This window comes from Streptomonospora wellingtoniae (genome assembly GCF_031845375.1).
GTDB lineage: Bacteria > Actinomycetota > Actinomycetes > Streptosporangiales > Streptosporangiaceae > Streptomonospora > Streptomonospora wellingtoniae.
Genome location: NZ_JAVREK010000028.1, coordinates 1 through 57,671, shown reverse-complemented (window position 1 = coordinate 57,671; position 57,671 = coordinate 1). Strand labels below are relative to the sequence as shown.

The window sequence follows — 57,671 nt, the reverse complement described above, 5'->3', positions numbered from 1 at the left end:
GTTCCCGGCAAGCGCGCAGGAGTCGCCCTTCGCGGCGGCGCGAAAGCTGCCGAGCCGACCTGGTCGGGCAAGCTCCGCGGCGGCGGGAGCGCCCGCCGACGGGCATCCCTCGGCCGTCGAGCATGTCCCGGCTGCGCACCGGCCCTGCTCGCCCGCACGGGGGCGCGGGTCCGGGTACGTCGCTGTGCGTCAACCCACGGCACCCGGGCGCGCTAACCTGTGGTGCACAGAGATTCGCCCTGACGACGACACGGCCCGACCCGCGGCGTGCTCGGACAGGATGAGCCGGAGGACTCTCCGCAGAGAGACGCCCCCACTGACCGGTAGAGGACGATCCAGCGATGACAGCGGTAGACGGAGACCAGGTGGCGAGCGACTCCTACGACGCCCGCGCACTCCAGGACAAGTGGCAGGCGCGATGGGCCGAGGAGAACCCCTTCACGGCCGGTGAGGACCCGGCCGACGACCGTCCGCGCTCCTATGTCCTCGACATGTTCCCCTACCCCTCCGGCGACCTCCACATGGGCCACGCCGAGGCCTTCGCCATCGGCGACGTGGTCGCGCGCTACCGCTTCCAGCTCGGCGAGAACGTCCTGCACCCCATCGGCTGGGACTCCTTCGGCCTACCCGCCGAGAACGCCGCCATCAAGAACGGCACCCACCCGGCCGAGTGGACCTACGCCAACATCGAGACCCAGGCGGAATCCTTCAAGCGCTACGGGGTCGCCCTGGACTGGACGCGCCGGCTGCACACCAGCGACCCCGAGTACTACCGGTGGAACCAGTGGCTGTTCCTGCGCTTCTTCGAGCGCGGCCTGGCCTACCGCAACGAGGGCCTGGTCAACTGGTGCCCCAAGGACCAGACCGTGCTCGCCAACGAGCAGGTCGTGCAAGGCCGCTGCGAGCGGTGCGGCACCGAGGTCGTGCGCCGCAGCCTGAACCAGTGGTACTTCCGCATCACCTCCTACGCCGACCGCCTGCTCCAGGACATGGAGCAGCTCGAAGGCAAATGGCCCGAGCGCGTGCTGCTGATGCAGCGCAACTGGATCGGACGCTCCACCGGCGCAGATGTGGAGTTCCGGATCGAGGGCCGCGACGAGCCCGTCACCGTCTTCACCACCCGGCCCGACACCCTCTACGGCGCCACCTTCTTCGTCGTGGCCGCCGACGCCGAGCTGGCCGACGAGCTGTGCACCGCTGAGCACCGGGCCGACTTCGAGGCCTACCGCGACCAGGTCTCGCGTCTGACCGACATCGAGCGCCAGTCGACCGAACGCGAGAAGACCGGCGTCTTCCTGGGCCGCTACGCCGTCAACCCGGTCAACGGCGAGCGCATCCCGGTCTGGGCCGCCGACTACGTCCTGGCCGACTACGGCCACGGCGCCATCATGGCCGTGCCCGCCCACGACCAGCGCGACCTCGACTTCGCGCTCAAGTTCGGCCTGCCGGTGCGCGAGGTCGTCGAGACCGGCGAGGGTGACCCCGCCGAGACCGGGGCCGCCACCGCGGGCGAAGGCCGGCTGATGAACTCCGGCCCTCTGGACGGGATGTCCAAGGGCGAGGCGATCGAGCGCATCATCGGGATCCTCGGCGAGCGACGCACCGGCTCCGCCGCGGTCAACTACCGGCTGCGCGACTGGCTGCTGTCGCGGCAGCGGTTCTGGGGCACGCCCATCCCGATCGTGCACTGCCCCGCCTGCGGCGAGGTCCCCGTGCCCGACGACGAGCTTCCGGTGCGGCTGCCCGACGACCTCAAGGGCGCCGACCTGGCACCCAAGGGCGTCTCGCCGCTGGCCGCCGCCCCCGACTGGGTCGAGACCGCGTGCCCCTCCTGCGGCGGTGCCGCCCAGCGCGACACCGACACGATGGACACCTTCGTCGACTCGTCGTGGTACTACCTGCGCTACTGCTCCCCGCACGCCGAGGACGCACCGTTCGACGTGGACAAGGTCGCCGAGTGGGGGCCGATCGACCAGTACGTCGGCGGTGTGGAGCACGCCATCCTGCACCTGCTCTACAGCCGCTTCTTCACCAAGGTCCTCTACGACATGGGCATGGTGTCCTTCACCGAGCCCTTCCGCCGCCTGCTCAACCAGGGCCAGGTCATCAACCAGGGCAAGGCCATGTCCAAGTCCCTGGGCAACGGCGTCGACCTGGGCGAGGAGATCGAGAAGTACGGCGTGGACGCCGTGCGGCTGACCGTGATCTTCTCCGGCCCGCCCGAGGACGACATCGACTGGGCCGACGTCTCCCCGGCCGCCTCGCTGAAGTTCCTGAACCGCGCCTTCAAGGTGATGGCCGAGGCCGGAGCCGCCTCCGTGCCCGGCACCGACCCCGCCCAGGGCGACGTCGCGCTGCGCAAGGCCACTCACCAGGCGCTGGACAGGATCACCTCGGCCGTCGAAGCGCACCGGTTCAACGTCGCCGTCGCGCGGCTGATGGAGCTGGTCACCGCGGCCCGCAAGGCGATCGACTCCGGCCCCGGCGCCAAGGACCCCGCCGTGCGGGAGGCCGCCGAGGTCGTCGCGACCACACTGTCGCTGTTCGCGCCCTACGCCGCCGAAGAGGGCTGGGAGCGGCTGGGCCACGCCGGGTCGGTCGCCATCGGCAACTGGCGCACCCCGGTGCCCGAACTGCTGACCCAGGAGTCGGTCACGTGTGTCGTGCAGGTCTCCAGCAAGGTCCGTGACAAGCTGGAAGTCGCTCCCGACATCGCCCCCGAGGACCTGGAGCGCCTCGCGCTCGCCTCGGAGAAGGTGCAGGGATTCATCGGCGGCAAGGAGGTCCGCAGGGTCGTGGTCAAGGCACCCAAGCTCGTCAACGTCGTAGTGGCCTGACCGATGGCGGGTATCGGGCGCGCCCCGGACCAGCGGGCCCGCGGCGAGCGGCACGGCCCTGCGCGGTGGCTGTGGATCGCCGCGGGGGCCGGAGCGGTCCTGGTCGTGGCCGTCGCGGTCACCGCAGGTCTGCTGGTGGGGCGCGGCGAGCCGGCCGAACAGGCCGACGAGGCCGACACCTACGCCTCCGCGCCGGCCTGCTCCGCGGTGCCCCAGGAGGCGGTGGCCGAGCTGGTGCCCGGCGGCGAGCTGGAGACCAGCCGACAGGGCCCCATGGCCGACGCGGACACCTCCACCTGCGTGTGGACGTCCGTGGGGGCCGACGACGCCCCGCCGCGCTCGCTCCATCTGGACTTCACGGCCCACTTCACCGACAAGGCCGGCGAGGTGAGCGGTGCCCGCGCCGCCGGCCGGCGGCTGGAGCAGCTGGCGCCCATCGGCGGCCTGGAGGGCGCCGATCCGGTCGCCGAGCTGGGCGAGGGCGCGCTGGTCTGGCCGGGCACGCCCGAGGCCTCCGCCGCCGAGGTCGTCTTCCGCCGCGACAACATGCTCGTCCAGGTCTTCTACGGCGGCGACTCCGGCGACGGCGGCATGGACTACGAGGCCGCCCGCGACGGCGCCGTGACCGCCGCCGAGCGGGTGGCCGCCTCGCTCTGACGTCCGCCGGGGGCCGCCGGGGGCGCGGGCGATCGTCCGTGCCGCTTGGTGTGCGCCGCCGGCTGCCGCCGGGGTGCGGGGCCGCGTGCGGGCGGGGGAGTCCGCCCGGTTCGGGTAGTAGCGTGACTGGGCGCCGCAGCGTCGCCGGGTGCGCCGCGCGCGCCGAGCTCCGTGGACGGCACTACAGGGAGGCACGCATGGCCCAGCCACCTTCGGGCGGTCCCGGGTACCGGCCGGGCCGGGAGCCCGGACCGCCGGAACGCCGCGGCCCTCCCGCGCAGCCCGGCCCCGGCGTACCGTTCAGCGCCGCCGCCCGACCCGAGCCCATCTCCTCCGCACCGGGGCAGAGCCGCGGATGCGCCACCGCGGTCGTGGCCTCGCTGGCGGTCGTCGTCCTGGGGCTTGCCGCCGCCGGCGTGTGGGCGATCGTCTCGCTCACCTCGGCGCCGGGCGGCGAGTACGAGTCCGCGCCCGACTGCTCGGCCGTTCCGGGCGGCGTCCTCGACGGCCTGGTGCCCGCGCGCGACACCGAGCTCAGCCGCAGGATCGACGACTTCGACCCGGAACGCCGCGAGGGCTACGAGTGCCGCTGGGAGACACCCCAGACCGCCTCCGAGGTGCCCGCCGCCGCGCGTGTGGTGATCGTCCGCTACGCCGACAGCACCGGCAGGCCGGGGACCGAGGCCGCGTCCACGGCGCTGGAGGCCGCCGCTCGCGGCAAGACGGCCCCGCACAAGCTGACCGGGCTCGGGGACGAGGCCAAGGGCTGGAGCGAGACGGTGCAGGGCTTCGACTGGGGCTGCACCGCCGTGCGGCTGTCGAACCTGTACACCATGGCCTGCCACACCGCCGCGGTCGACTACCAGGCCAGTGAGTCGATCCCCGCCGAGGTGGCGCTGTCCAACGCCGAGACCCTGGCCCGCTCCGTAGCCTCCGAGATCGAGAAGGGCGACTACTGATGCGGGAACCGCGCCTGCGCGGCCGCGGCCGCGCAGGCGCCCCGCCGGGGGCAGGCCGTGGCAGCCGCCGTCAGATCCCGATCTCGGACTCTAGGAAGCCGCGCAGGGCCGGAGCCACATCGGGGGAGAAGCGGCGCCGGGAATCGAGCGCCTCCGCCCCGGGCGCGTCGCTGTACCTCCGGAACACGTGGTCGGCGTCGGGGATGTCGGCCCGCTCGCCGTCGGGCAGCCCGGTCATCAGGCGGTCGACGTCGCTGCGCGCGATCTGGGAGTCGGCGGTGCCCCACAGCACCAGCGTCCCGGTTCCGGCGGGCAGGTCGCGCGCCAGACGGGCGGGGTCCAGGGCGTCGATGCGGCGCAGGAAGCGCTGGTAGCGCGGATCGAAGAGGCCGCCGTAGCCGTGTGGGACGTCCGCCTCCTCCAGTTCGTCGCCGTCGCGGATCGCGGCGACGGCGGAGCGCATGTCGGAGAGGGTCTGGTCTGCCGCCGAGTAGTCCATGGAGCCGGCGGCCTCGGCCCGGCGAACCTGCTCGGTGATCTGCCGGTCGAGGGTGTCGAGATAGCGCCGGCCCGGCGGTGCGGCCAGGACGAGCGCCCGGGGCGGGTGCTGCTCGACGATCTCGTGGGCGCGCAGTGCGAACAGCGCCCCCTCGCTGTGGCCCAGGACGATGAGCCGCGAGGGGTCGACCTCGGGCCGCGACGCCAGGTGGGAGTAGGCGTCGGCGACTTCCTGGGCGAAGACGCCGAAGCCGACGGTGGCGTCGTCGTCGCGCGAGGCCATGCCGGTCTCGCCGCTGCCGAGCTTGTCGTAGCGCAGGGATGCGACGCCCATGTCGGCCAGCAGGCGGGCGAAGTTCTTGTTGGTGCCGGCGTCGGGTCGCCCCGGGTTGTCGCCGTCGCGGTCGGTGGGGCCGCTGCCCGAGACGATCAGCGCGGCGGGCAGGTCCTCGCCGCCGCCGGGCGGCAGGGCGAATGTGCCGTGCAGTGTGTCGGGGCCGCTGCGGAAGGTGACGTCGCTCTGCCGCGGACGGGCGCCGGGCGGCTCGACGGTTCCGGAGTCGTCCGTTCCGGGGCTGCAACCGGTGGCCAGAAAGGCTGCCAGGAGCGCGGAGACGGCGGCGGCGCGCAGGGGGGAGCGGACGGGCATGGTCCTACCGTAGTGCCGCGTCCGCGAATGCGGGGTGCGGCGGGGATCGGCGGCCCGCGGTGCGGACGCTCCGCCGCCGTGGGGGCCGTCTTCGGGGCCGCGGGGGCCGAGGCGGGGAGGATTCGGCCTTTGGTCCCTGGCGCGGTGCGGTCTTCGCGGCGTACTGCGCGCTGACGGTGGCGGCTCGGACGCCGGTACCGGGGGTTTCGGCGGGGGATCGCGGATAACCGTTGGGTTCCGAAAAGGCGACGGGTCCGTGATCTACAGCGAAGATCACGGACCCGTACCAAAGCGAGGCGAACTCGTTATTCCGCCGCTGCGGCGTCTCACACGCGCCGGAGCACGGCCACCACCTTGCCCAGGATGGTGGCGTCGTCGCCGAGGATGGGCTCGTACTCGTCGTTGCGGGGCATCAGCCACACGTGGTCGGAGTCGCGCTTGAACGCCTTGACCGTGGCCTCGTCGTCGAGCATCGCCGCGACGATGTCGCCGTTGTTGGCCTCGGGCTGCTGGCGGACGACGACCAGGTCACCGTCGGTGATGGCCGCATCGACCATCGAGTCGCCGACGACGGTGAGCATGAACAGCCGACCCTCGCCCACGAGCTGCTTGGGCAGTGTGAGGACGTCCTCGATGGCCTCCTCGGCGAGGATCGGGCCGCCCGCCGCGATGCGCCCGACCACCGGCACCGCGGTCGCGCGGGACTCGTCGGCCGCGGGGGTCTCCTCCAGTTGGTCCCAAGAGCGCACCGGCGGTTGGCCCGGAATGCGGATTTCGACCGCTCGTGGGCGGTTCTGGTCGCGGTGGAGGTAGCCCTTGCGTTGCAAGACCTTCAGTTGGTGCGCCACACTGGACGGGCTCGATAGCCCCACCGCGTCGCCGATCTCCCGGATGGACGGTGGATATCCGCGCTGCCGCACATAGCGGTGGATGCAGTTCAGCACGCTCTGCTGGCGTGCGGTGAGCTGCGGCGCCCCCTCGGCGCTGTCAGCGGAGTCCTGAGGATCGGCGGGTGGAGCGGCAGTGGACCGGAGCGCGGTGACGGACCCCCCGCCCGCGTGAGGTTCCTGGGTTCCGTGGTTCTCCTCCGGCACGGCCGGCCTCCTCGGCGGTCGGTTGTTCTGGTTGCGGCTATCGGCGGGCGTCAGGCGGATCCCCCGACTTGCGGGACCAGCCGGTCGATCAGTGTTCGGCAGCGGTAGCGCGTGCTCAGCCACCGATAGTGGCGTCGCCGATACCGCAGCGAAACATGTCCAACGTTACTGCGTGCACACGGCAATATCAAACAAACGTTCGAGATGGTGCTGAAAAATTTACTCGAATGCGGTAGTAATCGAACGTTAGTTCTAATGAACTGGCGTACGAAGGTGAGGACTGTGCGGCCATGACTTTGTCAGCGTCTCAATCCGCCACTGCGTTCGAATCCCCCTTGACCTGGCCAGATACTCCACAACCCGATGACGGCGGGCCCGCCGCCCGGCTGCCGCGGCGCGCGCAGCTGTCCGTGGTCCCTCCGCAGGCGCCGCCGGCGGAGGAGGAGGACGGACGCGACGGCCCCCCGGTTGCCGACCCGTGCCCGGGCGCGCACGACGGTGCGCTGTTCGACTGGGCGCGGCAGCTGCCCGAGTGGAGCGCCGACGCCGCTCCGCCGCGGGCGGCCCGGCCCCCGCGGCAGGCGGCACCGCTGTCGGCCCCGTCTTCGCGCCCGGCCGCGGTCCCGCCTTCGCTCCCGGCCGCCGTCCCGGCTCCGCGACCGGCTCCGGTACTCAGTGCCGCCGCCGAACTGTGGAAGGAGCGCCTGACGCACCGAGGGCGCGTCGTGGTGGGCGCGGCCGTCTCGGTACTGGCGACCGCCCTGCTGGCCGGCCTGCTGCTGGACGTTGGGACCGCCGGCGCCTCCGCCGTCGGTTCGGCGCCTGCGGAGTCCGCCCTACGGGAGGGGGAGCCGTCCACCGTGGTCGTCCGCGACGGTGACACCCTGTGGTCGATCGCCGAGCGCGTGCGTCCCGGAGACGACCCGCGCAGCACCGTTCACGAGATCGTGCGGGTGAACGGCCTCAGCGAGTCCGAGATCGAGCCCGGCCAGGAACTCGTGATGCCCGAGTCGTAGTCCGCGGGCGGCTGCCGCGTCGGCGCATCCCGGTGGCTTTGCAGCCGTCGACCCTGGAAAAAGCTTCTCATCACGATGGCTGCAGGCTCGACCAGGTGGAGGGGCGGTGGCCCCGGCGGTGGCGGTGGCGGTGGCGCCACTACAGCTCGTCGAGGAGCCAGGACGCGGGCGGGTCGGGCACCACGCGCACCGCGTCGGGCCGCGGTTCCCCGGGGCCGGGCACCGTGGTGCCGGGAAGAGCGACGGCCGCCGCACCCCAGGCTACGGCGCGGCGCAGGCGGTGGTCGGGCGGGCCGTCGGCCGAGAGGTAGCCGGCCAGGGCGCAGTCGCCGGCGCCCACTGTGCTGCGCGGCACGACAGGCGGACCCTGACCCCACCAGATGCCGTCGGCGTCGGCGAGCAGCGCGCCGTGCGGACCCAGCGTGACCAGGACCGCGTGATTGCCGCGCGCCACCGCCTCCCGCGCCGCGCGGACGACGTCGCCCACGCTCTCCAATGCGCGGCCCGCGAGCGCGCCCAGCTCCTCGCGGTTGGGCTTGAGCAGTGTGCTGCCGCCCGCCGCGACAGCGGTCGCCAGCGGTTCGCCCGAGGTGTCCAGCGCGACCGGCACTCCGTAGGAGCCGGCCAGCTTGGCTAGGCGCGCGTAGAGGTCGACCGGCGCACCGACGGGCAGGCTGCCGCTGGCCACGAGCCACTCCGGGCCGCGCGCCAATTCGGCCTCGACCGCTGCCAAGAGGCCGTCGACCTCCCCCGGCGCCAGTTCGGGGCCGGAGCTGTTGAGTTTGGTCGTGGTGCCGTCGCCTTCGGCCAGGGTGAAGTTCTTGCGCGTGGTGCCGGCGATCGGTACCGCGACGTGCTGCAGGCCGCTCAGCAGTGAGGTGAGCTCCGCCCCCGTCGCGCCGCCGACCGGCAGCACGGCGGTGGTCGCACGCCCCATCGCGCGCAGCGCGCGGGAGACGTTGACCCCCTTGCCGCCCGCCTCGGTGGTCGGCGACCTGATGCGCAGGATGTCGCCCAGGAGCAGTTCGGGAACTTCCAGCGTGTGGTCGACGCTGGGATTGGGCGTACAGGTCAGGATCATGCGGGCCTGCTCCGTGCTTCGACGGCGGTGGTGGTCGGTGGCCTTCGCGGCGGCGAACCGCGGTCGGTGCCCGATGGCGATCAAGCTGTGCCGCGGAATCCGCAGCGACCGCGCAGGGGACGGGAGGGCCGGAGATCGGTCGGCAACGCGGTGGCTCCGGGGCGCTGCGCCCGGCGCGATGTGTGTATGGACCCGATTCAGTCGATCCGTTTGGTTGTCGCCCTCTTTGATTATGTCCGTTTGAACGCGCCAGTCAACCGATTTCGCTCAAATGAGCAGTCGTCCGCGGGCTGCGGCGCCGTCCGGAAGCGGTCACACCGCATTCGGTGGATCGGCTGCCCCGCAGTCCCCGACCAGGTGCAGCCGAAGCCGCGGCGGCCCCCCGTGGCCGCCGCGGCTTCGGCCGTGCGCGATGCCCCCCTCAGGCTGCCGGGATGTCCTCGGGAAGCAGGGTGTTGAAGTCCTCGCGGCCGGCATTCTCAGCGTGCACCAGGCGGCCCGCCTGGCGGGTGACCATGCGCTCCAGGACCTGGCGCGCGTAGCGTCCGTTGCCGAACGAGGCGTCGCGCGGCACCTGGGAGAAGTGCTCGCGCAGCGCCCCCAGCGTCGGTTCGGGGCACACATAGCCCGACCCTTGCGCGATGTGCTCGACGATGGTCACCAGCTCGTCGTCGCTGTAGGAGGCGAATTCCACCCGGTGGTTGAACCGCGACGCGAGCCCGGGGTTGGAGTCGAGGAATCGCTGCATCTCCCGGGTGTAGCCCGCCACGATGACCACCACCTCGTCGCGGTGGTCCTCCATGAGCTTGACCAGCGTGTCGATGGCCTCCTGGCCGAAGTCGTGGCCCGACCCCCTGGGCGCCAGCGTGTAGGCCTCGTCGATGAAGAGCACGCCGCCGCGGGCCCGCTCGAACACCTCCTGCGTCATTTGCGCCGTGTGCCCGATGTAGCGTCCGACCAGGTCGGAGCGGGCGGTCTCGACGACGTGCCCGCCGGGCAGCACGCCGAGCGTGTGCAGCAGCCGCCCGTACAGCCGCGCGATGGTCGTCTTGCCCGTGCCGGGCGGCCCGGCGAAGACCAGGTGGTGGCTCATCGGCGCCACCGGCAACCCCATCGCGGCCCGCCGCTGGGCCATCACCACCAGGTTGGCCAGGTCGTTGACCGTGTCCTTGACCTCCGAGAGCCCGATCATTCCGTCCAATTCGGCCCGCAGGCTCTCCAGGTCGTCGGCGGAGGCGCCCGCCGAGGCGCTTTCCAGCACCTCCGGGCCCAGGTCGTCGGGCATCAGCCGGTTCAGCTCGGCGGGGTTGTCCGGCGGCTCCCCACCCAACCGGAAGGCCTGCCGGTCGATCATCTGCTCGAAGAGCTTGCGCGCGTCGCGGCCGTTGCCGAACGCGGGGCCCTTGGGCACCTGCTCGAAGTACTCGGCCAGCGCCTTCTCCGTGCTTTCGTCCATCACGTAGTGGTTGGCGTCGCACATGTTCCGCGTGATCTGTACCAGCTCGTCCACCGCGTAGTTGGGGAACTCGACGGTCTTGCTGAACCGCGACGCGAGGCCGGGGTTGGCCGAGAGGAACCGCTGCATGTTGTCGGTGTAGCCCGCGACGATGACGACCGCATCGTCGCGGTGGTCCTCCATCAGCTTGACCAGGGTGTCCACGGCCTCGCGGCCGAAGTCCGGACCGCTGCCGCCCTCACTGCCCTCGGAGAGCGTGTAGGCCTCGTCGACGAACAGCACGCCGCCCTTGGCGCGCTCGAACACCTCGGTGGTCTTGATCGCGGTCCCGCCGACGTACTGCGACACCAGATCGGCCCGAGCGACCTCCACCACGTGGCCGTAGCGCAGCACGTCCAGCTCGGCCAGGATCTGGCCGTACAGCCGCGCCACCGTCGTCTTGCCGGTACCGGGCGGACCGCCGAACACCAGATGTCGGCTCATGGTCGGCGTCGGCAGCCCCATCTCGGCGCGGCGCCGATTCATCTGGGTGCGCTTGATCAGCGTCTTGACCTCGTGCTTGACGCCGGCCAGCCCGACCAGTTCCTCCAGCTCGGCCAGCGGTCCGCTGACCGGCTCCTCGCCGTCGCCGGTGTCCGCCCCGAGCCCGCCAGTGTCGCCGGCCGACGCGGCAGGGGGGACGGGCATCGACGTGTCCGCGTCCGCGCCGTAGGCGTCGGGAGCGCCGTTGCCGTGGCTGAGCAGGTCCTCGGCGCGCACCCGGTTGGTCTGCACGGTCTGCCGCAGCCCTGACCGCGCGTTCTCGCGCACCGAGCAGTCCTCCAGGACCACGTCCTCGGTGGAGTGCACGAGCACTCCGTCGCTGCTGTTGCCGAAAACCTCGCAGCGGCGCAGCAGGGCGCTCGCTCCCGCGGCGACCAGCACGCCGTTGCGGCGCCCGTTGTAGACCCGGGAGCGCAGCGCCGACACCTCGCCGCGGTTGTGCACGGCGATGCCCTCGCCCGCGCAACCGGAGATGTCGCAGTCGCGCAGATCCGCCTTGGCGGTCGCGCCGACGCTCACCCCGGCGTCGCCGCTTTCGCTGATCTGCACGCCGCTCAGCAGCGGCCGCGAACCCTCGCTGACGGCGACGGCGGCCTTTCCGGTCCGGTCGAGCGTGGCGTCCTCCAAGCGGCCGTGGCCGTCCTTGCGGAACAGCACCCCCTGCCCGCGAGTATCGGTGATGGCCACCCCGCGCAGGAACGGTGCGCACTCCTCGACCACCACGCCGGGCCCCGACGTGCCGGTGACGATGCCCCGGTCGAACTCGACCGTGCTGCCACCGCTCAGGCTGATGCCGGTTCCGCCGCGCACCGTCAGCCCGATGAACGACGTCGCGGCCCGGTCCTCGGCGCGCACGCCGTCGCCCTGGGCCTCGACGACGTCGCAGTCGGCGAACAGCCCGCGCGCCTTGCCCCACAGGTGAATGCCCACACCGCCCGCGCGCTTCACCTCCACCCGGGAGAGCTGGGGATCGGCGCCGCTGTGCACGCCCACCCCGCGATCGCCGGTGTCCTCGATGACGGAGTCCTCCACCACCGGCCGGGCGCGGCTGGAGATCATCAGGCCGTCACCCGTCACGTCGTGCACGCGGGTGCCACGCACGCTGGTCGAGGCGTCCTCCTCCAGCGCGATGGCGGGCTTGGCGGTACGGGAGATGTCGCAGCCCTCGACGGTCCCGGCGGCCTGGCCGCTGGCGAACAGTCCGTTGCCCCCGGCGTCGCGCAGGACGCAGGACTTCACGGAGGGGCGTCCGCGCTCGCCGATGACCAGTGCGCTGGTGCTCACCTCCTCGATCACGCAGTCCTCGACGGCGCTCGGCTCGGACGCGGTGATCACCACTCCGGCGCCGCCAGAGCAGGTCACGCGGCTCTCCCGCATCGCCAGCGCGCCCGATCCGCGTACCGAGACCGCCGCCCAGGCCCCGGCGCCCACCTCGCACTCGGCCATTTCCATCTGCCCCGCCGCGATGTCGACAGCGGGATGGTCACCCGAATGGCCGTTGAGGCGCAGCCCGGACAGCTTCACCGCCTCGGCCGCTGAGGCGACGACGCTGCGGGATTCGCTGAACAGCTCCACTGTGCCCCGGCCCTCGCGCGCCATGAGCGAGACGACCTTGCGCAGCACGAGACTCTCTTCGTAGCGCCCGGGGGCGATGCTGATCAGGGCGCCGCTGTCGGCGTCGCCCACCGCGGCGCCGATCGTCGGATAGGCCTCCGCCGAACTCGCGTCGACGGTTAGGAGCTGCCTGGCCACGTTTCCTTCTCCTCGTGCTCGCGGGCCGCTGCGCACGGCCCCGTTCAGTGCGCGGGCGGGGGTGCGGCCCCGCCCTCGGATGCGGGTGGAGTCAGCTGCAGCTCGTCCGGACCGCCGACGCCGCCACGTGCGATGTGGCGGGGCCGGCCACCGTGTCCTCGCCGATGTTGGTGAGCTGCACGGTGAAGCGCTTCTCGGCTGAGACGAACCCCGTGACCTTGACCCAGCCGCCCTTGGACCGGGACTGCTGCACCCCGAAGACCGCGGCGGCGCTGCCTGCGGCGTCGGGCCCGGGGAAGACCTGGTACATCGCCTCCTGGCCGGCGACCCACTGAGGGCTGTCGTCCTCCGGTACGTAGACGAAGATGTCGCACTCGGCGTCGGCGTAGCCCGGCGTGAACGACCAGGCGGCGTAGCGACCGTCACCGTACTCCCTGGTGCCCGAGACCGGTATCGCGTCGTAGGCGCCGTCGCAGCCGTCGAGTCCGTAGCCGCCGTCCCGGGTCGCCCACCCGGCCGGATTCCCGTCCCGCCCTCCGGTTTTGTAGGAGGCGTTCGGGCTACCGGGGCAGCCCGGACCCGCGAGGGCGGTGAAGGCGGGGCCGGAGGAGGAGGCCGAAGGTGAGGCAGAGGGCGCGGCCGACGGGGAGGGGCCGGATTCGCGGCCCGCCGCATCCTCCCCTCCGCTCTGCTCATCGGGGGAGGGATCGCCACTGGGCGACGAACCGGCGACCATCGGCGCCGCAGGGTCGTCCCCGGAACCGCCGGCGGGCGAGTCGCCCGAGGTTTCGCCGCCGTCCCGGCCGCCGTCCGCGTCGCCGCCTTCGGTGGTCGCCGCGTTCTCGCCGCCCTGGGACGCGGAACCGCCGTCCGCGCCTTCGCCGTCCGCGCCTTGGCCGTCCGGGCGTTCCTGGCCGTCGTCGCCGCCGGAGTCCGCATCGGGCGTGCTCTGCGTCCCGCGGCCCTCGGCGAGGCCCTCCCCGGAACCGGCTGCGGCGGCGTCGCCGCCTTGCGCTCCGTCGGAGCCCTCGCCCTGCCCCGGGTTCTGCGCGCCGTCGCCCGTGGTGCCCGTGCCTTCCTGCGGGATGGCTTCGGGAACATAGCCGGGGTCCGGTTGTGCTGCCGCGTCCCCACCCGGCCCGGCTGCTTCGCCGTCTCCCGGACCTGTGGAGTCCTGCCGCATCGCCGAACTCGCGGGACCGGGCCCGTCGGCCTGCAGGCCCTCGCCCGCGGAGATCGGAACGGTCGCCAACGTTTCGGGCCGTTGCATCGCCGACATCGCCAAAGGTGCCGCGACCAGCAGCAGTCCGGCGATGGCGGCCCCGGCCAAGGCGGGCGGGCCCGGCCGCCCCAGCGGCCGCGCCTCGGGCCGGGAAGCGGCGTAGGGCGCCTGGTCGGCGTCGGGCACGGAGATGCCGCGCCGTCCCGCAGCGGATTCGGCGGCAACCGGCTCGCCGGAGGCGGCGACCCCGCCGGTCTCGGCGGCGGTCGCGTCGTCGGAGTCCGGGGGCAGGGCGGCCCCCGTCAGGGAGCCGAACGTGCGCCGCTGGGCCGCCCGCCTCCGCTGCGGAACCATGTCGGGCAGCTCGATCGGATCGCCGGCGGCCGCGTCCGGCTCCGGACGCGGTCCGGCGGGCGCCCGGTTCAGCGGTATCCGGGCGGGCCAGCGCAGCAGCCCCGGTGGGCCGAGCCCGATCGCGTTCGCCCTGCTCAGAGGGGCGCCGGACGGTTCGATCATCGTGGGCCTCCCAGCAGGCCTCCGCACGCGGACAGGTCAGGACCACCGGCGGCGCCGAGGGCGTACCCGGAGGTCGGCGGATCGGTTGCCGAGCAGCAGGACGCCCGGAACAGCAGCGGGGGCTGCACGGGGCGCCTGGGGAGCGGCGGTGTCACCGGCGGCCTCCTGTGCCGCCTCCGCCGCCGCCGGTCCGGTCGCCGATGCTCGACTTGAGATCCTTGCCGGTCTCGTTGGCGGACTCGTCGACGACCTGGAAACTGCGGGCCGTCTCCAGGGTGTAGTCGGCACACGTGCGCACACCCTCGCTGAGGGTCCGGAGGTAATACATCATGTCGCCCTCCATCGGCGTCACGTTCTTCTCCATCTTCTGGGAGAACTCGTCCGTGCCCCAGAGAGGATCGAGCTGGCCCCGGAAGGTCTCGTAGCGCGTGATGAGTTCGTCGATGGCATCGGCCGGCCAGTAGAGCTCGTTGCCCTTGCGCGCCACCTCCTCGGGGATGGCGGAGAACAGGTCGCTGGAGTCGGTGGAGTCGGACGAGTACGGGTTCGGAGCGTTCACGGCTTCCTGCCTTTCTGCTCTGCGGCGCTGATATCGGGAAGAAGGCCGGGCGACCGTTCGGCCCCCGATCCCGCGGGCGGTTACGAGAACGGCGGGTGGTGCAGGTCGGAGCCGAGTCGGCGGAACATCTCCGCGGGATCGAACCTGCCTTCCATGACCGCCTGCATGTCGACCCCGTCGGGCGCGAGCGGCTTGTAGATCTCGCTCACGCGCTCGCCCATCCTGGCTCGGGCCCGCTTGACGGTGTCGAGGATGACCTCGGACAGCTCCGCGGGAGCCATGTCCCGGTAGGCCTGGGTGTGGAACTTCAGGTCGATGAGCTCACCCATCCCGTTCACCGTCGCCGCCACGAGTCTGTTCTTGGCGACGGCCTCCTCGGTTGCCGACCCCAGGCTTTCGTTTGCGTCCTCCACCTCGCGGAGCGTCTTCTGCAGACGTTCCAGTTCTTGTGCGCTCTCCTCCGGCATCCGTGAACTCATTGCGCTGACTGCTCCTCTTGTTGTCGGCGCCCGGTGCAGGTCGGCCCAGCACCGGGCTGCTGCGGTTGGCCGCCGTTCCCCAGACGCGTTCGTCCTCCGACAGCCACGTGGAACGCTGCCGCTGGTCGTTCTGCTGGCCGCCGCCCATTCCGCCCATGCCGCCGGGAGGCATCATGGGCGGCATCATGCCGTTGCCCATGCCGCCCGACTGGCCCTGCATCTGGCTGCCGGCGGGCCCGCCGCCTCCGTTGCCCCCGCTGCCGCCGGCTCCGGTCCCTCCGCCGGTGCCGGACGCGCCCTGCTCGGCCCCGGGGGTGCGCATCCCGCCGTTCCCGGGACCGCTGACCCGGCTGCCGTCGGTCGTGCCCGGGCCGGAGGCGGAATCCGGCGGGGGACCGGAGAACAGCGAGGATCTGTCGGAGGTCTGCGGTCCCTGGCCTTGGTTGGAACCGTTCGAGTAATCGGGGAACTCAGGCGAGCTGTAGGTAGGGGGCGGGTCGATGCCGCCCGTGCCCTCGGAGTAGTCGGGGAAGTCCGGGTAGTCGGAGTAGTTTGGCGGCGGGATCCTCGACTGCTCGGTCTCCGGTACATCGGTTTCCGGTGAGTCGGTCTCCGGGTCGTACCCCTCGGGATAGCCGGTCTCCGGGTCGATCGGCTTGATGCCGCCCTCGCCGTCGGTGAAGACGGGCAGCCCGGTGTCGGGGGCGTAGGGCAGCCCGGTTTCGGGGTCGACGGGGAACGGCTCGCCGGTGTCGGGATTGATCGGCAGCCCGGTCTCCGGATCCGTTTCCAGATCGGGCAGGCCCCCTTCGGAGCCGATAGGATCCCCGGTCAGCGGGTTGAGGGACTGGAACCCGCCTGTTTCCGGGTCCATGCTGATCGGCAACCCGGTGTCCGGATGGTAGGCCTCACCGGTGACGGGGTCGATCGGCATGACTTCGCCGGTGTCGGGGTCGGTGAGGACCGGTAGCCCGGTTTCGGGGTTGTAGGGCTGGCCGGTTTCGGGGTCGACGGGGAACGGCTCGCCGGTGTCGGGATTGATCGGCAGCCCGGTCTCGGGGTCGGTCTCCAGCACACGGCGGTTGCGGCTGGAGCCTGGCCCCGAACCGTTGATCCCGCCTCCTCCGGGGCCGGAGTAGCCGGTCGGCGGCGGCGGGATGAAGCTTTCCTGGCCTCCGTTGCCGTAGTTGCCGCCGGGGTTGTCCACGCCGGGATCGTTCAGCCCGCCGCTGCCGGGACCGGAGTAGCCTTCGGGCATCGGAGGCGGTGTGCTGTCGCCGTAATTCCCGTAGTTGCCGTAGTTGCCGCCGGGCCCGTTGACTCCGCCGCCACCAGGGCCGGAGTAGCCTTCGGGTATGGGAGGCGGTGTGCTGTCGCCGTAGTTGCCGCCGGGGCCGTCCATTCCGCCGCCGCCGGGGCCGGAATAGATGTCGCCGTAGTTGCCGCCGGGGCCGTCCATTCCGCCGCCGCCGGGGCCGTTGAGGCCGTCGAACATGTCCTCCGGGAAGATGTCGTCGAAGTCGAACATTCCGTCCGGGAACATGTCGTCGAACATTCCGTCCGGGAACATGTCGTCGAACATTCCGTCCGGGAACATGTCGTCGAACATTCCGTCGGGGAAGACGTCGTCGAACATGTCGTCCGGAAAGACGTCGTCGAACATGTCGTCCGGGAACACATCCTCGAAGAGGTCGTCGGGGATGTCGAGTCCGCCGCCTCCGCCGCCGCCCCCGCCGGCTCCTCCTGAGGTCTGATAGGGAGGAAGCTGCTTCCCTACGGGCGCCTCGAAGGTCCGCAGATCCTCGTAAGCTTTTGTGTATACGTCGTCCATGCTTGCCAGGAGGGCGTTTGCGAAGTCGTATACATCCGAGAACTTCTCCTCCCATCGCCGGTTCAGCTCGTGTTTGATCGCCATCGTCGTGGGGCCGGAGCCCTTGCTGTCATCTTGTTCGTCCTGGTCGGAAATGATTCCGGTGCCGCCGTCCGGTCTGATGACGGCTTGGAATTGGCCGCGCGACTCGTTCCATGTCTCGCTGCCCGCGGAGACTGTGTAGTACCAGTCGTATAGAATGTTGTACGCTTTTGTGTTCGGGTCGTAGTACCAGTCGTTCACCTTCTCTTCAAAATTCGACAGGTCCTTCTTGAGCTGGTCGGGAATCTTACTCAATGGGGCGTCGATTTTGTTGAGTTTTTCATACATGTCTTCGAGCCGCTTGGCCAGCTCGAAGATCCTGTTTCCAAAGGCACCGGCTGCGGTGCCCTTGAATCCGCCCTCCTCGGAAAGGTTGATCTTCTCGAACTGGTGCCATATTCCCCCTTTCCCGTCGGGCCCGGTTACGAAGTCCCGGAGGTCCATCTCCAGGTTGTTCACTTCCCTGGCGATCGTCGTCAGGGTGCCCTTCTCGTAGCTGGTAGACCAGGTGCCCCGGTCGAGTGCAACGTCCGTCAGGCGCTTGAGGCCGTCGCGGAACTTCGGTTCGAGATCGTCCCAAACTTTTTCGTTCCACTTGTAGCCGGCAGTATGGGTTCCGGAGTCGGGGCCGTATGACCAGGTGTAGCCGGTCCATACGGGATCGTCCCACTTGTTGTACTGCCACCAGATGTCGAAGTCGTCTTTAGGGTCTTTTCCGATTTCGACGTTGCTGGGCGGATAGTATTTCCCATCGATCAGCCAGTGCGGATCGAGGAGGCTGCCCTTGTCGGGCATCAGGTCGTGGTGCTTCGTTCCGACTTTGGCGCCCTTGTCGGCGAAGATGTTCATGATTTCGCTGACTTCACGTGGCATGTTGGCGCATCCTCCCCCTGCAATCTGCGATGCCCCTGCAGCACCGAGGGCCGCGCAGTCCGCTACTCATCGTCGCCGGAGCCATCGCCGCCGTCGCCCGAATCCTCCGGGACCTCCTCTGATCCGTAAGGCGATCCCCCGGAACCCGAGGAACCCGGGGGCTGTCCTACGAGGGCCATGAGTTCCTGCATGCTGAGTTCCTCGTCCTCTTCGCGCTGCATGAACGAGAGCCCGGTGTCGTCGAGCTGGCGGGTGATCGACTCCAGTTCGGTGCGGAGTTCCTTGACGGTCTGGTAGATCAAGGGGAGTGACGGATCGACCTTGCTTTTGACATCGTCGGCGGGCCCGAACTTGTCGGGGGCGCCGATTAGCAGGTGGTCGCCTCCTCCACCGCTGTCGCTGCCTCCGTCGTAGCGCAAGAACGTCGAAACGTGGCCGTCGAGCTTATCTTCGAGGAAGGTGACGAGGATCTTGTTGAAGTCCTTCACCATGCCGTAGGTAATGGCGGTGACGTCGTCCTTGTCGTCCTTGCCGTCGCCTTCACCACCGCCTCCGCCTCCGTCTTTGCCGTCGCCGTCTCCGCCCCCGCCTTTGCCGCCCCCGCCTTTGCCGTCGCCGTCTTTGCCGTCCCCGTCCTCGTCGTCGCCCCCGTCGCCGTCTCCGTCGCTTTCGCTGTCCCCGTCGGCCTCGCCGTCGCTTTCACCACCGCCTCCGTCGCCTTCGGTGGTGTCCTCGCCGTCGTCTTCGCCCTCGCCTTGGCCGTCATCTTCGGTGGTCTCTTCGTCGGCGGTGCCTTCGCCACCGCCACCGTCGCCGTCGTCTTCGCCGTCGCCGTCGCCCTCGCCGTCGCCTTTGCTTTCGGTGCTGCCGTCGCCACCGCCACCGTCGCCGTCGTCTTCGCCCTCGCTGCCGTCGCTTTCGCCGGCGGGGTCGTCGCTCGTGGACGAGTCCTCGTCGGTGGGCGTCTCACTGGTGTCCCGGCCTTGCGTTTCCGGGGTCTCCTGGCCATCGGTCTCGGTGACGGGTTTGAACATGGTCGCGGGCGTTGCGGGAATGGGTGTGTCGCTGGAATTCGTCTTGGGGGTTCCGGAGTTTTCTCGGGGTTCGCCGTTCCCGTTCGTGCCGTCGGACCCGCCCTTCGACGGCCGCTGGTCGGGCTCGCTGTCGCCGACTGTCTCCGTCTTGGGAGTGAAGGCCTCGTCGCTGTCGAGGGCGGGCTGGTCTTCGGAGAGTCTTCTCAGGTCATCCGACTGACCACCGCCCGAGCCCTCCGTGTCGCCTTCCGGATCCGGCTGCTGCTGGTAGTTGTGCTGCTGATCGGGGGGCGATTGTCCGGTGGGTGTCGACTCCTCGCCGTACTGGTCCTGTGCGGCGGGGGATTCTGAGTCAGAGCCGTCTCGGGAGTCCTCATCGGGGGCGGCCTTGGACGATGAATCGCCCTTCGAGTCGTCGGAGTCGTGGGAATCCTCCCCGCCGCCCTCGTCCGCGGGCACGATGGTGATCTTCCCTGTCTCGGGGTCGATGGAGAATTCGCCGTCCCCCGGATCGATGGTGACCGTGTCGGACTCAGGGTCGGCGGTGATCCCCAACTCTCCGGCGTCGATCGTCGTCTCGCCGGTCTCGGCGTCGACGTTCACCTGGGGATCGTCGGCAGTGCCCTTCTCGCCGTCGTCCCCGGCGGAGTCACCGCTGCCGTTGCCGTCGCTCTGCTCCCCGGTCTCGGAGGGCGTGCCGATCGTCAGCAGACCGGTTTCCGGATCGATGGAGACAGGGGCGTCGCCCGGGTCGATCACCGTGCCTTCGGCCCCGTCCTCGCCCGGCTGCACAGTGATCGGTTCGTCGCCGTAGCCGATGCTGATCTCACCGGTGTCGGGATCCAGTTCGACCTCGCCGATCTGCGGCCCTTCGGTGTCGTCCCCCTCGGGCTTGTCGTCTTGCCCGCTCTCGTCCTCGGCGGTGCCCTCCGCCTGTTCATTGCCAAATTGGAAGTCGACCTCGGAGTACTGGCCGTCCTCGTCGCCCGCGGCCTGATCGTCGTCCCCCGTGTCGTCCCCGGCCGAATCCTCTCCGTCCGCGTCGTCGGACTCGGACTCGCCGACAGTCAACGTGCCGGTATCGGGATCGAAGCTGATGGCCTCGTCACCGGGATCGATCGTGATCGAGTCGGTGCCGGGATCGATCTCGATCGTCAGGTCGCCGAGTTTGACGGTGATCGTTTGGCTGTCCTCGTCGACCGAGACCGGGGAGTCCTCCGAACCGCGCGCGTCCTCGTCGGAGAAGGCGGATGTGTTGACCACGGGTTCGGTGGTTTCGCCCTCGGTCGGTTCGGCGTTCGCCGGCTCGCCGCGCTCCGCAGCCTCCACCGTCTCCGCCGGGACCGCCTTCTGCGCCGGCAGGGCGGCGGCCATGGGTTCCAGCGACTGCTGCTGCGGTTCCGACTGGGGAGACAGCGCTGCGCGGAACTCGGCTTCGCGGTCGGTAAGGGGCTCGGCGGGTACGGAGGCGGTCATCGGTTCGAGCCGCTGGGTGACGGTGGGCTCCAGGGATTGCCCGCGTTCGACGCTCAGCGGGTCCGAGAGTTCCCCTTCCCATTCCGAGGGTTTCTCGCCGGGGTCGACGTCGTGGGACTGCTCCCGGGGGGTCTCCTCCGGCGGCCGGGACACGTCGCCGGCTTCGGGAGCACGGACATGGACGCTCCGGACGAACTCCGGCGAACCCTCCTGCGGAACCGTGTCCTGCCCGCCGGTACCGCCGTCTCCGGAGACGGTCATGCCGAACCGCATCAGACCGGTGTCCGGGTCGATGTCGACCGCCTCGTCACCGGGATCGATGACGGTGCCCTCCTCAGACCGGTCCACGGTGAGGACGCGGTCGCCGTGCTCGATCGTGATGCGCCCGGTCTCGGGATCATGGATGACGCTGCCGGACCCGCTGCCGTCCTCCCACGTGGTCCGCTGCAGGTCCGTGGACGAGCCGGTCTCCTCGGCGGCGCTGATGACGAGCGGCTTGTCGTCCGCTGCGTTCGAGGCGTCGCCGGCAGGGTCGTTGCGAGGGGGAATGGACACGGCTGTGTCTCCTAGGTCTCCGGTGCGCCGTCAGGCTGCGGGTCGTCAGGGGAGTTGCGGAGTCGTTGCCGCTGCAGGGCGGGCGGGTGATGCCGAAGGCAGGTACCGGGGGCGGCGGCACACGGCACCGACCGCCGACCGCCCCGGAAGACGGCCGAGTGCCGACGGCGCAGAGGACGGGACCGCGCCGGCGGCACACGGCGGCCCCTGGGCGCTCCTACTTAAGGGCGTCCCACAGGGCGCCCTCGCGCAGGTCTGTCTCGTTGTAGTTCTGCGCGACCTGCTGGAGTGCCTGCTCGGCCTTGCCCAACAGGAACCGCATGTCGTCGACGTTCTTGCGCCACATCGCCATCGCCTCGTCGTAGCTGGAGGCGGTGTCGCCTTCCAGGTCGGAGCGCACGGTCGCCATCTCGCCGGCGAGCTTGTCGAGGGCGTTGGACACGTTGTTGGTCTCGGTGCGCAGCTGGCCGGTGATGTCGGCGACCTGGCCGTAGGTGATTTCGAAACCGCTCATGGGTCTTCCTTCGCGTGGAGGGTCGGTGGTGGAAGGGCCGGGTCTCGGGCTAACCCTGGTTCGGGTTGAGCTCGTTCATCCACCGGCCGCTGGTGGTGAGGTTGGTGTCCTCGGTGTCACGCATCGACACGCTGGTGCTGCCCCACTGCTCCATCTTCCGGCCCATGTCGTTGACGATGAGCCGCAGCTCCTCCAGCCACTGCACGAGCGCCTCCTGGTAGACCGTGGAGGCGTCGCCCTTCCAGGACGGCCGCAGGGAGTCGCGGGCGGAGTCGACCCGGCTGAAGACGTTGTTGCAGGTGGTGTGCGCGTCGGTCATGGCCTCCAGGGCGAGCCTGTTGGCCTCCTCGGTACTCCTGGTCTGTCCGGACATTGCGGTCCTCCTCTATCGGCGGGTGCGCTGCTCTTTGCTGCTGTCGGATGGTCGATGGCGGGCGGGCGGGCGGGTCGGGCTCGGGGTCGGTTGGGCCGGTCTGCCGGTCCGTGTGGTCTGCGGTCGCCTATCCGGTCGGTGATCCCAAGGCTCCTGAGCCCTGCGCCCCGGTTTCACCGAACCCGTCGGCCGAGCCCGGATCGCCGGAGGCTCCGGCCGCCTGCGGGCCCTGCCCGCCCCCGGACGGGCACTCGCCCGTGACGACGTTCTCGGCGTCGGCGACGGGCACTGCGGCCTTCTTCGGCGACAGCACAGGCCCTGTCGGCAGCAGCCGCAGCAGCGACGTCGGGATCTGCGCCGCGTCGCTCGCCTGGTAGCCCAGCGAACCCAGCGCCTCCTCGTCGCTCACCCGGTACTTGGCCGGTGTGTCGGTCACCACGTAGGCCGACGACGCGTTCGCGGTGCCCCCGATCGGCTGCGCGGAGGCGATGCCGCCCGCGCCGGTGGGGATCCCGATCAGGTCGGGGGTGGGGCAGCCTGCTGCGATGCCGTTGGCCCGGGGCACCTCCCACGCGGTGACCGAACCCGTCGCGAACACCGCCGTCGACAGTTCGCCGCCGCCCGAGGACACCAGGCACGGCACCTGGCCGTCGAGGGCGACCACGCGGGGCGGTTCGGCGGGGGCGTCCCTCTGCTCGGCCTGCGAACCGGCGCCCGAGGACAGGTTCGGGTTGACCTCGCCCGCCGGAATCCGCACCGCGCCGGGGTCACCGCCGGGGTAGGCCTCGGCGGTGATGTCGGAGTCGGCCAGGACCAGCAGGGCCTCGGTCTGGGTCAGCGGCTCCAGACCGTCCCCCGTGAGCAGGTAGTGCTGGTCGTCGCCGCCCTCGGGAGCCGCGACCGCGAACACCTGGCCGACGCGGGTCGGCGCCCCGGCGATGGAGGGGCCCTGCGTACCGGCGCCGGCGACGCTGGGGGCGGCGAGGTCGGGACCTGCGGGAACGGCTTCCAGAAACTCCTCCGGAACGCCGGTTGTGGGCGCGGTGCCGTAGCCCAGCGCCTGCAGGGCGCCGCCGTCCGCGTCCAGGCGCAGCCGCTCGCCCTTCCACAGCAGGTGCCGCTCGCCCTCGGGGCCGCTGACGAGCACACCGCGGTCCCGCAGTGGACGGCCCGGCGACTGAAGGGGGCCGACGGTCAGGGCACTGCGGGGCGCGCCGTCGCTGTCGGTGCTCTCGGCAGCGGGCAGGGCGCACAGCCGCCACACGTTGTCCGCGAGCTTCTCCACGTTGGGCAGCGCGTCCGGCGCGCCGGGGATACCGATCTCGCTGCCTACGTGCACGCCGTCGAGCGATTCCGCGGTGACTCGGCTGACCTGCGGCTTCCCTCCGGAGATGAGGCGGGCGGAGGCGTAGTTGGCGACCGGCCGCAGCTCTTGGCCGCCGTAGAGGTAGGTGGCGCCGGAGTTCTTGTCGACGACGAGCGTGCCCTCCTCCTGCCACGACGTCGCACCGCCGGGGAAGATGAGTCCGAAGATGAGGAAGCCCACGCAGACCAGCGCGGCGATCGCCAGGCCGATGTAGTTGCCGTTGCGGGTGCGGCGCATGGGCTGGTCGACGGCGTCGGGGTCGGCCTCCATCATGGCGCTGCCCAGCCGACCGACCGTGAAGTTGTAGGCCTGGACCCGGTCGCGTCGCGTCTGCATGTCAGCCGCCGATCGCCCGGAGCGCCGTATAGACGCCGAACGCGGCCAGGACCAGCGGGAAGATCGCGACGGTGATCAGCGACTGGATGATCTCGGCGGCGCGGCCCCAGTGCGGCAGCGGTCGGCTGCCCGGCACGGTCCACGACAGCACGGCCAGCGCGGTGACGACGGCGAAGACGGCGAGCAGCGTCAGGGAGCGCCCCAGCGGTCCCGCTGAGGCGGCGAAGGCGATGACGAGCACCGACAGTCCGACGCAGGGCGGCGCGGCCATGAACGCCCGCTGCCAGGCGCTGGTCAGGCCGCGGGTCTGCAGCAGCATCACCAGCGCCACGAGGATGCACACCGTGGTGGACACCCAGCCGGGCGCGAGCGCGAGCACGATCAGGCAGGCGGTCAGCACACCGCCGGTGGCGGCCAGCAGCGCGCTCTGGTACTTGTCGGCTAGCGCGGAGCGGTCGAGCACGTCGCGGGCGGGGAAGGGGGCGATGCCCTGCTGGAGCTGCTGCGGGTTGGCAGGCAGCGGAGGCAGCCGCAGCCCGGACAGCCGGAAGGCGAGCTGGGCGGCGTAGGTGCCCACGATCAGGGTGAGCAGTGCGAGCGCGGAGGCGACCGCGGGCAGCGTGCCGTTGGGCAGCAGCATCAGCCCCAGCGCGCCCAGGGCAAGCAGGGCCTCGGCGGTGATGAGACCGGTGAAGAACGGTACGGCCCCGGCGACGGCGGCCACCCCCAGCACCGTGGCGCCCGCCGCGGTCATGGAGCCGGTAAGCAGCTGGGCGCCGAGCAGCGCGGTTCCCGGGTCGCCGGTGGGCATGGACGCGCCCGCCGTTCCCATGTACAGCGCGGCGACCGCCGCGAGTCCGGCCGCAGCGGGCAGGTCGCCCATCGAGCGCGAGGCCGCCCACGCCGACAGCAGCATGACCACGGCTGAGGATGCGCAGGTCAACGCGGTGAGCAGGGTGAGTCCGCCCGCGGCGGGGACCGCGAGGGCGAGCACTAGCGCGGTCAGCGACAGCGCCTGCAGCAGAACCCGGGTGTAGGCCGGGCGCCACTTGTCCGGCCGCTCGCCCATGCCGGTGGCGACGCCGTCGACGAGGTCGTCGAAGTGGATCGGCGGCAGCTGGTCGCGGCGCGGGCGCAGGTAGAGGGTCTCGCCGTGGCAGAGCCCCAGCGAGTCCAGGGTCTCGTCCTCGTCCAGCGGGTCGTCGCCCAGCTGCTGGAGCACCCACCCGTCGTGTTCGAGGCCGCTCTCGTCGAGATCCTCGCCCTCGTCGCCTTCGGCGTAGAGCACCAGTGTGGGCAGCAGTTCGGCGATGGGGACGTCGGTGGGCGCGGCGATCTCGAACGACCGGTTCGGTGCGCGGACCTGCAGGCGGCAGAGGTCCGTGGCGGTGGTGTCGTTCATGGCCTACCCAGGTGCGGTTCTCGGGGGTGGGTCAGCGTGAGGCGGCACGGCCGAATGCGCGGGGAAGGGCGGCGGCGGAGAGGCGTGGCCTCAGTTTGGCAGTATGTTGGATATCCGTTGCGAATAATTGATACCACATGGCAACGCTAGTGTTTAGAGGGTGGCGGCGTGGTAACCGACACTGAATCCGCTGCCAGCGGTGACGCTGCAACGTGCTTTTCAGTGTGGTTTCGCGTGGTTGCCGCGCCGTTTCCGCGGTGTTCCGACGTGGCTCATCGAATGCGGCGGGGCGGCCGGCCCCGGCACGATGATCCGCGCCGCCACCGCGCCCAGCGGCCGCCGCGCAGAGCACCGCGCGACGCCGCGCGGCACCCGACCGACCGCATCGCCGACGACGGAGGGCACGTCCTGTGAGGGTGAGGATTCCGTGAGCACGATCCTGGTCCGGCGACCGCCGCGCCGTCCCGGACCCGACATGCCCTCCGGCACGATCTCGCTGCAGGAGCCGCCGGAGCTGGCCGAGGCGCAGTCGTCCATGTCCTCGGTGCTGATGTACCTGCCGATGGCCATGACGTCCATGTCCATGATGATGCTGATCCTGCCCGGGCGGATGAACGCCATGGGCGGCGGCAGCGGCGGAAGCAGCATGATGCCCTACTTCGCCGGCGGCATGATGCTCGTCGGCGCGGTCGTCATGCTCGGCGGCCAGTACGTGCGCGCCCAGCTGGAGCGGCGCAACAAGCTCAACGGCGACCGGCAGGACTACCTGCGCTACCTCAAGCAGATGCGCACCCGCCTGCGCGAGGTCGTCACCGAACAGCGCGACGCCATGCTGTGGCGGGCGCCGCACCCCGACGCGCTGTGGTCCATCGTGCGCACCTCCCGGCTGTGGGAGCGCCGCGCGGAGGACGACGACTTCGGCGAGGTGCGCATCGGCGTCGGCGAGCAGGCCATGGCGATGACCATCGCCCCGCTGTCGTCCAAGCCCGTCGAGGACCTGGAGCCGCTCAGCGCCCACGCGCTGCGCCGCTTCGTCCGCGCCTACACCACCGTGCAGGACCAGCCGGTGCAGGTGTACCTGCGCGGCTACGCCCGCATCTCCCTGCGCGGCGACGCCGCGGCCTCCCGCGCCATGGTGCGCGCCCTCGTCGGGCAGTTGGCCGTGGCGCATCCGCACGACGAACTGCGGGTGGCGGCCTGCGTGTCCGACGAGATGCGCCCGCACTGGGCCTGGCTGAAGTGGCTGCCGCACAACCAGCACCCCACCGACACCGACGGTGTGGGCTCCACCCGGCTGATGGCCTCCGACGCCGTCGACCTGGAGACGCTCATCGGCCCCGAGCTGGCCGACCGGCCGCGCTTCGACCCGGACTCGGCCCCCAACCGCGACGAGCCGTTCACCGTCATCGTGCTCGACGGCGGCAAGGTGCCCGGCGGTTCGCGTTTCCTGGGCGGCGGTTACCGCAACGGCGTCGTCGTCGAGGTCGACGACCCCATGCCGCCCGAGGACGACCCCTACACGCTGTCGCTGCGGGTCGAACCCGGCGAGCTGACCCTGCTCACGCGCGACAACAACGGCCGCCAGGTCACCACCGGCCTCGGCCGCCCCGACGCTCTGGGGCCCAATCGGGCCGCCAGCCTGGGCCGCCTCCTGGCTCCCTACCGGATCGGCGTCACCACCGAGGTCACCGAGCCGCTGACCACCGACTTCGAGCTGACCTCCCTCGTGGGCGTCCCGAACCTGCACGAGCTCGACGTGCAGCGGATGTGGAGCGAGCAGCACCCCAAGAACCGGCTGCGCGTGCCGCTGGGTATCGCCGCCGACGGCGGGCCGCTGGAGCTGGACATCAAGGAGTCGGCCATGGGCGGCATGGGCCCCCACGGCATGCTGATCGGCGCCACCGGCTCCGGCAAGAGCGAGCTGCTGCGCACTCTGGTGCTGGCGCTGGCCCTCACCCACTCGTCGGAGACGCTCAACTTCATCCTCGTGGACTTCAAGGGCGGCGCCACCTTCATCGGCCTGGACAAGCTGCGGCACACCTCGGCGCTGATCACCAACCTCGCCGACGAGGCGATCCTGGTCGACCGCATGCAGGACGCGCTGCACGGCGAACTGATCCGCCGCCAGGAGCTGCTGCGCTCGGCCGGGAACTTCTCCTCGGTCCACGAGTACGAGAAGGCCCGCGAGTCCAACCCGCGCATGGAGCCGATGCCCAGCCTGCTCGTCGTCGTCGACGAGTTCAGCGAGCTGCTGGCGGCCCACCGCGATTTCATGGACCTGTTCGTGATGATCGGGCGGCTGGGCCGCAGCCTCGGCGTGCACCTGCTGCTGGCCTCACAGCGCCTGGACGAGGGCCGCATGCACCAGCTCGAAGGCCACCTGTCCTACCGGATCGGGCTGCGCACCTTCTCCGCGATGGAGAGCCGCGGCGTGCTTGGCGTCCCCGACGCCTACGAGCTTCCGCCCGTCCCCGGCAGCGGCTACCTGAAGAGCGACATCGAGACCCTCACCCGGTTCAAGGCCGCCTACGTCTCCGGGGCCTACCGCACCAAGCCGCGCGCGGTCGCCAAGACGGGCGGTCCGCTGAGCGTCGTCGCGTTCCCCGACGACCACGTGCCCAAGCTCGAACCGGTGACCGAGGAGCCCGAGCCCGAGCCCGAGGACGAGACCGTCCCCACGCTCATCTCCGCGGCGCTGGACCGGCTGGTGGGCCACGGCCCGCCCGCTCGCGAGATCTGGCTGCCTCCGCTGGACGTGCCGCTGCGCATCGACGAACTGCTGGCCATGGTGGGCGTGCACCTGCCCGAGGGCGGCCTGCTGTGGACCGAGGCCGGGCGGCTCGACGTGCCGCTGGGCATCGTCGACCGGCCCTTCGAGCACACCCGCCTGCCCCTCAAGGCCGAACTCGGCGGGGCCGGGGGCCACGTCGGGATCGCCGGCGGCCCGCAGAGCGGCAAGAGCACCGCGCTCGCGCTGATGATGACCACCCTCGCCGTGCTGAACACTCCCCGGCAGGTGCAGTTCTACTGCATCGACTGCGGCGGCGGTGTGCTGCAGACTCTCAGCGGACTGCCGCACGTGGGCAGTGTCGCGGCGCGCACCGAGGAGCGCCGCATCGTCCGCACCATCCTCGAGTTGCACGAGCTGCTCACCAACCGCGAGGCGCAGTTCGCCGAGCACGGCATCGACTCCATGGCCACCTACCGGCGCCGCCGGGCCGCGGGCGAGTTCGCCGACGACCCCTACGGCGACGTGTTCCTGGTCGTGGACGGTTGGGGCACCATCCGCCAGGAGTTCGCCGACCACGTGTCCTCGATCCTGCAGCTGGTCCAGCGCGGCCTGAACTACGGCATCCACGTCGTGGTGGCCTCTCCCCGGTGGGCCGACTTCCACACCGGCCTGCGCGACTTGCTGGGCACCCGCTTCGAGCTGCGCCTGGGCGACCCGGTGGACTCCATCGTGCACATGCGTGCGGCTCAGACCGTGCCGCGGATCGCCGGCCGCGGCATCACCGAGGACAAGTACCACTTCCTCACCGGGCTCCCGCGCGCCGACGGCGGCAACGACCCGGTGACCCTCTCCGCTGGGGTCGGCGACATCGTCACCCGGGTCACCGACGCGTGGGGCGAGGGGCCCAAGGCGCCCGCAGTGCGCACCCTGCCCGCGATCCTGCACGCCCGCGACCTGCCGGCGTCCAAGCTCACCAAGGACGGCGGACTGAAGGTCTCGCTGGGCGTGGAGGGCCGCCGGATGAAGCCGTTCTGGCACGACTTCTCCACAGCGCCGCACATGATCGTCGTCGGTGACACCGAGACGGGCAAGACCACCCTGGTACGCCATATCACCAACGCCATCCGCAAGCACTACGACGCCGAGACCGCCCGTGTGGTGGTGGTCGACCAGCGGCGCCAGCTCTTCGACGCCGTTCCGCGCGAAATGCAGCTCGGCTACGCGGTCACCAACGAGAGCATGCAGGAGATGATGCAGGCCGCCGCGGGCGCCATGCGCGAGCGGCTGCCCGGCCCCGACATCACCCCCGAACGGCTGCGCCGCCGCGACTGGTGGACGGGGCCGGAACTGTTCATCGTGGTGGACGACTACGAGATGGTCTCGGGAAGCGGTCCCAGTCCGCTCGCGCCGCTGCAGCCGATGCTGTCGCAGGGCGCGGAGATCGGCATGCACCTGATCCTCGTGCACGCGGCCGGCGGCTTCAGCCGCGCGACCACCGACCCGGTCATCCGCACGATGATCGACGGCAACGCCCCGGCCGTGCTGTTCTCCGCTCCGCAGTCCGAAGGCGTCCTGTTCGGCAACATCCGCCCGCGCCGCATGCCCCCGGGCCGCGCCCTGTGGATCTCCCGCCGCGACCCCATCGAGGTCCAGGTCGCCATCGCAGAGGGGACGGAGGAGTAGGTCCGCAAGGGACGGACATAAAGCGGCCCCTCACCGCTGATCTTGTAGCTATCGCAAATGGCAATCGATTGCCTTCACGATAGCTACAAGATCAGCGGGGTTCGGGCCCGGGGCCGACTCCCTCGGCGTCGTCGGGGGAGATCCGCTCGCCCGCGGCGGCGGGGCGCCAAGCGCGGGCGCGGCCCTTGCGCAGCACCACTGCGCCCAGCGCGCAGAGCACGATGAGGAACGCGGCACCGCCCGCGACCGCCGTCGTCACCGGCCGGTCCCACGTCCCCTCGGCCGGGGGAGCGGCGGCGAAGCGGGCGCCTTCCGCCGCAGGCGCTTCGGGTGCCTGCGGGCTGCCGGTCAGCGCCCCCGCCGGATCGATGGGGCCGCGCCCGACGGTGTCCGCGCCGGCGCCCAGCACGGCGCCCAGGGCGGTCGCCGTCAGCCGTCGGCGCACCTTCTCCGCCGACAGGCCGGGCTCGCGGGCGCGCACCAGAGCGGCGGTCCCGGCGGCGAACGCGGCCGCGGTCCCGTCGCCGCCGCCCACGTAGTGGCCGCCACCGGGGCCGACGCCCATCACCTGCGCTCCGGGCGCGGTCACGTCGGTCCGGGCGGTCTGCCCGCCTTCGCCCAGCGGCAGCGGCGAGGAGAGCAGAGGCGCGCCGTCGGGGCCGTAGGAGCCCACGCTGAGCACGGCGGGGTCCTGGGCGGGATAGCCCGGCAGCGACTCACCCTGCGGGGCCGTCGTGGCGGGGGCGACGACCAGCGCATCGGCCGCGGCGGCGTCGGCCACCGCGTCGCTCAGTGCGGCGCCCGCCTCCCAGGCCGCGGTGCCCACGAGGACGACGTCGGCCCCTGCCTCGACCGCCTCGCCGATCGAGGAGGCGATCTCACCGGAGGTCACCGCGCCGGTCCGTGCGTCGCCGGTCGGCACGGCCACGACCTCCGCGGCCGGCGCCACCCCGGTGAACCCGCTGCCGGCGACCGGCCGCGCCGCCACGATCCCTGCCAGCAGCGTGCCGTACCCGCGGCAGTCCTCGCCGCTGCCGCCGGAGACCGCATCGGACAGGGCCGGGCCGTCGGCCGCGACGGCGGGCGCCAGCACGGCGACGGTGACGCCGGAGCCCTCGCTCATCCCCCGTGCTTCCTCAAGCCCCAGCGACACCTCTGTCCACGGGGTGCGCGAGACCTCGGCCGACGAGCTCTGCACGCACGCCGCGTCCGCGCCGGCGAACTCGGCGACTTGCGGCAGAGCCTGGGGGTTGCCGGACGCGGAACCCGAGGAAGATTCCGCCTCCCCGGACGGCGACGCCTGCGCTGAGGCGCCCTCGGGTGGCGGCGAGTCCTGCTGCGAAGCGGCGGCCGCGGGCGGAGCCGTCCCCAGTAAGAGGGCGGCGACGGCCGCGGCGGCGATCGCGCGGCCCCGCGAAGCGGCCGCGGCCGGGGCGGGGAAGGTGCGGGGAGCGCTCAGGAGGGCGCGGTACCTGCGCATCTTGGACCCTCTCGGGGGGTTCTGCGTTTCGCTGAGGGGCGTGCACCACCGGGCTGCCGGTCCGCGGTTGTCGATCCGCCGGTCCGGGATTCGCCAAGTGCCGTGCTGACCGTACCGGATCCGCGCGGACCGGCCATCGCCGGTGGCCGGTCCGGACCGTGCTGGGGCCTCCCTGGGGCCGGGGCGGCCTCACAGCGTTCACGGCCGGACGATCTCCGCGTAGAGGTGCCACCTCTCCAGATAGCGGACGGCGTGGTGAACGCGGTAGCGGAAGCCGCGGGCCAGCAGAAGCTCCCGCTCGTTCACTCCGGACGTGAAGGGGTCCATCCAGACTGCGGGCGTGCCCGCTGGAACGCGCAGGTGCAGGACACCGGGAAGGTCGTCGTAGGCTCCCGCCGCCGGTCCCAGTGATGTGGACATGAATGCGGCGTTCGCAAAGCCCTGCGGATGCAGGCTCATCTGCGACGGGTGGACTCCGATGTGCTGGAGCCCGGTACCTCGCGTGACCACGATGTCCACAGGAGCAGGGCGGTACTGCATCGCCTGGTCGATATTGGCAATCTGGTCCAACGTCGCCTGATCCCCGTGGCCGCCGCGGCGGAGCAGGCCGTTGATCCGCTGGAAGTCGAACGCCGAGTACCGGCTGAGGGCGTCGCGAATCTGTTCGGGGAACCGCGCTGTGTACAGGTTCCACTGATTGTTTCCGTACTCCACGGCCGCGTCCTCGTCGGAGAACTGGAGCGCGCCGGCGAAGAGGCTCTCTTCGATCTGGCGCATTCGCTCGGCGGCGGCCTGGTCCTCCGGGCTCAGATAGACGTCATCGCTCGCGTCGTCCATACCGTAATCGGCTTCGCGAGCCGGGTAGCCGCCGTAGCCCGGGTGGGCGTGGAGCCGCTGGTCAGGCGACCGCTGATATACGGCGTCGTAGGTGTTCATGGGGTCGGGGTCGTTGTCGCCGTAGTAGCCGGGGATGGCGCTGGGGTAGGTGGCGGGGTCGGGGTTGTTGCTGGGGTGTGCCGGTGTGTGGCTTTGGGGTGGGGCGTAGGTGTTCATGGGGTCGGGATCGTTGTCGCCGTAATATCCGGGTGCCGCCGCGGCGTATCCGTAGGAAGAGGGATCCCCACCCGATCGGGTCGTGGTCTGGGGACTCGTCTGGTGGCCCCGTTCGCCTCGTCGATGGCGCCGCCTGCTGAACAGGGGGAGCACCGTGAAGTCGGTGTCGAAGCGGACGATGTCGTCGGGATGTCCGAAGTGGTGGAGGCTCAGATCCCGGAGGAAGTCGCCCATCGGGTCTGTACTGCTCTCGGCGTTCTTCGTCGGGTTCCAGGTTTTCTTACCCGTCCCGGCCGCGTTGTTCTGCGCATCCCTGGCCAGACCGGGCGCCGGACCGAGCAGGGAGGCGGGGAACTGCGCGTCCAGCCAGTGGCGCCCGCCCAGTCCACCGGTGCCGTGCGGTAGGAACGCAGGAGTCGGCGGGGTCTGCGGTCGGCTGGAGGCCGGTGAATCGAGCGACTCGTCCGACTCCAGAAGTTCGTCCGAGTCCCATTCCCCGGCCTCGTCGGCAGACTGCTGCGGCGCGGGCGAGCCGTCCTGGCCGCCCTCGGGTCCTGCCGCGGCATCGGAGGAGATTCCGGAGGCCGGAGCCTGCCGTGTCGTCGTGTCGGTTTCCGGCGCGCGCGAGCTTCCGCGGAAGTCCGCGGGCGACGTACCTCCGTGGCGATCCCGTGCATGACCGTTCTCCGCGCTTTCGCTCTCAGTGGAGGAGCCGTCTTCGCCGTCGCTTGCGCTGTCGTCGTCCCGCTCGTCGGGCGCGGGCGCGTGGTCTGTGCCGACGGTCGCAGGCCCAGGCGGAGCCCCGTAGCCCGCGTCCGCGTCCCCCGACGGGTTCGGGGTCCAGTCGTCGCTGGGCTCCCAGCCGTCGGGCACGAGCTCGGCTTCGAGGAACCACAGGTTCTCGACCGGCATGTTCGCGGCCTGGCGGCCGGGCCGCTGGTAGGCGGCGTGGAAAACGAACCGGGGCCTCCGCCGGATCAGGACCTCGCGCTCCTGGGGGGAGCGGGCCAGGCGCGAGATGTTCAGCGCCGAGTAGCCCTGCGGTACGCGCAGCATCATGTAGACCGGCGCCTTGTAGACCGCACGCGATCCGAACGAGGTCGAGAGCGGGCGGGCGCTGGTGCCCACAGTGCCGACCAAGTCGGTGATGGTCGACCGCCGGTCGACGTCGATCCCCAGATCGTCGATGAGGTCCTCTTCCAGGCCCAGGTGCACGACGAAGGGGGCGGGCGGGGCTGCGCGGCCCACCGCGGCGTCGATGAGCCGCACCAGGTTCAGGAAGTTGTGGCGGTCCATCGTGCCGACCGTGCCCTCGCGCAGCCCGTCGAAGAGGAGCTGGAACGCCACCCCGGTGTACTCGGTGAGCGCCTGCGCCTCCGGGGCGTAGACCTGGGTGGCGTACTCGCTCACGCCCGCCGGACGCTCTCCCATGTACCCGGGGGTGATGGCCAGGTAGTGGTCGGCCCAGCTGGCGGCGGCGTCGTCGTCGAGGAAACGCACGGCGTTGCCCATGCCCGCACCGGCGGCCTGCGGGTCGTCGGGGTGGTGCCGCCACGCCGGAACGGACGGAACGAGGTTGCGGATGTCGTCGGCGCCGCGCAGCACCGGCCCGCGCACGGTGAGTTCCTCGCCGCCGCTTTCGTCGCCACTCTCGTCCTCGGAATCGGAGGGGGCGTCCTGCCGTTCGTCAGCGGCAGGCGTGTCGCCGCCGGTTTCCGGCTGGCGCGGCCCGCGCGCTGCGCCGCCGCCGGGCGCGTCGCCGTCGTCCTCGACCCCGCGTTCGTAGCCGCTCTCGCTGCCGCTGTCGTCGCTCTCCTCATGGGCGACGGGCCGTCCGGCCGGGCCGGCCGGGCTGGTCGGGGCGTTCTGCGGTCCGTCCGAGGTGCTCCGGTCAGCCGGTGCGGCGCCGGAAGCGGTCTGGGGCCGCGGCGGCTGATAGCCGGAATTGGCCGTGCGGGTCGGGTTCGGCGTCCAGCCCGACGGGGAGCTCGAATCGTTTCCGGAGTCGATCGGGGCGTCGGTTCGGCTGTCGTCGGGAGGAACGCCGGAACGGTCGTTGGACGCGCCGCTCGCCGGATTCAGCGCGGTGGTGAAGCGGGTCGCGAGATCCCTGGGCTCGGCGGGGATTGTCCGGTGACTGACGGGGCTGTCGGACGTGCCGCCGGTGCCAGTGGATCGACCGGTGCGCTGTCCCAACGGCGCGGCGGAGACGATGCCGGGAACCGTCCAGTCGGCATCGGCGGGGCCGGCGTGGTGTTCGGGCGCGCCATCGGGCAGCGGTGTGTCGGTGGTGGCCTGCTGCTGGTCAGGGGGGTCGAGGGTGTCGTCGCGCGGCCCCGCCGGGGCGTCGGGTTCGTCGTCGTAGAGCGGGTCGTAGCCGCGGATTTTTGGGGGCTGGTAGGCGGGCGGGGGCGTGTCGGTGGTGGTGATCTCGGTGGCGGGTGCGGTCGGCAGGGGTGCGGGGGGTGCTGCGGGGAGGGTCTTGTCGAGGGGTTCGTGGGGGGCGTCGGCCAGCTCCGCGATGCGGTTGATGTCGGCGAGCAGGCTCGTGAGGAGGAAGGCGGGGGTGGTCAGTACGGCGGTCAGCGCGTCGGCGAAGGCGGGCATCCGGGTGTGCGGCGGGAGCGGTTCGGGGCCCGGGTGCGCGGTGAAGGGCGGGGCGGTGTTGCGATCGTCGCGGTCCGCACGGGTGGTGTTGTCGCTGGAGAAGCCGCGGTCGAGGTCGTCGGTGTCGTGCGGCGGGTCGTCGGCAGTGTCGGGGCCCTGGGGGCGTCGGGTGCCGCCGGTGGGGCCGCGTTGCCCCGTGCCGGAGGAGTTGCCGGTGGGGTCGCCGCGGGTGCCACCACCGCCGGGTGCGAGAGGGCCGCTGGAGGGCGAGGTGTTTCCGCCCGTTCCGGAGGACGGGTCATCGTCGTCGAAGCGGGGGCCTGTGCGGTGGCGGCCGTGGTCGTCGTCCGAGGAGTCGGCCGTGCGCTCCTGACCGCTGTCTTCATTGCTGCCGTCGCCTGCGGTGGCGCCCTGGTCTGCAGAGGTCGGGTCTTTAGGGGCCTGGGCCAGGTCGGCTGCCCGGGCGACGGCGGCGATCTCGTAGGTGTTGCGTACCCCGAGAATGCCCGTGATTCCTCTGGCCGAGTAGGTGTAGTGGCGGACGGTCTTCTCGCTGAGGCCGAGTTGGAGGCCGATCGCGGCATTGTCCTGCAGCCCGCGCCCGCGAAGAACGAGAATGCGGTACTGGTGGTCGCTCAGGCTGTTGATGTTGTCGACCGCCCGCGAGAGATCATCGGGGGACATGTCGTGGGCAGGGTTCTGCGCCCTTCGCGCCCGGTGGGCGATCGCCTCGACCTCGGTGCGGTTCTGCCCCCCCAGCAGACGCGTGATCTCGCTGATGCGCGTGGTGACGGTGTCAACGGACAAGCCGGTCCGCTGGGCGATCCGGTCGGCGTCGTGCCCGGGACGCAGGTTGAGCAGGACCGTGTGCTGTTCTCCACTGAGCCCGCCGACGCTCTCGAATTCCCGGATCCTCTGATCGGGGGTCGGCTCGTCCGCCAGGTGATGCGCCCCGGCCAGGCCCGCCTCGCGGGCGATGGCGGCCGCCTGCGTGCGGTCCCGTACCCCGAGGCCCCGTACGACCGAAGCGATACGTGTCGCGACCGTGCTGTAGGGCAGGCCGGTCCGTTCGGCGATCTGCTGGTTGTCGGGCCCGGATGCCAGGAGGACGAAAATCCGGTACTGGTTCTCGTTGAGGCCGTCGATCTGTTCGAGTGCCCGCTCCCTCTGCTCGGCCGCTCGCAGTTCGGCATCCGGGTGATTCTCGGCCAGTCCGGCTTCGCGCACGACGAAGGCGGCCTCGGTGGGTTTGTTCAATCCCAGAGCGGCGGCGGTGCGTTGGGCACGGACCTTCGCCCGGTCCTGGGGAAGCGAGAGGTAGCCGCCGATCTGCTCGTAGTCGAGACCGCCGGCGAGCAGACCGATGGTCCGGCGTCCGAGGTCGTGCGGGGGAATGGCGGTGAAGCGCTCGAGCGCCTGGGCCTTCTGCTCGGCGCTCAGCCGGTGCACACGGGCGGCGGCGACCGCTTCAGCGACGCCCCGCTCCCCCGCGGCCTTGGCAAAGCGTCGTGCGTGGCTTCTGACGGAACCGCCGGACGTGCCGAGCCGCTCGCCGACCTGCGGGTAGGTCAGACCGTCTGCGAGGAGTTCAACGATCCTGCGCCCGAGGTCGCGCGGTGCGTTCCCGGTTCCGATTGCAGGATCCGCCTCTTCAGGAGGCGGTTGTGCACGGTCGCGGTTGGCGTGTCCGGCTGGTTCGTGGCTGTGGTGGCCGCGGGCGTCGGGCAGGTCGTCGGGGTCGCCGGCGATCTGCTGCTCCGCTTCCCGGCGGAGGGGACCGCCGGGTGTGTCCCAGAGGGCGTCGAAGTCGAAGGCTTCCTCGTCCGGGATGTCGGCAAGCGCGTCGAAAGGATCCGCGTCGGCCAAACCGTCCTGACCGCCGGGGAAGGCAGCCGGATCGCGGAGCCGGTCGCCGCGTGCGCCGGGCAGGATCTCGGTGCCGTCGGCGGTGTGCTGCTCTGCTCCGTGCTGCGGGATCCCCCCGGTGGTGTCCCAGACCGCGCCGAGATCCAGGGCATCGGGGACGTCGGGCAGCGCATCGAACGTGGCATCGTCGAGGAGCATCGGGCTCGGCTGGGCCGCCTCGGCATCCTGGACATCCAGGGAGCCCGGGACGAGTCCCGCTTCCCGCGCGACGGCAGCGGCGTTCGACGGCGTGCCCACCTGCAGAGTCCGGACAGCACGCAGCGCCTGCGCAGCGGCCGCGCCCGGCAGAAGTCCGAGTTGGTCGGAGATCTGTTCGAGGGTGTATCCGGCTCCCATGCGCGCCAGAAGCTCGCGCTGGAAGCCGTTCAGGTGGTTGTGGATGTGCTCGACAGCCTGCGCCCGGCGACCCTCGGTCAGCTCTTCGAGTACAGCGGCGATCTCGGCCCGGTCGATGGTGCGGGCAATCGCCGCCAACTGGTCCCGGTCGACCGCGCCCAGATCCTCGACCACCTGGACGGTTCGGATCCTGATGGTCCGCGGCACCAGGCCGAGTTGGTCGGCCGTGGCGTCCTCGTCCAACCCGTTGCGCAGGGCACGGAAGATATCGAAGCTGCGTGCGTTCAGTGTGGCGATGCGGTCGAGCACCCGCAGAGTCTGCTCCGCGGTTGGGTCGCTTCCGGCGTGTTGTGCCATGTGTGCCGGGTCCGGGTGGCCGGGTGCGTCGGGCAGCGCATCGTAATCGACGGTGACGGGGAACGCCTGCGGCTGTGTGTACTCGTCGGCGTAGCGTTCGATGTCCTCGGACGAATAGGGGTAGGGCGCGTCACCTTCGGTTCCGGTCGCCTTGGTGTCCTTGCCGTGGTCGGACAGGGTGTTGAAGTCGGGGTGCGTCGGCGGGTTGCCGGCCCAGGGGTCGTCGGGGTCGGGGGTGGCCGGGGTGGTCGGGGTGTTGGTGTAGAAGTCGTCGGTGAGGGCGTCGTCGTTGGTTTCGGGTGGCGGGTTCTGGGTGTGGTCGGCGGGGCCTGTGTGGTCGTGTCTGCGGGTGCCTGGGGTTGAGCCGGGGTTGGCTGCGCCGGTGGTTTGGCCGTTTTGGTTGCTGCCGCGTGCGGTGCTGTTGCCCTGGGGGGCGGTGGGGGAGTTGCGCGGGCCGTGTGGTGCGGGGCCGGAGGCGTCGTCGTCTTCGTCTTCGGGGCCGCGGGGTGTGGGGCGGGTGTGGTCGGTGGTGTCGTTCGGTATGGGCGCGGAGGCGATTCCTGCGGCGCGGGCGACGATCGCCGCCTCTGCGCGGTTGCGCAGTCCCAGGCGGTGCACCAGCCCCGTGGCTCCGACGGTGCGATTCTCCACCGTGCGGGGACTGATGCGGAGCATGTTGCCGATCGCGTTGTAGTCCTGCAGCCCGGCTCCCAACAGGCCGAGGATGCTGTACTGCCCGTCGCTCAGGTTGTTGATGCGGGCGATCGCGTCGCCGATCTGCTCAGGTGTCAGGTTCGGCGGGGCGTGCCTTCTGCCAGCGCTCACGCGTCCGGTGCGCCTGGGGGCACGTGGCCGGTTGGACGCGCGGCTGGCCTCGGCCGTTGCCGCCGCGTCGGGAACGCGGCCCGCTTCCTCGACGGGCGGGTTCGCGCGTGAGACGTCGGGAAGGTGGAGCCGCGGGCCCGCGGACCGAGTGGAGCGGTCGGGCGGAGCCGACTGGGCGTCGTTCGCGGCTCTGTCGAGTCCGGTTCCGCCCATTGGCGTGTCCGCTGTCGGCAGGTCTGCCTCGCCGGGCGGGAACAACCCTTCGACTGCCGGTTCCTGAGCCTGCGGGGTGGGCCGGTAGCCGTGGTCGGCGTCGCCCGCCGGCGCGGGCTGCCAACCGGGGGGAGGGGCCCACCAGGCGGGCACGATCTCCGCTTCGATGAAGCGCAGGTTCTCGACCGCGCCGCCGGAGGTCCGCTGGCCGGGGCGCTGATAGGCGGCGTGGACGTAGAGCCGCGTGTTTCTGGCCACCAGCAGCGTTTCGCCGCCCTGGCCGTGGGAGGCGGGCGGCACGTAGGCGGCCGGGTACTCCTGGGGGACGCGCAGCATCACATAGACCGGTGCGTCGTCGTCGGCGCGGGGACCGAACGTGGCCGAGAGGTACTGGTCCGCGGTCCGCACGGTGCCCACGACGTCGTCGATGCTGTCGAGGTTGTCCGGGTCGATGCCCAGTTGGCGCAGGAGGAGGGGGTCCGCGCCGGTGTGGGCGATGACGGGGGTTGGCAAGGCGGCCTGCCGCAGGACGGAGTCGATGTCGGAGACGGCCCACTGGAAGTCGTCGCTGTCGTCGGGATCGACGTTGTTGTCCACGAGTCCGCTGTCGACCATCGCAGCGGCGCCTGCCGTGTACTCCCAGATCGAATGTGCCTGGTTGGCGGCGATCGGCAGGGTGTTCGGGCCGTTGCCCGGCGATTGTGCGCCGTCGGCCGGTGGAACGACGGGCAGTGCGCCGGCGGCCCACTGTGCTGCTGCCCAGGTGTCGTCTCGGGCCCGGACGACGTTGGCGGATGCCATGCCTTCGCCGGGCAGGTGCTGGGGATCGTTGCCGGTCCCCATCCACACCGGAGGCGCGGGTGCGATGTCCCGACCCTCCATGTCGGAAACGGGGGAATCGCTTCGGTTGTCGGGCGCGTCAGGCAGGTAGCCGTCTTCGTCGTCGCTCTCCACACCGCTGAGAGCGTCCTCGCCGTCTTGGTCGCCGTGCGGACCGAGTTGGCCGCCGAAGGGGTTATCGGCCGCGGGTTGCTCGTGCGGCTGGAGCGGGTCGGCCTCCTGGTGCGCGTCTTCGGCGGGGTCGAGCGGGAACTCGCCCTCGAGGACGCCGTCGTCCTCCCACTGCCCCAGGAGTTCCTGGAGAGGGTCGGGCTCCTGCTCTCCGCCTTCGGGGACGTCGAACTGGAACTCGCCGTCGAGGAGACCGTCAGCCTCCAACTGCGCCAGGATTTCATCGAGGGCGTCGGGCTCCTGCTGCCCGTTCCAGGCGGGGTCCGGGGTGAGTCCGGCCGCACGTGCCCGTCGGACGAGTTCGGCATGCGCGTTCCTGCCCTGGCTGTCGATCCCCAGGCGCGCGTTGATCTCCCGCAGGCGGATCTTGACCTGATTGAGCGACCGGCCCGTGATCCGCACGATCTCCGACCGTGGACTGCCCTGAGCCACCAGGGCGGCGATGGTGCGGTCCAGGCCGGTGAGGTCGGTGGTGGCTACGGGGCCGGCGGGAGTGTGGACAAGGTGGGCGGGGTCCGGGGTGAGACCGGCATTCAGGGCCTGTTCCGCCAACTCCGCCCGGCTGCGCACGTCCATGCGCAGGTAGACGTTGCGCAGCCGGGCCGCCGCTCCGAGCAGGCTCTGCCCGGTCATCCGGGCGATATCGCGGGTGGTCGCCTCTTCGCTCGCGAGGGCGGCGACGGTGCGGTCCAGGCCGGTGAGGTCGGCCGCGGAGACCGGTTCGGGAGGATCACCGGCCAGGTGGGCGGGGTCCGGAGTGATTCGGTTGGCGTTGGCCAGCCGTGCCAGCTCGGACCGGTGTTCGCGTGCGGGCCCATTCACCCCGAGATCGAAGTAGATCGTGTAGAGGCGGGTGGAGATCGTATTGGGGTTTTCGCCGGTTCGACGGACGATATCCCGGTTGCTGCGTCCCTGGCCGATCATGGCGGCGATGGTGCGGTCCAGGCCGGTGAGGTCGGTGACGGAGATGTTGGCCGAGGCGGAGGCGGCTGGAGCGTCGGCGAGGTAGGCGGGGTCCGGGGTGAGTCCGGCCGCGCTGGACTGGTCGATGAGCTGGCGGCGGCCGGTGATCTCCAGAGCGCTGTAGATCCCGGTCAGGCGCACCGCGATCGTGGCCGGTCGTGTTCCGGTGCGCCGGGCGATCTCCCGATTGGAGCTGGTGTTCCTCGGGCCGGCGACAAGGGCGGCGATGGTGCGGTCCAGGCCGGTGAGATCGGTGATGGGGACGGGGGTGGACCGGGTATCGGTGAAGTCGGGAGCCAGACCGGCGGCGCCGGCCTGGTCCGCGAGGTCCGCGAAGTCGGGGGTCCCCACGGCGCGGGCGATGCTGTTGAGGCGCGCGGTGACCGCGAGCGCCGGGGTGTTGAGTCGTGCACCGATGTCGCCGCTGGTCATGCCCTGACCGAGGAGGGCGGCGATGTTGCGGTGCAGGCCGGTGAGATCGGCGATGGACATGTGAGCCGAGGACTCGTACTGCCCGCCGGAGTGGACGCCGGGCGCGTCGGGGAGGTTCTCCGGGTCGTCGGTGTGGGCGGGGAAGGCCTGGGGTTGGGCGTACTGGGCTGCGTGCTGGTCGATGTCGGCCAGGGTGTAGCCGTAGTCGAGGCCGGTGGTGATGTTGTCGATGGTGCGGGTGGCTTTGGTGTCCTTGCCGTGGTCGGACAGGGTGTTGAAGTCGGGGTGCGTCGGCGGGTTGCCGGCCCAGGGGTCGTCGGGGTCGGGGGTGGCCGGGGTGGTCGGGGTGTTGGTGTAGAAGTCGTCGGTGAGGGCGTCGTCGTTGGTTTCGGGTGGCGGGTTCTGGGTGTGGTCGGCGGGGCCTGTGTGGTCGTGTCTGCGGGTGCCTGGGGTTGAGCCGGGGTTGGCTGCGCCGGTGGTTTGGCCGTTTTGGTTGCTGCCGCGTGCGGTGCTGCTGGCCTGGGGGGCGGTGGGGGAGTTGCGCGGGCCGTGTGGTGCGGGGCCGGAGGCGTCGTCGTCTTCGTCTTCGGGGCCGCGGGGTGTGGGGCGGGTGTGGTCGGTGGTGTCGTTCGGTATGGGCGCGGAGGCGATTCCCGCGGCGCGGGCGACGGCGGCGGCTTCCTCGATGTGTCCGACCCCGAGGACGCGCATCAGGCCTCGGGAGCCGTTGATGCGGTTTGCGACGCCGCTGGGGGTGAGGTGGAGTACGCGAGCTATCTCGCCGTGGTCGCGCAGCCCGCCTCCCAGGAGTTGGAGGACGTTGTACTGGCCGTCTGTCAGATCGTTGATGCGGCCGATCGCGTCATTGATCTGGTCGGGGGTCAGGTTCCGCGGGGCGTTTCTGCGGGCGCTTCTGCGGCCGGTGGACCGCGAAGCCGTGGGGCGGGTGGCCTGTCGGCGAGCTGGGCGGCTGCCGTCGGATGGTGCGGGGCGGTGGTGGGTCTCCTCGCGGGCGGGGTTGTTGCCTGACACGTCGGGGAGGTGGAGAGCGGGGGCGATGTTCTGGTTGTCCGCGTCGGAAACCGGAGAACCGCTTCGGTTGTCGGGAGCATCGGGCAGGAAGCCGTCTTCAGCCCGGTGCTCTCCACCGCTGGAATCAGCCGGGAAGTAGCGGTCACCATGCGGCTGGCCCCCTGCGTAGGGCGGGTTTTCGGCCTCCTGGTGCGCGTCCTCGGCAGATTCGAGGGGGAATTCGCCGTCGAGGTGGCCGTCGGCTTCCAGCTGATCGAGGAGCTCGTCGAGTGCGTCGGGCTGCTGCGGACTGGTCCAGGAGGGGTCGGGGGTGAGTCCGGCCGCACGTGCCTGTCGGACGAGTTCGGCATGCGCGTTCCTGCCTTGGCTCTGGATGCCCAGGCTCGCGTGGATCTCCCGCAGGCGGAGGCTGACGTTGCCGAGCGACCGACCGGTCAGCCGGGCGATCTCCGGCCGCGAATTTCCCTGGCCGGCCAGGGCGGCGATGGTGCGTTCCAGGCCGGTGAGGTCGGTGACGGAAACGGGCCCGGAACGGCTCTCAGCGAGGTGGGCGGGGTCAGGTGTCAGACCGGCGTTGAGGGCCTGCTGTTCCAACTCGGCCTGGCTGTGCACGTCGAGGATGTCGAGGAGATAGCGAAGCCGGGTGTCCGTAGAGCGCACGTTTCGGCCGGTCATCCTGGCGATGTCCGGCCGTGAAATCCCCTGGCTGGCCAGGGCGGCGATGGTGCGGTCCAGGCCGGTCAGGTCGGTGACGGAAACGGGTCCCGAGGGGCTCTCCGTGACGTGGGCGGGGTCCGGGGTGAGTTCGGCGGCCTGGGCGAGCCGTGCCAGTTCGGATCGGTGCTGACCTGCGGCCCCACCCACCCGCAGATCAGAGTAGATGGCCTGCAAGCGGGCGGCGATCGTGTTCGGGTTCATGCCGAGCCGCCGGACGATATCCCGGTTGGCGTGCCCCTGGCCGATCATGGCGGCGATGGTGCGGTCCACGCCGGTGAGGTCGGTGACGGAGGCCGAGGCTGGTGCTGCGGGGGTGTCGGTGAGGTAGGCGGGCTCTACTGTGATGTTGGCGGCGTAGGCGCTTTCCCCGAGCTGGCGGCGGCCGGTGATCTCCAACGCGCTGTAGATCCCGGTCAGGCGCCTCCCGATCGTGACCGGCCGTGTTCCGGTCTGATCGGCGATATCCCGACTGGTTCGTCCCTGGCTGACCAGGGCGGCGATGGTGCGGTCCATGCCGGTGAGGTCGGTGACCGGAATCGGAGTGGAGCGCGTGTCGGTGAAGTCGGGGGTGAGGCCGGTGGCGCGCGCCATGTCGGCGAGTTGGCGCATGTCGTCGGCGCCCAGCGTGCGGGCGATGCTGTTGAGGCGCGCCGTCACCGCAAACAGCGGCGTGCTGAGTCGGGCGCCGATGTCGCGGATGGTCATGCCCTGACCGAGGAGGGCGGCGATGTTGCGGTGCAGGCCGGTGAGATCGGCGACGGAGGTGCCAGCCGAGGACTCGTCCTGCCCGCCGGAGTGGGGGGCGGGCGCGTCGGGGAGGTTCTCCGGGTCGCCGGTGTGGGCGGGGAAGGCCTGGGGTTGGGCGTACTGGGCTGCGTGCTGGTCGATGTCGGCCAGGGTGTAGCCGTAGTCGAGGCCGGTGGTGATGTTGTCGATGGTGCGGGTGGCTTTGGTGTCCTTGCCGTGGTCGGACAGGGTGTTGAAGTCGGGGTGCGTCGGCGGGTTGCCGGCCCAGGGGTCGTCGGGGTCGGGGGTGGCCGGGGCGGTCGGCTCCGGGGTGGAGGCCGGGGTGTCGTAGAGGCTGTCGGCGGGATCGCCCGAGTCGCCCGGCGACGCCGTGCTTTCGTCGTCGGCCGAGGTCTGCTGGTCAGCGCGGCGTCCGGGGACGGAGTTGAGCGCGTTTCTGAAGAAGTCGTCCAATCGGCCGCCGGGCCGCGACTCGCCCGCCCCGGCCGCGGCGCGCGTGTGGCCGCCGGTCGATCCGCTCGCCGGGCCGCGGCCGCCGGAAGGCGTGCCGCCGCCGGAGCCCGCCGGGGCGCCGCGGCCGCCCCTCGGGTCGCCGGTGGTGTCGGTGTTGCCCATACCCGACCCGGTTCCGGCTCCAGAGCCGGAACCGCCGGGATCGTTCGGCGGGTCGCCGCCCCTGCTTCCGGGCGGCGGCGCCGTCGTCGTGTGCCGGTTCCCCTGCCGCTGGGCCTGCTCCTGGGCGTTGCGCGCCGCGTCCACCGCCGTCGTGCGGTCCTCCAGCCACTGGTCCGCGGCCCGGCGGTACTGCGCGGCCAACCTCTCGACCTTGCTGTCGAGCCGCTGGTAGGCCGGGTCGTCGGTGGGATCGGCGTGACGGGACTCAGCTTCCAGCGCGGCGGTCCAGACTTCGCGCCGCGCGTCCAGGTACTCCTTCTCCACCTCGTGGAGCCGCTGCTGCGATTCGGCCATCCGGCTGATCGCCGGAGCGATCCGCCTGCTGCCGTCCCCGGTCAGCACACCCAGCGCCTCGGCGTCGACCTGCGGCACCCAGGCGAGCATCCGGTTGCGCGTCTCGCCGATGAAGGTGCCGTTGCGGCCGTGCGCCGCGACCGCCCATGTGGTGGGCACCTCCACCAGGTAGAGCGGGCCGTCGGTGATGTGCTGGATCTCCTCGGGCGGCGGTGGTGCCTGGGTGCGGGTGTCGGAACCGCTGGTGGTCAGCGCCCGGCTGCCGTCCGCGGAGTAGTACTGCGTCGAGGTGGGGTCGCTGACGGTGCCGGCACCGGCGAATCCGAGCGTGTTGGAGGTGCTGGTGCTCTGCCCCTGCGTCCGGCTCTGCGACAGGCCCTCGTTGCGGGAGTCGTGCACGGTGCCGGTCGGCGCGACGTCGACGATCCGGGATCGGGAGAAGTCCTGGGCCGCCTTGAGCCCCCAGTCGGTCTTGCCGATCGGATCGAACTGGAAGCCGGTGCGCTCGTCGGCGTTGAGGAAGTGCGTGTTCAGCGCGATCCGGTTGAGTTCCTGGCGGAAGGCGTTGGAGCGCGGGTTCAGCCCCAGCTTGTCGGTGAGGTACTGCTCGGCGTCGGCCACGACAGAGTCGCTGACGTAGCCGTGCTCGGGCACCGAACCCTTCGGCGGGGTCCAGCCGCGGGCGCGTGCGGCGACGACGTAGGCCTGGCTGAGGACACCCCCGGAGTCGTTCACGGATACGGGCAGTACTCGGGAGGCGCCGCGCGGCGTGCTGCCCTCGCCCGTGGATGGTGACCAGTCCGCCAGTGCCGCCGCGGCGGACTCCGCCTGCGAGCTGTCGACGTGGCCGGCCAGCGGCGGCGGGGTGGTGTCCGGCCCGGAGCTGGGGCTGTCCAGGTAGGGGGCGGGGTAGAGCCGGTGCTCCGTGCCGCTGCCGGCGCGGGAGGTGATCGGGGTGCTGACGTCCTGGCTGTACAGGCGCTGGGCGTGGCTGTCGACGAAGTCCAGCGACAGGGTCAGGTCGCTGTCGGCGCCCACACGGGCGAACGGTGTGGTGAAAGCGATCTGCACGGTCCGGGTTTCGGGCCGGGACGTGGTGGTGCCGTCGCTGTGCGACGCCGACACGGTCGTGTCGTGCGGGACGGCGCCGTAGGACATCACGGCCTTGGACGACGGGTCGTCGCGGTGCTTGTCGCTGTCGGGGTTGGTGGCGGTGTTGGGCACCATCGGCCCGAATCCGCCGAATCCGCCGCTGCGCGCGCCGCCGCGTGCCTCGCTCTCGGAGCGGGTGACGTTCCAGGTGCGCTGCTCGCGGTACTCGGTGCCGCCGCCCAGGTAGTCGGGGCCCTCGGGCGGTGCTGTGCGGTCGAGGTTGACGTGCACGACCGCGGGCACCGCGGACCGCCTGATCCGCCACGGGTCGGTCGAGCGGACCTTAACCGGGATCGGCACGTCGGAGTTGGGGGTCTTGCCCAAGTGCGAGGTCAGGCTGTCGCGCAGCCTGTTCCTGCTGCCCCGGGTGAGTTCCAGGTTGCGGGCGTGGAGCCGGGTGTCCAGGTCGGCCAGCACGGCCTCGGGGTCGGCCGTTTTCAGGCTGGTCCCGGCGTCGCCGAGCCCTGGCCGCACCTGCAGCGGAGTGTCCGGCTTCGGGACCTCCCGGGTAGTCAGCACGGGCCTGCCGCTCGGCGTCACCCACCTGTCGTGGACCAGATCGCCGGTCAGCGCGTCCCACCCGTGCATGAAACCGGCGAAGAGATCGTCGTAGTACACCTCCCAGCCCGCGTAGGTCGGCGACTTGTAGAAGGTGACAACGGTGCCCCACTGGTGCGCGAACTCGGCGGCCTGGCGGATCAGCCCGGAGCCCTCGATCAGGTACGACGAGTCCGCCTTGTGGATGAAGCTGCTCTTCACCCCGTAGTTGGTGCTCGTCGACTCGCCCGTCGACGAGAGCATCTGCGACTTCGACACCGCCGGGCCGGAGAACAGCGTGGGGTTGCTCGCGTCGCCGCGCTGGGAGTTGGGATCGTGGTCGGCGCTGTTGGTGTTGACGGCCGGCAGGTGCGTGGCGCCCGAGGACTCCGTCCAGGTCACGCTCGTTCCGGTGTTCGCGGTGGGCTGCGTGGTGCCTTCGATGATGACGGAGCCCTGGGTCGGGATGACCTTGACCGACGCGATCTCGCCCTGGGTGCGGACGGTGGGGCGGACGACGTTGGGTGACAGCACCCCGCCGGTGGACTCCTTGCGGGTGGTGAAGCCGTTGAACAGGTGGGCGGCCAAGTTCGGCTCTGACACCGCGTTCTCGGGGAACTGGCGTCCCGCCTCGTCCTGTGAGGTGGAGTAGTCCCACTTGCGCAGCAGGTCGTTGTGAAAACCGAAGCGGTTGTGGACGGTGAACCGGTCGGAGAACAGGTTGCGCTGGTGGTCGATGAGGCCGGGCTCGTCCGGGGTGTTCGCCCCGGTGTTGACACCCGTGATGAACAGGCCGGGCCTGTCGGCCCGCGCGTTGGGGGCGGGGCGGTTCGGGGCCGGGTCCGCGCCGGACGTCTGCGGCACGTCGGCGTAGAACGCGCGGGCCTCGGACTCGGTGAGTTGGCGGTGGCCGTGATCGTCGCGCTGCCCGGTCGCCAGCGGAACGTCCTGTACCTGGATCGAGTGCAGATTCGCCGGCCGGTCGGGCACCTGGGGCGTGGCCAGTTCCAGCTTGGCCCGGACCGGGTCGCCGAGCTGCTCCCCGCGGTTGCGCAGGAACTCGGCCCCCCGGTACTGGTCGGTGTCGTCGATCGTCGCGCGGAAGACGGCGTCGCTCGTCCACACGTCGGACTTGCCGCCGAACATCATGGTCGCGCTGGTGGTCTCCGATATCCCCCCGCCCTGGTCGGAGTTGGAGGAGCGGCTGACCCCGGTCTGCAGGTGCTGGACGAATCCGTAGCCCGTGCGGGCCCCGGCGGCGTCGGACTCGCCGAGTGACGCGAGCGTGCCCACCATCCGCAGGTTCACGGTGTTGGTGTTGCCCGACCCGGTGCTGTGGCCGCGCTGGGAGGTGCCGGTGATGGCGACCCCGGTGCTGCGGTCGGTCTCACCGGTGTACTGCAGCCGGCCGATGTCCGCGAACAGTCGCACGGTGACGACGTTGGGGCGCAGCAGGTTCTGCCAACTGCTGAAGCGCTTGAGCGCGCCCCCCTCGAACCCGGCGGTCTCGCGCAGGTGCACCGGCACCCCGTTGCGCTGGAACTCCGAGAGGTGGCCCCCCAGGTAGGCCGTACGCACCGCGTCGCGGATCCGCCGGGCGTTCTCGATGGCGGCGGAGTCGTAGTCGCGGCGGAACGGGCGGTGCTCGCGCCACGACCCCCACCGGCCGTTGCTGTCGGGACGGTGCGCGAAGTCCTCGCCGCTCCGCCCGATGTCGGGCACGACCATGCCCGGGAACCTCTCGGCGACCGCCCTGATCAGGTTGCTCGCGTACCAGTCGGTGAACAGGGAGCCGGCGTCGGGTGTGGGCTGCGGCGCGCCGTCGCCATGCGGCGCGGTGCCGGGGTCGAAGTAGGGCTTGCCGTCCGACCAGCCGATGCCCGACGGCATGGCGAACCCGAGGTTGGCCGGGTGGTCTCCCCGCAGGTGGGGGAAGGGAGGGGTTTTCCCGGCGTCGGCGAGCGGTGGGGCGGTCGCCGTGGTGTCGGGCGCGGTCGGGTCGGCCGTCGCGAGCAGGCGGGCGTCCTCGTCGTTGAGCAGTTCCAGGGTCGTTCCGGTGAACGTGTGGGTCTCGGAGTCGCCGTGGAACCGGGCGTGGAACGTGCGTTCGACCCGGTACAGGCTGACGCCCTCGGCGCCCCAGAACATCGGCGACAGGGTGCCGCTGTCGCCGGAGGTGTCGGAGTAGCGGCTCTGGTCCCGGCGGAACATGTACTCGATGACCGAGGGGGCCATGCGGAAGGGGCCGCCCACCGGTGAGACGTCCAGACCGAAGCCGGCGCCCAGTGCCCAGGCGGACTGCGTCGTCACCGTCTCCGAGGTACCGGACGACGTGTTGACGAGTGTGCTGAAGTCGAAGACCTTCGCCGGGTTCTGCACCTTCTCGTACGACGTCGGCGAGGACACCACCCGCATGGTGCGGGTGCCGCCTTCCACATCCACGAAGTCCATGTCGTGGAACTCGTTGGTCATGTTGGCGAGGTTCGCCTGCACGGTACTGCCGTCCTGCAGCCCCGCGAACGCCGCCTGGTTGCGCTGGTAGTTGCGCTCGAAGGACTTCTTGTGCAGCTTGTTGGGGCCCGGTGGTCGCGGCTGCAGGGCCGCGTGCGCGTCGTCCGGGTTCATCGGTGTCGTTTCCGGACGGGTCAGCACGGAGCGCGCCCAGTCCACGAAGCGGACACCGGGCTGGGACGTGGATCGGATCTCGCCGACCCCCAGCGGATGGCTGCGGTCCGCGGCCTTGACCCCGATACCCGGAACGCGGTTGCTGCCGGTGTCGAACGGGTCGGGCAGGCTGATCCGATCGGGGGAGTTCGTGTTCGGCAGGGCTGGGCCGCCGGGGATGCCGAGGGTGACATCGACCGTGCCGCTGGTCTGGATGGTGGGCCGGTTCGCGGGCGGCGTGATCGTCGCGCTGGACTGCAGGTCCGCCTGGTACGGCTCGGGCGCGCCCTTCATCTCCACGATGGTCGCGTTTCCAGCCGAACTGTTCGCTCTGTAGGCGTTCGAGCGGGTGCGGTAGCGCATCATGAACCGGAAGGTGCCGCGCCAGCCGAGGTTCGGGGGATCGGGGAGACCGCTCGCCGTGGGGCCGATGAGGAACGGGGTGACGAGGATGCCCAGCCCGAACGACTTTCCGCCGCCCCGGCCGCCCGCGTGGGAGGCGGCCTGGCTCGGCGCGCCGGCCGAGTCGGTGAGGTCGTGCGGTGACGGCCGCTGCGCCCGGGCGTCGGCACCCGGAGGCACGTGCCGGTACAGGGCGTCAGGGTCGATACGAAACGTCATCTGCCACTCCCCCCGGCCGCCGGGGTCGGGCACGCGGGTGCGGTAGCCCTCGGGCTGGAAGAACGGCCGCATGTCGCGCTGAGCCTGGCGCCGGGCGTCCTCGCGCAGGGCATCCCGTGCGGGGCCGTTCATGCGCGGGTGGTTGAGCATCGCGTCGATGTGCGGGTTCAGCGCCGCGGGGTCGACCGGGTGCGTGCCGAACCAGCTCGACCGGAACACGTGGCCGAGTTCGGCGGTCGGGGGCAGAGCGTCCTGCTCGTGCGTGTCGGCCTGATCCCGGGCCGTGTCGGCCTCCTGCCGGGCGCGGTCGGCCTGGGTCCGCGCGTCGCGCGCCTGCTGCTGCGCCTGGGCCGCGGCCTGCTCGGCCTGCTGCGCACTCCGCTCGGCGGACTCGGCGGTCGGCTGCCCGGAACGCGCGTCGCGGTCGTGCTGCTCGGCTTCGCTTCGGGCGGAGTCGGCCCGGTTCTGCGCCTGATCGGCCTGCCGCCACCGGTTCTCGGCGGCCTCCTGCTCGGTGCGTGCGGTTGCGAACGCTTCCTCGGCGGCCTCGTCCAGTTGGCGCGCCTCGCTGTCGGCGTTGTCGGCCCCCGAACGGAGTCGGTAGGCGTCCGCGGCTGCGGTGTCGCCCTGGGTGCGCTGGTTCTCGGCTTCACCGCGCAGCCGCCGCGACTCGGCACGCAGGTCCGCGGCGGTTCCCTCCAGCCTGGTGATCCGCTCGTCGGCGCGCTCGGCACTGTGGTTGTCCGCGCTTTCCGGTAGCGGTTCTTCGCTGCGCAGCGGTCCGGTCGCGCTCAACCGCAGGTCGGCGAGGTCGGTCTCGACCTGCTCCGCGCGCTCCTCCGCGCGATCGGCGTCGGCTTCGCGCCGGTCGGCCGCGGAGTAGGCGTCGGCCGCGTCACTCTCGCGGCTGTCGGCGTCGTAGCGCAGGCCGGAGGCCCGGTCCCGGAACTCCTGGGCCGTATCGGCCTGCTCCTGGCCGAGGGCGTCGGCTGCCTCGGCCGCCTGGTGGTGCTCGTCGCCTTGCGCCCGCGCCTCGTCGGCGGTCTGGCTCAGCTCGTCGGCCTGCTGGAATCCGGCTTCGGCCTGCGTCCGGGCGCTGTCGACGTTCTCCTGCGCGGTGTCGGCGCGGGTGCGCAGGTCCTCGGCGCGCCGGGTCAGCGGGCGAGCGCCGTCGGACGCCTGGTTCGCCCGGTTGTTCAGCGCGTCGGCGTAGCCGTCCAGGTTGTCGGCGTGCTCCCGGGACGCGTCGGCCTCAATCTGGGTCGGCCGCCGACCGGCGGTCACTGCGGGAGCCTCCGTCGTCGGCCGCGGGGGAGGAGCAGGCAGCGGCGTGCGGGTCGGGGTGCTTGCGCTCGTGCTCCGGCCGCTGACGCCGGGTGCGCTGGTGGATGCGGAAACGGTGTCGGGGCCCGCTGCCTGCTCGCGTGTGCTGCTCGCGCCGGTGGTGCTGCTGACGACCGGGGTTGGGCTGTGGGCGCCAACGTCTCCGGGGCCGCTGATCGGGTCGGAGACGACGCCCGGGGGTGCGCCGGTCGATACCGGGCCGGAGGCGGGGTCGGGCGCGTTGTCGGGCTGCGGGGTGTCCGCGGTCGCGCGGGACTCGTCCTGGCCGGTGCCGCCGTCGCGGACATCGTCGCCGGAGTCGTCCAGGCCGTTGGGGTCGTCGTAGAGGGGGTCGTGACCGCGCTGGACGGGTGGCTGGTAGGCGGGCGCGTCGGCGGTGGTGATCTCGGCGGCCGGCGCGGTCGGAACCGCGGCGGACGGTGCGGCGGGGTAGGTCTTGTCGATCGATTCGTAGGGGGCGGCGGACTGCTCGGCGATGCGGTTGAGGTCGGCGATCTGCCGGATCAGTGCGAAAGCGGCCGCCGCCGCGGTCTGCACCGCTGCGGCAGTCTGCACAGCGGCAGCAGCCGCCTGGAGGGCGGCGGCCTGGGCGGCGAGTTCGCCGAGCCCGGGCAGCGGTGCCGGTGCCTTCTCCGCAACCGGGTGCGGCCCGAACGTCGGCGTCGCGGGGGAGCCGTCGAACGAGGTGTCCCGCGACCCCTGCCCGTCCTGGAGGGGGCTTTCGCCGTCGTAGAGGCTGTCGGTGTCGGTCCGGCCGTCCTGTGCGCTTTCCTGCGATGTGCCGGGCGCTCCCCGTTGCCGGGTGCTGCCGGAGGGTCCGCGCCCCGCTGAGGACGCGTCCCCGCCGCGCCCGCCTCCGCTGCGTCCGCCGCCGGTCCCGGGAGCCGGTCCGTCGTCGTCGGAGTCGAATCCTCCACCGCGGTGGTGGCCGTGGTCGTCGTTGCCGGGCTCGGAGCCGGAGTCGCTTTCGCCGTCACTCTCGCCGTCGTCGTCGCTGATCGTGATGACAGGGACGTCGCGGATCGTAGGGACCGGACCACTGACGATTTCCGCAGCGCGCGCGACCGCTGCGGCCTGTTCGCGGCTGGCCACTCCCAGTTTACGGACGACGTCCCTGCTGAGACCGCCGACGGTTGACATGTTGCCCCCGCGCCTCAACACGAGCTCGCGCCTGGACCGCAGCCCCTCCCTCAGATAGCCGAGGACCTCGTACTGGGAATCGTTCAACCCGTTGATCCTGTCGACCGCCTGCTCGATGAGATCGCGGGGCATGTTCGGGGCGGGGTTCTCCGCGTGTCGGACCCGGTAGGCGACGGCGGGGGCCTGGCTGGGACTGTGCAAGCCGAGGATGCGCACGATCTCATTGATGTGGGTGGAGACCGTGCTGGTGTGTATGCCGGTTCGTTGGGCAACCTGGTTGTCGTCGAGCCCGGGCTCCAGGTTGCGCAGGACCTGGTACTGGTCGTCGCCGAGTTCGCGGACGCGTTGCAGCGCGGGGACCATCTGTTCGGGTGGCAGGGCTTCAGCCGCGGGCCGCACCGCCTGCTCGGCAACTCGCCCTTCGAGGTTGGGGCCCGACTCGCCCATCCCGCCTTGGCGGACCATGTAGGCCGCCTCATCGGTGGTGTTCACACCCATCGCGTTTGCCAGTTGCCGGGCGTGATAAGTCGCGTAGCCGACAGATACCTGGAGGGTGGCGCTGATCTCGCGGAAGTTCAGACCGCCTGCATGGAGAGCGAGGGCGCTGCGTCCGATGTCGTCCAGGGGAGTCTCCCTGAAGCGGGTGAGCGCTTGCGCCCTCTGCTCGGGCGACAGCCGCCCCACACGGACAGCGGCGACTGCCTCACTGGGGATACGCAGGCCCATGGCCCGCGCACGGTGTCCGGCTGCGGTTCTCGCCTGGCCGCGGGTGATGCCGAGGCGGGTGTGGACCTGGTTGTACCTCAGACCATCCGCGAGAAGCTCGATGATCTGAGGGCCGAAGTCCTCGCGAGCGGCTTGGCTGAGGTGGCTGCGTGCCGGGGCGACCTGCTCGGGGCGCGGTCCGCCACCGTCGCGGTCGGGTTGTGCGGCGGGTTCGCTGCTCTGCTGGTGTGGTGCGTCCGGCAGGACTTCGGGATCGCCGGTGGTGTGCTGTTCTGCCGGGTGGTGTAGGGGCGAGTCGCCTGTGTCCGCCATGAAGTCGAAGTTGAAGGCTTCGTCATCGGGGATGTCCGGCAGGGCGGCGAAGGGGTCTTCGTCGTCGTAGTCCGCGGCGAGGCCGTGGTCGCGGAAGCCGGGTCCGTTCGGAGGTGCGGCTGATCCGTCCTCGTTGGTGAGGGCTGAGGCTTGGGCGGCGGGTTGGCCGGCGACAGGGCCATAGGCCAGTCCGGCTTCGCGGGCGATGTCGGCCGCGTTGGTGGGTGTCCCCACCTCCAGGGTGCGGACGAGATCGAGGACGTGTGCGGCGGTGGTTTCAGAGGGAAGGCCGAACTGGTCGGCGATCTGGTCGATGGTGTAGTCGGTACCCAGGCGTGCCAGGAGGTCGCGCTGTCCCCCGTTCAGGTCGGCGATGTGGTCGATGGCCCGTGCCCGGCGCTGGTCGCTCAGTCCCTCGAGGGCGGCGAAGGTGTCGGCACGGGTGATGGTGCGGGCGAGTGCGAACGTGTCGGTATCGTGCGCGCCCAACGTGTCGCGGATCCGGTCGAGGCGGGCCTGGACCGTCCGCTCCTGCAGGCCGAGCTTCTGGGCGATCCGTGCCACGTCCGCCCCCTCGGTCATGAGGCGGAAGACGTCGAACTGACGCGCGGCCAGTCGGGTGATGTTGTCGAGAGCGCGGAGGGTGTGCCCGGGTCGCGGGGCCGCGTTGTCGCGGCCGGGTCGGGCGGCCGGGGCCTGGTGGCGGTTGCCGGGTGTGTCGGGCAGGTTCTCGGGGTCCCCGGTGAAGGCGGGGAAGGCCCTCGGCTGCGCGTAGTCGGCGGCGTATTGCTCGATGTCGTCGGAGGTATAGCCGTAGGCGAGGTCGGGGACGGTGTGGGGCGTCTTGGCGTCCTTGCCCAAGCCGGACAGGGCGCTGAAGTCGGGGTGCACCGGCGGGTTGCCGCTCCACGGGTCGGCCGGGTCGCTGTCCCGCGGCGCGGCTTCGTCCCGGGCTGGGCCCTCGTCCTGGTCGTAGAGGCCGCCGTCGCTGTCCGCGGAGTCGTCGTCCTGCGGCGGGCCCGCGGCCGGGTCCGGTGCACTGTTGCCGCGGGTGTGTGCGCCGTCGGGAGAGAAGATGCTGTCGTAGGACGGTGGAGCGTCCGCGTCGTGCTGGTCGTCTGGGCCGCGTTCGCGGGAGAAGCCGCTGCCGCCCGGGGCATCCCGGCCTCCGTGGGAGGAGTCGCCGTTTCTGGGGCCGCGGGAGGAGCCGGTGGCGTCCGCGGTGTCGGCGGAAGGGGTTTCGGTCGTGATCGCGTCGGCGAAGAAGTGCCATTGCCGGTTGACGTACACGGCGTCGTTCAGTCGGTAGTCGAGCCCGTGCGGCAGCAACAGGCCGTCGTTGGTGGACGCCGCCACGCTCGGCACCCAGGCGGCGGGCGTACCCTGCGACACCCGCAGGTGAACGACGGCCAATGACGGGTCGCGGCTCTCCGGTTCGCCGAGCAGGCCCCAGGTGTAGGCGTCATGGTGGTAGTCGAGGCCGCCCTCCATGGCCTCGCGAAGGCCTTCGGGGCGTGTCTGAGTGGTGACGACGACGTCTTCGGGAACCGGGCTGCGGTTCATGGCCTGGTCGATGTTGTCGACGACCGCCCGGGTGTTGGCGGTCCACGGGCCGTTGTCGCGGAAGAGTGCGTTGAACCGCTGGGGGGAGTACACGTAGGTCCGCAGCGAATCGCGTTGCGGCGCGGATACGTCGCTGCTGCCGTCGTTCCAGACGGAGTTGCCGTAGTCGGTGGCCTCGGCGGGGTCCGAGAAGGTGCGGGCCCCGCTGGAGTGCTGCTCGCGGGCCTGCCGGAATCGCTGGTCGGCGCTCTCGCCGGGGCGGGAGCCGGTCGGTTGCCCGACCTGGCGCTGGGCGTCCCCGAAGTCCAGGGCGGCGACGGCGTTCAAGGAGGCGAAGTTGTTGCCGTTGTCCGGGGAGAAGGAAAGGGGCCCGAAGACCGAGGGCTCGTTGGAGAAGCCCGGGCGGGCGGTATCGGTATAGGTCGGTAGGGATTCCTGGAACCGCGGGGGCAGCGCGTGCTGGGGGTCGAGGAACCGGTTGGCGCGTGCCTGTCCCTGGTTGTAGGCGGTGTAGGAAGGCAGATCCTCACGCGGGCCGGATTCGGGGGCCTGGTTGGGTGCGGCCTGGCCGATGAGGGTGTCTTCGTCCAGGCCGGTGCCGTAGTTGGGGAAGGTGTCCTGGTCGGGGGTGGTGTTGGTGGTCGGGGGTGGGATATCGGCGAGTTGGTCGGCGTTGGCGGCGATGAGGGTGTCTTCGTCCAGGCCGGTGCCGTAGTTGGCGACGGTCTCCTGACCGGGGTTGTACTGCCTGTGGCTGGGGGCGGGGAATTCAGGCTGTTCCACGTAGGCAGGGGGCCCCGGTTCAGCGTCGTGGGCAGGGGGGTGAGCCTGGTCTTCGTCGCCGGCGCCGTCGAGCCCCGGCTCAGCGGCGTAGGCGGCGCCCTCGGCCTGGCTGGAGGTGGAGGTCCGCGCCTCTGGGCCGGAATAGCGTGGCGGAGCCCCGGCAGGGGGAGCGGGTGTGGGAGCGCTTGCTTCCTCTTGGTTTTCGCTGTTGGCCGCTCTGGCGCCACGCAGCCGGTCACGTACTCTGCGGATGCGGTCGCGCCATTGGACGTAGACGGTCTGGTCGGTGTCGGGGTTGGCTGGTGCGTGGTCGCCTGTGGGGGGGAAGAGGTTGTTGAGGGTGGGGCGGTGGTCGGTGAGGTCGGCGATGATTTCGTCGAGCGTGCGGGGACCGGCCTTGCTCGATTTGGGGGCGATGAGCGAGCTGAGGTCGGGTGTGGTCGGCGGGTTGCCGTCCCAGGGGTCGGTGGGGTCGCCGTTGCGGGACGGGCTTTCGGCGTAGGTGGGACTGTCGTCGCTGTCGTACAGGTCGCCGAGGTCGTCGGTGGGGGATCGCCTGTCCCGGGCGCTGTCCTGTGCGCCGCCGGGGTTCTGGGGCTGTCGGGTACTGCTGGTGGGTGCGCGTCCGCCCGGTTCGGATGTGCCTCCGTTGCGTCCGCCGCCGCTGCCAGGGGCCGGTGCATCGTCGTCCTCGTGATCCGGCGCGTGGGCATCGGCGGCTTGCCGGATCTCCTCCGCGATGTCTTGCGCCAGGTCGGCTTCGTTGCGAGCCAGGACAGCCTGCTGTGTGCGTTCGGTCGCCTCCACCCTCGCCTGGGTGAGTGCGAAAGGGGCCGAACTGTCGATGTGTCTGCCGAGGGCGAGGGTCGCGTGTAGGAGATCGTCGCCATCTTGGGGTGCAACGGGGTCGTTTTCGGTGGTGTCGGGGTTGGTGGGGCGGGAGAGGGTTGATCCGGCGAAGTCGGTGCCGGCGTAGGGGTCGTTTTCGGTGGTGTCGGGGTTGGTGGGGCGGGAGAGGGTTGATCCGGCGAAGTCGGTGCCGGCGTAGGGGTCGTTTTCGGTGGTCGTCTGGCGCGCGGGGTCGACATCCGCGTCCGAAAGGAGGGCGGTTTCGGCCCCTTCGGAGTGCGCAACCGTTCCCGGATGATCATGGATTTGTACAACGCGGGCGCGTGTAGCAGCGGCTTCGGCTTCCAGTTCTCGGGCACGCTCCTGCAATTGCTGGGCGTGGTTCTCCGCGTTTTCGGCGTTGAGTTGCCGTCTCCTGTAGCGTTCCCGGGTCGAGCGCGCAGCATTGCCGGCGTGTGCCGGAGTGTCCGGATCGAACTCGACGGCGCTGGCTGGGAGGGCTGCTGGCCGGTCCTGTGCGCCGCGGGCACCGTGAGCGTTGCTCGGCTGGTCGGCTTCGGTCGCGGCGAGTTCGTCGCGAAGGGCGGCTGCCTCGTCTTCTGCGTCCTCGGCGACGCGCTGGGCCGCGGCCGCGCGTTCTTGCGACTGCTGTGCCGCGGCCCGGAAATCGTTGAGGGCGCGTTGCAACCGGGATGCGGCTTGCTGGACAGCGGTCCGGCGGGCGCTGCCCTCGGACTGTCGGAGTTGCCGCTCTTCTGGGAGCAGCCGATCCAGGCGGTCGAGGAGCATGCGGATATTGGCGCCGGGATAGTGCTCGATCGAAAGGCCCAGGTAGTGGCTCGCTGCGTCTTGGTGCGCCTGCGCCTGGATTCGGAGACTGACCGGATGGTTGTCGTCATTGGGTTGAGTCCGGCCCGATTCCGCTGCGGTCTGGTTTTCGACGCGGCCGGCTTGCTTGTTCAGCCTGTGGGATTCCTCAAGCGATCTTTCCCGCAGGTAGTTGTAATAGCGGTATTCGGCCGTGTTCGCCATGGCATCAGGGTTTTGGAGTAGTTCCCTGATGGTGGTGTGGATATTGTTTCTGAGGTTGCGTATCTCCCGTCGGAGGTTCAGCGTTTCGGTGTCGCTTTCCCAGGCGCTGTCGATGGCCCGCTGAATGACGCGCAGTTCGTTTGCGTCGCCCGCGGCTTCATCGCGCAGGTGTTGGGCAAGGGCTGCGGCCTGCTCGGCCGTCTCTTCGGCCTGTGCGAGCGTTTCGGCGACGTCGGTCGTCGGCTGGCGGGATTCCGCGGTGCGGGGTTGGTCGTCCGCGCCCGGGTCAGGTGCTGTGTGCTCGGGCTGGTCGCGCCATTGGACGAAGGCGGTCTGGTCGGAGTCGGAGTCGTCGAAGACCGGCTGATCGGAGATCGGCGGCTCTTCCTCGGAGACGTCGTGTGGCGGCGGCGATACTTGCTCGCTGGAGGCGCGGATGGTTTCCCCGCCGCTGGTCCGGGGCGTCTCGGAAGCGTATGGAGGCTCTCCGGCACCTCCTGTGGCCTCTGTCGCGTGCCGGGTGGTGCTGCCGACGGGTGCGTCGCCGGCGGCGCCGGAAGTGGGGCCTGAGGTGCCGCCCGCGTTTCGGGTGTTGCTCTGGTTGTTGTTTCCGCTGGTGTTGGTGCCGCCGGTGCTGTTGGTGGGGCCGCTGCCGGTGGGGGTTCCGTTTGCTGTCGTGTTGGTGGCGGGTCCGGTGCCGATTGGAC

At 71.1% G+C, this 57,671-nt stretch carries 22 protein-coding genes; 7 read left to right on the top strand and 15 right to left on the bottom strand.

Annotated elements, in window-relative coordinates; all coding sequences use genetic code 11:
* The first annotated feature begins 341 nt into the window (after positions 1 to 341).
* The 3 genes from leuS (at position 342) to RM446_RS21560 (ending at position 4,453) form a co-directional block, all read left to right on the top strand.
* Complete coding sequence (leuS, locus tag RM446_RS21570; protein WP_311547222.1) at positions 342 to 2,837, top strand: leucine--tRNA ligase; 2,496 nt, start codon at positions 342 to 344, stop codon at positions 2,835 to 2,837.
* A gap of 3 nt (positions 2,838 to 2,840) precedes the next feature.
* On the top strand, positions 2,841 to 3,494 hold the full coding sequence (locus RM446_RS21565) for a hypothetical protein (RefSeq protein WP_311547221.1): 654 nt from the start codon (positions 2,841 to 2,843) through the stop codon (positions 3,492 to 3,494).
* A gap of 197 nt (positions 3,495 to 3,691) precedes the next feature.
* Positions 3,692 to 4,453 carry a hypothetical protein gene (locus tag RM446_RS21560; RefSeq protein WP_311547220.1) on the top strand — a complete coding sequence of 254 codons (762 nt, stop codon included), beginning with the start codon at positions 3,692 to 3,694 and terminating at the stop codon, positions 4,451 to 4,453.
* 70 nt (positions 4,454 to 4,523) lie between these two features.
* On the opposite strand, the gene RM446_RS21555 is transcribed toward RM446_RS21560, so the two are convergent.
* Positions 4,524 to 5,600 (bottom strand): alpha/beta hydrolase family protein, encoded by a 1,077-nt coding sequence (locus tag RM446_RS21555; protein WP_311547219.1) that lies wholly within the window; start codon positions 5,598 to 5,600, stop codon positions 4,524 to 4,526.
* Between the two features lie 326 nt (positions 5,601 to 5,926).
* The gene (gene lexA, locus RM446_RS21550) at positions 5,927 to 6,544 is read right to left on the bottom strand and encodes a transcriptional repressor LexA (protein ID WP_398695663.1); all 618 of its coding nucleotides are present in this window, start codon (positions 6,542 to 6,544) and stop codon (positions 5,927 to 5,929) included.
* 485 nt (positions 6,545 to 7,029) lie between these two features.
* Here lexA and RM446_RS21545 point away from each other — a divergent pair, with 485 nt between their 5' ends.
* Positions 7,030 to 7,710, top strand: coding sequence for a LysM peptidoglycan-binding domain-containing protein (locus tag RM446_RS21545; protein ID WP_311547217.1), 681 nt, complete (start codon positions 7,030 to 7,032; stop codon positions 7,708 to 7,710).
* A gap of 139 nt (positions 7,711 to 7,849) precedes the next feature.
* Here RM446_RS21545 and RM446_RS21540 read toward each other — a convergent pair whose 3' ends face one another.
* From RM446_RS21540 to eccD, 11 genes are all read right to left on the bottom strand, one after another.
* Positions 7,850 to 8,791, bottom strand: a complete 942-nt coding sequence (locus tag RM446_RS21540) for a 1-phosphofructokinase family hexose kinase (protein ID WP_311547216.1) — start codon at positions 8,789 to 8,791, stop codon at positions 7,850 to 7,852.
* 421 nt (positions 8,792 to 9,212) lie between these two features.
* Positions 9,213 to 12,542 (bottom strand): right-handed parallel beta-helix repeat-containing protein, encoded by a 3,330-nt coding sequence (locus RM446_RS21535; protein ID WP_311547215.1) that lies wholly within the window; start codon positions 12,540 to 12,542, stop codon positions 9,213 to 9,215.
* A gap of 91 nt (positions 12,543 to 12,633) precedes the next feature.
* Positions 12,634 to 14,280, bottom strand: a complete 1,647-nt coding sequence (locus RM446_RS21530; RefSeq protein WP_311547214.1) for a hypothetical protein — start codon at positions 14,278 to 14,280, stop codon at positions 12,634 to 12,636.
* A 151-nt stretch (positions 14,281 to 14,431) separates the two neighbouring features.
* Positions 14,432 to 14,839 carry a hypothetical protein gene (locus RM446_RS21525; protein WP_311547213.1) on the bottom strand — a complete coding sequence of 136 codons (408 nt, stop codon included), beginning with the start codon at positions 14,837 to 14,839 and terminating at the stop codon, positions 14,432 to 14,434.
* Between the two features lie 80 nt (positions 14,840 to 14,919).
* Complete coding sequence (locus tag RM446_RS21520; RefSeq protein WP_311547212.1) at positions 14,920 to 15,252, bottom strand: YbaB/EbfC family nucleoid-associated protein; 333 nt, start codon at positions 15,250 to 15,252, stop codon at positions 14,920 to 14,922.
* Positions 15,161 to 18,103 (bottom strand): hypothetical protein, encoded by a 2,943-nt coding sequence (locus RM446_RS21515; protein ID WP_311547211.1) that lies wholly within the window; start codon positions 18,101 to 18,103, stop codon positions 15,161 to 15,163. Before RM446_RS21515 ends, RM446_RS21520 begins: the two co-directional genes overlap by 92 nt.
* A gap of 62 nt (positions 18,104 to 18,165) precedes the next feature.
* A complete protein-coding gene (locus RM446_RS21510; RefSeq protein WP_311547210.1) occupies positions 18,166 to 21,168 on the bottom strand; it encodes a hypothetical protein in 3,003 nt (1,000 codons plus the stop codon).
* Between the two features lie 217 nt (positions 21,169 to 21,385).
* Entirely contained in the window at positions 21,386 to 21,682 is a 297-nt protein-coding gene (locus RM446_RS21505; protein WP_311547209.1) for a WXG100 family type VII secretion target, read from the bottom strand.
* A 49-nt stretch (positions 21,683 to 21,731) separates the two neighbouring features.
* Positions 21,732 to 22,055: a WXG100 family type VII secretion target gene (locus RM446_RS21500; protein ID WP_311547208.1), complete on the bottom strand. Its 324-nt coding sequence runs from the start codon at positions 22,053 to 22,055 to the stop codon at positions 21,732 to 21,734.
* A 127-nt stretch (positions 22,056 to 22,182) separates the two neighbouring features.
* Positions 22,183 to 23,757 carry a type VII secretion protein EccB gene (eccB, locus tag RM446_RS21495; protein WP_311547207.1) on the bottom strand — a complete coding sequence of 525 codons (1,575 nt, stop codon included), beginning with the start codon at positions 23,755 to 23,757 and terminating at the stop codon, positions 22,183 to 22,185.
* 1 nt (position 23,758) lies between these two features.
* The gene (eccD, locus tag RM446_RS21490) at positions 23,759 to 25,159 is read right to left on the bottom strand and encodes a type VII secretion integral membrane protein EccD (protein ID WP_311547206.1); all 1,401 of its coding nucleotides are present in this window, start codon (positions 25,157 to 25,159) and stop codon (positions 23,759 to 23,761) included.
* Between the two features lie 427 nt (positions 25,160 to 25,586).
* On the opposite strand from eccD, the gene eccCa reads away from it, so the two are divergent.
* Positions 25,587 to 29,573 carry a type VII secretion protein EccCa gene (eccCa, locus tag RM446_RS21485; RefSeq protein WP_311547205.1) on the top strand — a complete coding sequence of 1,329 codons (3,987 nt, stop codon included), beginning with the start codon at positions 25,587 to 25,589 and terminating at the stop codon, positions 29,571 to 29,573.
* A gap of 91 nt (positions 29,574 to 29,664) precedes the next feature.
* Here the strand turns inward: eccCa and RM446_RS21480 are convergent, their stop codons facing one another.
* Both RM446_RS21480 and RM446_RS21475 read right to left on the bottom strand, forming a co-directional pair.
* The gene (locus tag RM446_RS21480) at positions 29,665 to 31,053 is read right to left on the bottom strand and encodes a S8 family serine peptidase (protein WP_311547204.1); all 1,389 of its coding nucleotides are present in this window, start codon (positions 31,051 to 31,053) and stop codon (positions 29,665 to 29,667) included.
* A 198-nt stretch (positions 31,054 to 31,251) separates the two neighbouring features.
* Positions 31,252 to 55,890, bottom strand: coding sequence for an ADP-ribosyltransferase (locus RM446_RS21475; protein ID WP_311547203.1), 24,639 nt, complete (start codon positions 55,888 to 55,890; stop codon positions 31,252 to 31,254).
* A gap of 336 nt (positions 55,891 to 56,226) precedes the next feature.
* Between RM446_RS21475 and RM446_RS21470 the strand changes: the two genes are divergently transcribed.
* The gene (locus tag RM446_RS21470; protein ID WP_311547202.1) at positions 56,227 to 56,985 is read left to right on the top strand and encodes a hypothetical protein; all 759 of its coding nucleotides are present in this window, start codon (positions 56,227 to 56,229) and stop codon (positions 56,983 to 56,985) included.
* Between the two features lie 499 nt (positions 56,986 to 57,484).
* Positions 57,485 to 57,671, top strand: a 187-nt coding sequence (locus RM446_RS21465; RefSeq protein WP_311547200.1) for a hypothetical protein, incomplete at its 3' end; no start/stop codon positions are given.

Coding starts and splice junctions, on each gene's coding strand:
- RM446_RS21540 (WP_311547216.1), bottom strand. CDS start 8,791: ATGATCCTGACCTGTACGCCCAATCCCAGCGTCGACCACACGCTGGAA.
- RM446_RS21505 (WP_311547209.1), bottom strand. CDS start 21,682: ATGAGCGGTTTCGAAATCACCTACGGCCAGGTCGCCGACATCACCGGC.
- RM446_RS21530 (WP_311547214.1), bottom strand. CDS start 14,280: ATGATCGAACCGTCCGGCGCCCCTCTGAGCAGGGCGAACGCGATCGGG.
- RM446_RS21480 (WP_311547204.1), bottom strand. CDS start 31,053: ATGCGCAGGTACCGCGCCCTCCTGAGCGCTCCCCGCACCTTCCCCGCC.
- eccB (WP_311547207.1), bottom strand. CDS start 23,757: ATGCAGACGCGACGCGACCGGGTCCAGGCCTACAACTTCACGGTCGGT.
- eccD (WP_311547206.1), bottom strand. CDS start 25,159: ATGAACGACACCACCGCCACGGACCTCTGCCGCCTGCAGGTCCGCGCA.
- RM446_RS21555 (WP_311547219.1), bottom strand. CDS start 5,600: ATGCCCGTCCGCTCCCCCCTGCGCGCCGCCGCCGTCTCCGCGCTCCTG.
- RM446_RS21565 (WP_311547221.1), top strand. CDS start 2,841: ATGGCGGGTATCGGGCGCGCCCCGGACCAGCGGGCCCGCGGCGAGCGG.
- RM446_RS21470 (WP_311547202.1), top strand. CDS start 56,227: ATGATCATGGATTTGTACAACGCGGGCGCGTGTAGCAGCGGCTTCGGC.
- RM446_RS21515 (WP_311547211.1), bottom strand. CDS start 18,103: ATGCCACGTGAAGTCAGCGAAATCATGAACATCTTCGCCGACAAGGGC.
- RM446_RS21560 (WP_311547220.1), top strand. CDS start 3,692: ATGGCCCAGCCACCTTCGGGCGGTCCCGGGTACCGGCCGGGCCGGGAG.
- RM446_RS21500 (WP_311547208.1), bottom strand. CDS start 22,055: ATGTCCGGACAGACCAGGAGTACCGAGGAGGCCAACAGGCTCGCCCTG.
- leuS (WP_311547222.1), top strand. CDS start 342: ATGACAGCGGTAGACGGAGACCAGGTGGCGAGCGACTCCTACGACGCC.